This window comes from Rhodococcus sp. IEGM 1351 (assembly GCF_030056875.1).
In the GTDB taxonomy this organism is placed as follows: Bacteria; Actinomycetota; Actinomycetes; order Mycobacteriales; family Mycobacteriaceae; genus Rhodococcus_F; species Rhodococcus_F opacus.
In genome coordinates this window covers 227,345-284,403 of record NZ_JASHKU010000007.1, presented here as the reverse complement: position 1 = coordinate 284,403, position 57,059 = coordinate 227,345, and the positions used below count along the sequence as shown (strand labels likewise).

Here is a 57,059-nt window from a genome sequence, read left to right as displayed (position 1 = left end):
AACGCTCACTGCTGAAGTGGGATTCCGATGCCAGGGACGTCCGCTTCGGCGACGTCCTCGAGCTCACCCATGCGTCGCCGTCGGCGACATGGCAGGGCGAGCTGTTCCGGCACGCGATCGATCGGCGGCAGGGACGCGAGAACACGATCCCCACCGGCCTGCGGATGCTCACGGAACGAGCGGCGCTGGCGGCTCTCTCGCCGGAGGATCGGCGTGCCGTCCTCCGGACCCCGGAGCGGCTGTCGGCGGCCGGCATGACCTGGGAGTCGCTCGCCGGCTGGCTGCAGGGGCCGATGGACGCCGCAGCATGGCAGGCGGTGATCCCGTCCATGGGGTACATGGCGCTTCTGCGCAACCTGAGGAACTTCGACGAGGCCGGGCTTCCCGACCACGTCGCCGAACAGGTGGCGGCCCGGATCGCCGATCCGGGCGAGGTCGCGAAGTCGCGGCAGCTGCCGATGCGGTTCCTCGCGGCCTACCGGAACGCGCCGAGCCTGCGGTGGGGGCATGCGCTCGAACGTGCGCTCGGGGCATCGCTGTCCGCGGTCCCGTCGCTGCCCGGCCGCACCCTGGTGCTCGTCGACCGGTCCGGATCGATGTTCTACAGCCGCGTCTCGGCGCGGTCGGAACTGACGCGGGCGGACGCGGCCGCGGTGTTCGGCACCGTTCTGGCGGCGCGTGCCGAACGGGCCAACCTGGTCGAGTTCGGCACGGACAGCCGGTACGTGCCGTTCAAGCACCAGCCGGTGCTGCGGGTCGTCGACAGTTTCGGCGACCTGGGCGGCACGGACACCGCGTCGGCGGTGCGGAAGCACTACCGCGACCACGATCGCGTCGTCATCGTCACCGACGAGCAGGCGACGTGGGGCGATCCGACCCGGCACGTCCCGGCCGACGTCCCCGTGTACACGTGGAACGTGGCGGGCTACCGACACGGACACGGACCGACGGGATCCGCGAACCACCACACGTTCGGCGGACTGTCGGACGCGGGATTCTCGATGATCCCGATCCTGGAGGGCACCCGGAACGGCGAGTGGCCGTTCTGATCCCGGGGCGGTGACCGGTCAGGTGCAGGTGGCCAGTGCGTGTTCGACGCGCTGCGCCACCTGCGCCGGCAGGGATCCGCACTCCCCGTGCAGTGCGCGCGCATTCAGTCGCCCGATCGCGACGCCGTCGGCGACCACCTCGTCGAGCAGTTCCTGCGAGATGCCGCTGGCGGCGAGGTCGAGTGCCGTGCACAGCGGCGTGGTGATGCGCAGGGGGCCGACCTGCTCGCAGTCCTCCGGGCGGAGCGAACGCCGGTGCAGCGCCAACTGCTGCGTCGGCGAAGGCGGCGACAGCACCGTCGAGAGGTGGATGAACCGCGGGTACAGATGCCCGAGACCGTGAAGTTCGGCGGCACTCTGGTGGGAGACCGCGGCGGCGGCACCGAACCAGGTGCACCACTTCGCGAATTCCTCGAGATCGGAGTGCGGGCAATCCTTCAAGCGGAACAGATCTCGCTCGATCTTGACCCACGAGCCGTCGGCAACGCGCTCGCCGATCTCGTCGGAGGCGAAACCGAGGCGCAGCACTTGCGCAGTGGTGAAGAAACCCGCCTGAGCCGTCGCGACGCGTGTCAGTTCTTCACCGACACCTTCGCGCTCCGGGTCACCGGGACGTGGAGCCAACCATCCGGACATTCCCCTAGATTACTGGGCGATTGTGGCACGTATCACAATTTCTGCGGATCTCGGCGACCCGCCGCGGGCGCATTCACAGAAATTGTTCAGAGTTGTCGGGAAGAATCCGTGTAATGGCAGCCCGAACGAACTCCGCACCCCGAAGTAACCGTGTGCTCGTCATCTCTCTTGTCGTCATCGCCGCGCTCGTGGTGGTCCTCGTCGGCGGCGAACTCTTCGTGCGCAACAGAGTGAAGACCTGCATGGCAGACCAGTTCGAGAGCCAACTCGGCTCGCAGGTGGACGTGGGCCTGAGCTGGAAGCCGGTCCTGCTCCAGTCGGTCGACAAGAACGTCCCGTACATCACCATCGACAGCGACGACACCAAGTTCGGCCCCGCCCAGGGAATGCAGGTGCACGCCCAGGTCAACGACATCCGGATCGAGAACACCGCGGACAGCAGCGGCACCATCGGCAGTTCCGACGCGGACATCACCTGGTCCACCGCGGGCATCCTCGCGACGCTGCAGCAGCAGGCGTTCGGTTCGCTCATCAGCGGCGTCACCGCCGATTCGAACGCCGGGACGTTGAGGTTCTCCGTCGGCCCGGCCGGGCTCGCGGATCTGACCGTCAAACCGGAGGTCGTGAACGGGACCGTCAAGGTGGAGACGGTGGGTGCGGAGGTCCTCGGTTTCGGTCTTCCCACCGATCTCGTCGACGGGGTCGTCCAGATCCTCACGTCGAGTCTGCAGACCTACCCGCTGGGCATGCAGCCGACGTCGTTGAAGGTCACCGACGACGCCATCGAGATCACCCTCGAAGGCGGCGCCTACACGATGCCTGCCGCCGGCACCCAGCAACAGCAGCAAGAACAGCAGAGCAGCTGCGGCCTCCTGGTCTGACCGACCACCGGGTCAGTCGGGCAGCCCGTCCAGGACGGCACGGGTTCCCGACAGTCCCAGCCGCGTCGCACCGGCCGCGATCATGTCGAGGGCGGCCTGTGCGGTGCGGATCCCGCCGCTCGCCTTCACGCCGATCCGACCGCCGACGGTCTGCGCCATCAGCCGCACCGCCTCCACGGTCGCTCCCCCGGCCGGATGGAATCCGGTGGACGTCTTCACGAAGTTCGCGCCGGCCCGCTCGGCGGCCCGGCACGATTCGACGATCGCCTCGTCGGTGAGCGCCGCGGTCTCGAGGATCACCTTCAGGACCGTGCGGTCGCCGACGGCCTCGCGGACGGTGAGGACGTCGGCCAGCACCGCGTTGAAGTCGCCGGCCACGGCGGCACCGATGTCGATCACCATGTCGATCTCCTGCGCACCCTGGTCCACGGCGAGCCGGGCCTCGGCCCCCTTGACCAGCGAGTGGTGCTTGCCCGAGGGAAACCCGACCACCGCGGCGGTCACCAGACCCGGCGCCTTGATCGGCAGCATCGACGGCGACACGCAGACGGCGAGCACGCCGAGCGAGCGCGCCTCGTCGATCAGCGCCTTCACGTCGTCGGTGGTGGCCTCGGGCCTGAGGAGCGTGTGGTCGACGAGGTCGGCCACCTGGGAGCGGGTCAGTGCAACGTCGGACATACCTGTGAGCTTCGCACAATGCCTTCCGGGGCTCGCGGCACGGCCTAGCATCGCCGTATGAGTGATCCGGGATCGATCTTCGACGAGGCGCGGCTGGAGTTCGACCGGCTGACGACGGCCGTGTGGACGCCTGCCGGGCAGTCACTCGTCTTCCAGCTCGGACTGCGTCCCGGCGACGCCGTCCTCGACGTGTGTTGCGGCGCAGGCTCTTCGGCGCTCCCCGCGGCCACCGCGGTCGGTCCGGCGGGCCTCGTCCACGGCGTCGATCTGGCCGACGAACTCCTCGAGCAGGGGCGCCTGAAGGCGTCGGAGCGAGGACTGCAGAACGTCGAGTTCGTCTGCGCGGACGCCACCACCTGGGAACCGCCGAGCACCGTCCCGGACGCGGGCTACGACGCTCTCGCCTGCTCGTACGGCGTGTTCTTCCTGCCCCACATGGACGCCGCGTTCACCCGGCTCGCGGGCCTCGTCCGGCCGGGCGGCAAGGTCGGGATCACGGTGTGGCGGCGGGGCGCGTTGCGCGACTTCGCGGCCGCGTTCCAGGACGCCGTCGCCCGGCACCGGGAACCCGAGCCCGAACCAGCCGGGTCGCCGTTCGATCCCCTCGAACGCATCGACACCCCGGACGCGCTCCACCAGTGGCTCGGCGAGCTGGGCGCGCACTCGACCGAGGTCCGGGAGCTGTCCAACATCATTCCCGCCACCCCCGAGTTCTCCTGGGACCTCGTCCTCGGTGGGAACTTCCGCCGCGCGCTCGCCCCGTTCGACGCCGGGACCGTCGAGCAGATTCGTCTCGATCTCCTGCAGCTGCTCACCGAACGCGCGATACACGACATCGACGCCGGCACCCTCGTCGGCACCGCCGTGGTGAACGGCCGGAGCGCGACCTGAAAGACTGTTGCCCATGAGCGCTGCTTCGACCGAGGACCACCGGTACGTTCTTTCTCTCGGCTGCCCCGACCGCACCGGCATCGTCGCCCGGATCTCGACGTTCCTCGCCGAGGTCGGCGGCTGGATCGTCGAGGCGGCGTACCACGCCGACGCCGACACCGGCTGGTTCTTCACCCGTCAGGCAGTGCGTGCGTCGTCCGTCGACATGTCCATCGAGGAACTCCGGGAACGCTTCGCGGCCGTCGCCGCCGAACTGGGCCCCGAGACCGAGTGGACCGTGTCCGACACCGGTGAGCGCAAGCGGGTGGTGCTGCTCGTGAGCAAGGAGGCGCACTGCCTCCACGACCTGCTGGGCCGTGCGGCCGGAGGCGAGTTGCCCGCCGACATCTGCGCGGTGATCGGCAACCACCGCGACCTCGAGAACGTCACGCGACAGCACGGCATCGACTTCCATCACGTGCCGTTCCCGAAGGATCCCGCCGAACGCGGGCCCGCGTTCGAGCAGGTGCGTGAACTGGTCGACGCCCACGACCCCGATGCCGTGGTGCTCGCGCGTTTCATGCAGGTGCTGCCCTCGGCACTGTGCGAGCACTGGGCCGGCCGGGCGATCAACATCCATCACAGCTTCCTGCCGTCCTTCGTCGGCGCCCGCCCCTACCACCAGGCATTCGCCCGCGGTGTGAAGCTGATCGGCGCCACCTGCCACTACGTGACGGCCGAACTCGACGCGGGCCCCATCATCGAGCAGGACGTGATCCGCGTCGACCACGCCGACGAGGTCGCGGACATGGTCCGGCAGGGTCGCGACATCGAGAAGCTCGTACTGTCCCGCGGCCTGCGCTGGCATCTCGAGGACCGCGTCCTCGTGCACGGCCGTAAGACGGTGGTGTTCAGCTAGCCCCGGCGAACACAGAATCCGACGTATCGGTCAGGCTCACACGCTATTGCGTGTGAGCCTGACCAATACGCGGGCACCTGTCGGATCAGAGATTGCGCAGCCGGACGATCTCCTTGTCGAACTCGTCGATGCTCTCGACGGAGCTCATGTGGCCGACGCCGGGCAGGACGATCAGCCGCTCGAGGTGACCCGCCTCGTCCAGGACGCGAGCGAGCTTGCGGGCGTGGACCGGTGGGGTCAGTCGGTCCATGGAGCCGACGAGCACCGTGGTCGGGACGTCGAGGTTGTCGAGAGCCTCGTGGATGTCGAGGCCGCTGAGCGCGGCACCCCAGCCGCCGCGGATGCGCGGCTTGCAGTCCCGGACGATGTTCTCGCAGAACTGGACTTCGGCGCGGGAGGCGTTGGGCGACATCGACACGTACTGGAGCGCGCGGGTCATCACCGGCGACGACACCAACGGCACCGGTGTGCTCAGGACGGCGCGGCCGACCGGGACCGGCACTCGCGGAAAACGATTCGGCAGCGGGACGACGGTGGTCTCGGCGATGAGCCGGTCGCAGGCGGTGCTGGCGAGCAGAACCGCCGACGCGTACTTCTTCACCTCGTCGGGGTGCCGGCCTGCCCACGCCATGATGCTCATGCCACCCATGCTGTGACCCACGAGCACGGCCTTCTGGTCTTCACGCACCGTCGCCTTCAGCACCTCAGACAGGTCGTCGGCGAGGACGTCCGGGCCGAGTGCGAGCGAACCGACCGTGCTGCGGCCGTGCCCACGCTGGTCGTAGGTGATGACCCGGTACTCGTCCGCCAGCGCGTTCACCTGCGGGTACCAGTACTCGGTCGAACAGGTCCAGCCATGGCTCAGCACAATGGGATCGCCGTCCACCGGACCGTAGGCGCGGACGTACAGCGTCGCTCCGTCGTCGGTGAGGATCTCCGTCACGTCCGGGCGCAGGTTCGGGGTGCGCAGCAGCTCGTTCGGCGCCACCTCGGTCGACAACGTCAACCCGCGGGTGGCGCGCGTGCGGCGGATCGCCGCTGCCGCGGCGACGACGGCGCCCGCTCCGGCTGCGCCGGCGAGTGCCCGGAAGGCGATGGTGCGCGAACTGCTGGTCATTCCTACCCCTGTCCTGTCTAACTTGCTCTGTTGGTGTCGGTGCTCGTCGCCGGACCCGGTGTCTCACCGAGTTGCCGGGCCGCCCTCACGAGGGCCTTGGAGATCTGCTCCTCCATCGCCTCTTCGAACAGCGACTGGACGGCGTCGTGCGCGAGGGGACGCATCTGGTCGATGAGCCGCGCGATCTCCGAGACCTTCGCCTCGTCGAGTTCGAGCGGCTCACCCTCGGCGGCGAGGTAACGGTCCGCGACGACGGTGACGAACCGCGCGGCGACGTCCGAGAGGTCTCGTCGCATCGCCGCGGTCTGTTCGAGGACGCCCTCGAGGGGGATGCCGGCGTCGACGAGGACCTGCGCAGCCTCGACCAGTCGCGGATCGTTCACCGAGTAGTCGTCCCCCGCGGGAACGAGCACACCGAGTTCGGTGCCCTTGGCGATGTTGGCCTCGGTGGTCTGCGCACCGAACATGCGTTTCAGCTCGGCGATCGTGAGACGGGCCGCTCGCCTGCGCTTCTTCCATCGGCTGCCCGGGTCGTCGGTCTCCAGAACGTCCTTGACCTGGAGTCCGTAGTGCGCAGCCGTGAGGAGTTCACTGATGGTGGCGAACGTGTAGCCGCGATCGAGCATGCGGCCGATCAGGTGCAGCCGGGCGAGGTGCGAATCGTTGTACCACCCGGTGCGCCCCTGCTTCCGTGGCGGCGGAAGCAGTCCGCGGTCCTGGTAGACGCGCACGTTGCGCACGCTCACCCGCGCCTCGCGTGCGAGGTCGTCGATCCGGTATTCCTTCATCAGACGGTGCGCGCCCGTCGGAGCAGCAGCCGGGACGGACCGCCGACGAGTCCCACGGCCCGGTGGGCATCGCTCGCTGAGTCACGCAGGTGGACGACGGACATGTCAGCTCCTCGGTAGCCGTGTCATCACAATAGCATTGTCACAATGTCCATTGTCATCGTTTGGGCGCACGAGAGCCACGCCGTCACTTGCTCATGGGGTGGGAGCGACTACCAGCGAGGCCCGCGCTGCACGTCATCGACGCGCGGGCGCACGTCCACGAGATAGACGCACACCGCGACCACCGCGACGATGCCGAACAACTGCACGGCGGGGAACAGCAGGAGGACGAGGAACGCGACGGCGAGAATGCTCAGCCAGATCGGTTTGCTCAACTTGTCCACGGCGGTGAACGCGTCCTTGCGCTGGCGAGCCGCGTGGAACAGCGCGTACGCGGCGCCGCCCAGGGCGACGATGCGAATCACCAACAAGATCACCGAGACGACGCCGTCAACTTGAATCACAGCCCCATCCTACGAGGTCGACACGCAAACGGCCCCCGCACCGAACGTGCGGGGGCCGAAAAGCGTGAAGGATCAAGCCTTCTTGGCCGGAGCAGCCTTCTTGGCCGGAGCGGCGGCCTTCTTGGCCGGAGCCGGGGCCGGAGTTGCCGCAGCCTTGGCCGGAGCAGCCTTCTTGGCGGGAGCGGCATGCTTGGCCGGGGCAGCCTTGTCGGCACGAGCTTGGACGTCGGCCGCGGTGGCGGTGACGCGATCGGCAGCGTCCTTCGACGCCTCCTCGGCCTGGTCGCCCAGGTCGAGAACCTTCAGGGCAGCCTCGTCGCCGGCGTCGGCGATGGCCTCGCCGAGCCCCTCGGCGGTGTCGGAGATGCGACCCGACGCGCGGCCCGCGAGCTTCGCGGCCTGCTCGCCGACGGCGCGCGTCTGGCGTGCAACGGTGCCGAGAGCTTCCTCGGTCAGCTCGACGGCGTCGCCGAAGGCAGTCTCGGCGCGGCCGATGCCCTCCTCGACGACCGGCTGCTTGCGGATGCGCTCGACGGTGTCCTCGCCGCGCTCCGCGAGAGACGTGTACAGGTCGGATGCGACCTTCAGGTAGGCCTCGGCGACCTTGCGCAGCTCGTCGGCGGTGAACTTCTCCCGCAGCTCGGCAAGCTCCTCGGGCAGCTCGGACGGCAGTCCGGCGAGGCGGTCGCGAAGGTTTTCGACACCCTCGGTGACCTCTTCCTGGAGTCCGGCGATGCGCTCCTTGGCGCCGCCGACCCGCTCCTCGACGTCACCCTGGGTGGACTCGGCGCGCGAGCGGACCTGGGCGACGACGTCGGCCACGGCCTGCACAACGACGTCTCCGGCGCCTACGGCCGCGTACAGCGAGGTCTTGACGCTGTCGATGGTCTTCTGGTCAGTCATCGGCTTTCTCCTGTTCAACGGTGGGGGGTTCTGGTTCCGGCGTCTGGGAATCAGAACGCTGGTGTTCTTCTGTCCGAAGCTCGGACGTCCGGGATTCGGCCGCTTCCGCCGATTCGTTCTCACGACAGAACGACTCGTAGATCTCGAGCAGCACTTGCTTCTGCCGCTCGGTAATGGCCGTATCCGCGAGCAGAGCGTCACGGAGGGGACCGTGTGGCCGCTGCTCGAGGTAACCCGCCTGGACGTACAGGACCTCCGAAGACACCCGGAGACCCTTGGCTATCTGCCCAAGCACCTCGGCCGAGGGCTTGCGCAACCCACGCTCGATCTGACTCAGATACGGATTACTGACACCGGCCAGCTGCGCCAGCTGCCGCATCGACACCTGGGCCGCTTCGCGCTGGGCACGAATGAAACCTCCGATGTCGTGAGCGGCGTTGCTGACTACGCGAGCTGCCAGATCTCCTGCACCGGCTGCGTCGCGATCGTCGCTTGCCATCAGTCCTCCGTGTTGCTGGGCAGAACCAAGCCTAAAGCAGGGTGCTAGCAATTGCAAGCACTCTGCTAGCACCCAGCTAGCGGACCCTCCGTCGAGGCAGATGTCACCCGAACAGCAACGTCGAGAACGTGTAGATCAGCAGGCCCGCGATCGAACCGACAACCGTGCCGTTGATGCGGATGAACTGGAGATCCCGTCCCACTTGCAATTCGATCTTCTTGGACGCCTCCTCGGCGTCCCAGCGCTCGACGGTGTCGGAGATGATCGCGGTGATCTCGTCGGTGTAGTGAACGACGACGTAGCGCGTGCCGGCGAGCACCCACCCGTCGACCTTGGTTCTCAGCTCGTGGTCGTCGCGCAGCCGCTCACCGAATCGCACGACGTTCTCCGCGACCTTCGTGCGCAGCGTGCTGTTCGGGTCGTCGACGGATTCCATGATCAGGCGCTTGGCGACCGTCCACGTCGCGGCGGCGAGGCCGGTCACCTCCTCGCGCCCCATGATCTCGGCCTTGATCTTCTCGGCCTTCTCCATGGTCGCGGGATCGTTCTGCAGGTCGTCGGCGAAGTCGACGAGGAAGCGGTTGGCCGCCTGCCGCACCTCGTGCTCCGGGTTGGATCGCACCTTCCAGGTGAATTCGACGAGCTCCCGGTGGATCTTCTCGCCGAGCATGACGTCGACGAACTTGGGCGACCAGGCGGGCGAATCGCGGCTGACGATCCGGTCGATGGTCTCCTGACTCCCGAGCGCCCACTGGTGCGCCCGCTCGGCGAGCAGATCCAGGATCGGCAACTGCCGGTTCTCGCGCAGGAGTTCGCCGAGGACGCGCCCGATCGGCGGCCCCCACTGGGGCTCGGCGAGCCTGCGCACCAGGGTGCTGTCGATGATCTGCTGCACGTCCTCGTCGCGCAGGATCTCGACGAAGCCGCGCAGGATGGTGGCCGTCTCGGCAGCGACGCGCGCGGCGTGCTTGGGCTGCGCCATCCACGTGCCCAGCCGCAGCGGGATCTCCGCAGCCTCCACCTTGGCGGACACCACCTCGGGGGCGAGGAAGTTCTGGCCGACGAAGTTGCCGAGGCTCGCCCCCAGCTGGTCCTTCTTGCGCTTGATGATCGCGGTGTGCGGGATCGGCAATCCGAGCGGATGCCGGAACAGGGCCGTCACCGCGAACCAGTCGGCCAGCGCACCGACCATTCCTGCCTCGGACGCGGCCCGCACGTAGCCGACCCAAGCCCCGGCGCCCCGCGATTCCTGCCACCTGCACACGAGGTAGACCACGGTGGCGAACACGAGGAAGCCCGTCGCGACAGCCTTCATCTTGCGGAGATCGCGGCGCTTCGCGTCGTCGTCGAAGGCGGAAAGGCTCAGTTGATCCACAGACGCCATTGTGCCCAAGGACGGCGCGGAGGCGGCAGCCCAGCCGCTGGACGCGTGCCCGCACAGACGGCGTTGTGCCGTGCGACAAGACCGGAGCACTAAGCTGACAGGAGATCGCGACACGAAACGGATGTGAAGAGACTCAGTGGCGAACGACGACGTGAAGGATCCTGAGCAGGTGACCGAGTCGATGACGAAGCTGGACAAGGCGGCAAAGCCCGATGGGCGCAAGCGCCGCTGGCGTGAGCACAAGATCGCGCGCCGAGAAGAACTCGTCGACGGAACGATCGCCGCCATCCGCTTGCGTGGACGCGACATCGGCATGGACGAGATCGCATCCGAGATCGGTGTCTCCAAGACGGTGCTGTACCGCTATTTCGCAGACAAGAGCGATCTGACGAACGCGACCATGGCGCGTTACGTGGAGACCACACTCGCCCCGCGGATCTACGAGGCCATCGGCGGCGACCTCGACGACTTCGAGCTGACCCGCGCCACCATCACGGCGTACGTCGAGACGGTGGCGTCGGATCCCGACGTCTACCTGTACATCATGGCCAACGGCTCCGGCCCCGGCCGCGAGACGGTCGCCGACTCGGAACGGATGATCGCGGAGGTGCTCTCCACCGTTCTCGGCGAGCGGCTGCGGCAGATGGAGATGGACTCCGGCGGCGCCGTCCCCTGGGCGTACGGAATCGTCGGTGGTGTGCAGTTGGCGACGCACTGGTGGATCTCCAACCGGTCCATGTCGGTCGAGGATCTGATCAACTACCTCACGATGATGACCTGGGGTGGCGTCACCGGTATCGCTGCGGTCAACGGCTCGCCCGCGCGATTCAACGCGATCCCGCACCCGTTGCTGCCGCCTGCGGCCGAGGCCGACTAGGCGCCCGACCGTTTCTTGTGTAACTAGCAGTTACAGGTAAACTTGCCTGTGTGAACGAACACGATGAAGAAGAAGAGGGCTACCGCGGCCCCGCCGACGTCGTCGTCGGCGACCGTCCCGCCGTGACCGTGCAGGTCCAGTTGGCGGGAAACTTCGAACCCATCAGCGGTCGGTACGTCTGGCACGGCCGCGTCCGCACCCTGACGGACGCCCTCGGCCCGGATGCCGACCTGTCCGCGGGCACGGAACTGCAGATCACCAGCCCGGCAGGCACGGCCACCGCCCGGATCACCGGGGTGGACCTCTGGGGAGGCCATCTCGTCGACGGAGTGACGCCCCCGCCGTTCAGCCGAGTGTGAACTCGAAGTCCGCCGGTTCGACCGACCGCGTCCGGCGCCAGTAGCGCACGGTCGAACCCGGCCAGATGGTGCGGTTGACGCCGTGCGAGTCCAGGTACCAGCTCACGCACCCGCCGGTGGACCACACCCCCTTCGCCAGTTTCCGTTGGATGTCGGTGTTGAAGCGGCTCTGCACCGCGGGCCGGACGGCCGCGGAATCGGCGCCGCGCCGGTCGACGAGATCCATCAGTTCCAGTGCATAACGAATCTGCGACTCGATCATGAAGACCACCGAATTGTGACCGAGCCCGGTGTTGGGTCCGAAGAGGAAGAACGCGTTGGGGTAACCCGCGACGGTGATACCGAGGTAGGTGCGGATCCCGTGCTCCTCCCATTCGTCGGCGAGGCGCCGGCCCTCGACCCCGGTGAGCTCGACATTGTCGAAGCCGTCGGTGACATGGAATCCGGTGGCGTAGATGATCGCGTCCACCACCCGCTCCGCCCCGTCGCCCGCGACGATGCTGTGCGGGCGCACCTCCGCGATGCCCTCGGTGAGCACGACCGTCTTCGGTGAGATCAGCGCCGGGTAGTACACGTCCGACCCCAGGATCCGCTTGCAACCGATGCGATAGGACGGGGTCAGCTTCCGGCGCAGTTCGAGATCGGTGACGGTCCTGTTCAGGTTCTTCCGTGCCGCGCTCTCGATCGGCCGCATCAGGCGGGAGTGCCCGTTGAACCCGAGCGCGAGCGATTCGTAGGTCCAGTAGACCGCGGCACGCACCATTCGACGGGCCAACGGGACCCGGCCGAACAGGCGCCGCGCCTGCGGCGGAATGCCGAAGTTCAAGCCCGGTATCACCCAGGGCGGCGTCCGCTGATACAACTGCAACTCGGCGACGTCGCCCACGATCTCGGGAACGAACTGGACGGCGCTGGCGCCCGTGCCGATCACCGCGACCTTCTTGCCCCGCAGGTCGTAGTCGTGGTTCCACTCCGCCGAGTGGAACACCGTGCCCTCGAACGTGTCGGCGCCGGGCAGATCCGGGACGTTCGGGATGTGGAGGGCGCCGATCCCGGACACGACGAACTGGGCGACGTACTCGTCGCCCGACTCGGTGTGGACGTGCCACCGTTGCCGTTCGGCGTCCCAGTACCCGCCTGTCATCGTGCGGCCGAAATGAATGTTGCGCCGCAGGTCGTACTTGTCGGCCAGACCGCGCAGATAGTCGAAGATCTCCTCCTGACCCGACCACATCCGGGTCCAGTCCGAGTTCGGCTCGAACGAGAACGAGTACAGATGCGAGGGCACGTCACACGCGCAACCGGGGTACGTGTTCTCCCGCCAGGTGCCACCGACCTCCCGCGCCTTCTCCAGCAGAATGAAGTCGTCGCGCCCCCGCTTGCGCAGCTGAATAGCCGTGCCCAGACCGGAAAAACCCGTCCCGATCACCAGGACGCGACACCGATGCACCTCGCCGCTCACAACTCCATGTAACGCTCCTGTGGCACTGTTTGCACATGGCAGACAAGGCACGCGGATTGTGGAAAATGTCGGCGATCGAGGCCCTGCGGTCGCGCCCGGGTCAGCCGATCGCCGAACTCGATCGCGGGAGCACACCCGGATTCGTCGGCGACAAGTCGGACGGGGTCGCGCTGCTGGAGGAACGCGGGGCAGTACTGTCGTCGCTCCAGGAGAAGCTCTACGCCAACGGACGATCCGGCGACCACCGGTCGGTGCTGCTCGTGCTGCAAGGCATGGACACCGCGGGTAAAGGCGGAATGGTCCGCCACGTCGTCGGGCACGTGGATCCGCAGGGCGTGGATCACGCGTCGTTCGGCGTGCCCACTCCCGAGGAGAAGCGCCACCACTTTCTGTGGCGGATCGACAAGGCCCTGCCCCGCGGCGGACAACTCGGTGTTTTCGACCGGTCGCACTACGAGGACGTGCTAGTGGTCCGGGTTCACGATCTCGTGCCCGAGGAAGTCTGGAGCGGCCGCTACGACGAGATCAACCAATTCGAGAAGGAACTCGTCGCCGGCGGCACGACGCTGGTGAAGGTCGCGATGTTCGTGTCACTCGACGAGCAGAAGGCGCGGCTGCTCGAACGGGTGGAACGCCGGGACAAGTACTGGAAGTACAACCCGTCGGACGTCGACGAGCGCAGGCTGTGGCCCGCATACCAGGACGCGTATCAGGCGATGCTCGACGAGACGTCGACCGATTACGCGCCGTGGTACGTGGTTCCGTGCGACCGCAAGTGGTACAGCCGGATCGCGGTCACCGAGCTGCTGATCGGCGCCCTGGAGAAGCTCGACCTCGACTGGCCGGCCGCGACTTTCGACATCGAAGCGGAGAAGCGGAGGCTCGCGGAATCCTGAGGCCTCCCGAACATGCCGCCGTCAGAAGAGGTGCGGCGTTTCGTGGTGCAGCCTGTGATCGTGACGCACGGTTCCGCCGTACAGCGCCATCGCTCCGGCCAGCGCGACGACACACAGAGATCCGGAGATCACCGCCCAGCCGCCCTGCCCCGAGCCGGCGGCGACGAGGAACCCGCCGAGACAGACCACCGAGAACAACACGAGAGCGAAGCTGACCCAAGCAGCGAAGAGATTGAGTTTCACGGCACTCACCTCACCTTCGAGAACGTGGTCCCGACGCTACGCCCGACCTGCATCGACGACAAGGTGGGCCGGTTTTCTTCGCGCCACCCTGGGTAACCGCAAGGCATGAACCTCGAGAGCCTGTTCCGGAAGGCGGAATCCGCCGGGTTCCTCGACGGCGGCAGCCGGTTCCTGCAACAGCGGATCCAGGGGGCGCTCGGTTCGTCCGGCGCGGGCCCGGTGTTGCGCGGATCATGGCTCGGGCACCCCGTGCATCCCGTTCTCGTCAGCCTTCCCATCGGGGCGTGGGTCGGCGCGACCGTCTTCGATCTGGCATTCCGCGATCACGTCGGCGCACGCAGACTGATCGGCCTGGGACTGCTCGCCACTCCCCCGACGTTGGTGACCGGCTGGGCGGACTGGGCCGAACGCGATACGCGTCAGCGCCGCGTCGGCCTGATCCACGCCGAGGCCAACGCCATCGGCATCACGGCCATGCTCGCGTCCTACCTTCGCCGCAGGCACGGATCGGACGCACGCGCTGTCGTCACGAGCACCGCGGGACTTCTCGCGATCGGCATCGGCGGCGCGCTCGGCGGGCATCTGACCTACGCAATGGGCGCAGGAGTCGACGGGGTGCGGGAGGGTCCGGGACCGGACACTCTCATCACCCCGGTGGGATGAAGAATCGAGGAACGCCATGATCGTGCTCGGACTGATCTTGCTCCTGATCGGATGGCTCACCGGCCTCACCTGGCTGTGGACCATCGGCATCATCCTCCTGGTGATCGGCGCGATCCTGTGGATTCTCGGCGCCACCGGACGTGCGGTCGGCGGCAGGCGGCGTTGGTATTAGAACGCAATACCGGCCGGCTGGTGCAACCTGTCCTGTGACAGAGTGCTAGCCGGTCGGTTTACAAACCCGAAGTTCGGGAATCCCCGTGGCATGACGGCCATTCATCGCGAACCCAGACCTCCCGTGTGCGGCGGGCAACCGATGAGAACGGCAGCCGTCGGCACCTCGAGACGATTGAGGATTTCGATGGTCTCGGCCAACGCCAGTCCTCTCGACGTCTCGGACGGCGCCGACGTCGGGGGGCAGAGCATTCACCTCGCCGAACTGTCGGCAGCCCTCACACGAGAGGGTCACGACGTCACCGTCTACACCCGGGCGGACAGCGAGGACGCCCCGGAGCGGGTCACCACCCTGGGCGGGTACACCGTCGTGCACGTGCCGGTCGGGCCGGCGCGGCGGATGTCCGAGGCCGAGATCCTGCCGCTGATGGGGGCATTCGGCAGCTTCCTCAAGACCGAATGGGAATCCGAACGGCCCGACATCGTCCACGCCCACTACTGGATGTCCGGGATCGCGACGCAACTCGCCGCCCGCACGCTCGGCATTCCGGTGGTCCAGACGTTCCATGCGCTCGGGGTGGTCGAGCAGAGGTTCGAGCGAGCGGATTCGTCGAGCACTCACAACCGAATTCACTTGGAACAGTTGATCGCCCGCGGCGCCACCCGGGTGGTGGCGACGTGTACGGACGAGGTCTTCGAACTCTCCCACCTCGGCCTGCCGCGCTCGCGTACGTCCGTGGTTCCGTCCGGCGTCGACGTCGCCGAGTTCACGCCCGACGGCCGGGCCGACGAGAAGGGTAAACGCCATCGCCTCGTCATGGTCGGCCGACTGGCGCCGAGCAAGGGCTTCGACACCGCGATCGAGGCACTCTCCCACTTCCCCGACACCGAACTCGTCATCGCGGGCGGTCCGGCCGCCGACGACGTCGCCGACGACCCCGAAGCGTCGCGACTGTTGACACTGGCCCGTGAGGCGAAGGTGCGCAACCGGGTACGGATCGTCGGGCGCGTGCCGAGAAACGCCATGCCCTCGCTGCTGCGCTCGGCGGATGCCGTCGTGTGCACCCCGTGGTACGAGCCGTTCGGCATGGTTCCGCTCGAGGCGATGGCCTGCGGCACCCCGGTGGTGGCGTCCGCCGTCGGCGGGATGCGGGACACGGTGGTCGACGGCATCACCGGACGCCTCATCTCACCGCGCAACCCGGTCCGCCTGGCCGAGGCCCTGCGACAGATCTTCGACGACGACGCCCTGCGCACGGGATACGGCATGGCGGGCTGCGATCGCGCCCGCGCCCGCTACTCGTGGGACCGGGTCGCCACCGACACTCTCCGCGCCTACGGCCGCTGCGTGTCGGCCCCTCCGCGCACGAGTCGAACCGGCGCCCACTGAAAGTCGGGCGCCGGTTCGGACGGTCAGGCCGTTCGGCCGTGCCAGGCCCCGAGGGCACTGTCCACGGAAGCGAAGCAGGGGTAGCTCGACTCCTGGCCCGCCGCTCTGAGCAGCCGATATACGGGACGGCCGCAGATCATCGCCCACGTCCGCCCGTCCCGGACGTTCGTCGTGTGGACGGTGTCGAGCACCGACAGACCCGCGGTTCCGATGAAATCCACCTGCGACATGTCGAGGATGAACTGCCCCTCCGGCGAGATCCGCGTGCACACGTAGTCGCGGAACCCCGGTGCACTGAACAGGTCGATCTCGCCTCGTACCCCTACCAACATCACCCCGGACCCGAGTCGCTCGGAAGTGAATTCCGCGCTCGCACAGCGTGTCGGAGCGGAACCGACAGCCGAGAGCGTTACCCTCGGCTTGTACGTGGTACCGAACTCCGTGCCCGAACACGCCATTTCAGGTTCTGGGACCCCTGGACCAACAGACATGGCTCACCCCATCTCGAACATTGAGAGGGGAAGCGGAGCACCTGCAGACAGACCCGACCTCGGACACATGACACCGTCTGCTACCGCAGCGCTTCCCGACATCGGCTGTGTGTTCAACCTCGGTTCGAGACTACTCCCGCCTGTGATGTGTCACAAGGAAATAACAGATACTCGAGCTCTCATTTGCCCTGGTGAGCGATTACAAACCGTTATGCACGGTTGTACGCGCCGAAACAGCCGCGACGACACGTTCTGCGACCACGCGCAGTTTGACGTTCTCCCGCTGCGAACGCGTGACGAGGACGTCGAACGCGGTCTCGGCGTCGAGACCCCGCAACGCCATCACGATTCCCTTCGCCTGATCGATGACGGCGCGGGACCGGAGGGCGATACGAAGTTGCTCGATCAGGTTTCTCGCCTCGCTGTACCGCCGGGCATTACGCACCGCGACCGCAGCCGCCTCGACGTACAGCTCCAGCGCCGACTCGTCCATCCGGTGGAAGGCGTGCGGCAGCAGTCCGTACAGATTCAGCGCAGCGGACTGCTCCGCGACGGGCAGGGGTACGGACAGATAGCTGTGGACGCCGGCCGGTTCGGAACTCGCGGCATACGCCGGCCACCTCTCGTGCGCGGCGGCACGGTCGGCCCGCACGGTCTCGCCGGAGCGTACGGCGTCGAGCGCAGGACCCTCACCGAGGCGGTACTGCAACTCCTCGAGTGCCGCGAGCTCGTCCGAGGTCGCGGCCACCGTGACGGGACCCGTCGCTCGGACAACGGTGATCCCGGCCATCGCCGCACCCGGGAACGTCTGGACTACCCGACGGCACAGCCTGTGCAGCGCGACGTCGGTCTCGTCCTCCGGCTCGAGCAACTCGAGCACCGAGTCGAGCGACACGGCGACCGCGTCGGCCTGCACAGCCTCGACAGCACTCGTCAACGTGTGCAGGTGAATCTCGTCAGGCATCCCACTCGTCTCCCGTGACCACCATGACCCTGCCGAGGGCCTCAGGAACGCTGATCGTGCCGCCAACATTACTCGGGCAAACGTACTGATCGGACTGGTTTGATCGGTCCTGTTCTGCGGTATTCCACCTGCGGTGTCGCCGGATCGCTACCCTGACTTCTCAGCAGCGCGAGCCGACCCACCGCCCGCCGACAGCACGGTACGCCCGACCCGGAGGTCTCATGGCCATCGCCAAGACAATCGAATCCGACCAGGATCACACACATCCCGTCGTCGAACTGCGCGTGCGAGCAACGCCCGATCAGCTCTCCGTACTGCGCGCCCTGGCAGCAACCGTTGCCATCCACGAAGATTTCGACCTCGACTCCATCGCCGACATCAAACTGGCCATGGACGAGATCTGTACCCAGCTGATCGTCCGCGCGACACCGGACGCGCTTCTGGTGTGCCGGCTGCAATATCTCGACAACACCCTGCGAGTCGACGTATCGAGCACCACCACGTCGGTCGGCTCCCTCGGCGAGCGTTCGTTCGCCTGGCACGTACTCAACGCCCTCACCGATTCGGTCGATCTGAAACAGGAACCCGACCCCGCTACCGCGGGTTTCGTGACCACCATGGAATTCACCAAGGTGAAGAACGGCCTGAGTCTGTGACGTCCCATACTCACAGTGGGGGGCACACGGCCCGTTGGCCGGACGAGTATCAGGACGTCACAGCACTCTTCGAACAGATGGCAGCCCTCGACGAGGACGATCCCCGGCGCCGCAGACTGCGGGACGCCGTCGTGACGCGCTGTCTCCCACTCGCCGAACACATCGCGCGACGCTTCGACGGCCGCGGCGAGGCGCACGACGATCTGGTTCAGGTCGCGCGCCTCGGACTGGTCAACTCGGTCGACCGGTTCGACGTGGAGCGGGGATCCGACTTCGTGTCGTTCGCCGTCCCCACCATCATGGGCGAGGTACGACGGCACTTCCGCGACACCGGGTGGGCCGTGCGAGTACCCCGCCGGATGAAGGAACTGCACCTCGCGCTCAGCCAGGCCGTCGCCGAACTGTCCCAGAGCCTCGGTCACGCCCCCACCGTCAGCGAACTCGCCGAACACCTGGACCTCGAACAGGAGGAGGTGGCGCAGGGGCTCCTCGCCGGCAACGCGTATCAGACCGTCTCCGTCGACAACACGTCGTCGGACCGGACCGGCGAGCTGTCGATGGTGGAGACACTCGGCGACTACGACGCCGCGATGGACGACGTCGAGAACCACGAAACCCTGCGCCCCCTGCTCCAATCTCTCCCCGAACGGGAGCGGACCGTCCTCATGCTGCGGTTCTTCGGCAACATGACACAGACCCAGATCGCCGACCGAGTCGGCATCTCGCAGATGCACGTGTCCCGGTTGCTGGCGAAGACACTGGCGTCACTGCGAGATCAACTCGGTGATGCGTAGGTCAGATCGTTGCCGTGTCGATCACGAATCGGTACCGCACGTCGCTGCCGACCACGCGGTCGTAGGCGCCGTCGCGTGCTGCCCCACTCGTGGCGGCCTACACGTCTACATGTTTGCGCGGCCGAAGGCACGTTCGGGGCCACCGCAGAGGCGGTGACCCCGAACACGCCTGAGAAATCAGGCCTCGGATTCTTCCTTCTCGGCCCGTCTGCGGAGACGCTTCGCGGCCGCCACCATATTGCGCAGCGAGGGCTCGAGCTGCCAGTAGTGCCGCGTCTTCAGTCCGCCGTCCGGGTTGGCCCACAACCGCTCGAGTGAGATCGACTCGCTCGCCTCCGTGAGCAGTTCGTCCAACTCGTCGATGTCCGGGATCCGGGCCGACCGGCTCTCGTACACACCCGGACCGACACCGTGGGTCAGCGCCCGCTCCTTGATGGCATCGAGCACCCACGTGATGGAGCGCGTCGCCACGATCGCCGTCACGTCCGCATCGAGCCGTTCGATGGCGTCGACCACCGACGCCCGGCTCGTGTACGTGATATGCGTGTGGATCTGCGTCTCCGGCTTCGCCCCGCCCGTCGCGAGACGGAATGCGTCGACCGCCCACTCGAGATACGCCTCGCGGCCGTTCTCGCGCAACGGCAGCAGTTCCCGGATCGCCGGCTCGTCGACCTGGATGATCGCGATACCCGCCGCCTCGAGGTCGGCGATCTCGTCACGGATCACCAGCGCCAACTGGTCTGCCGTCTCGTACAGCGGCTGATCCTGGCGGACGAACGACCGCGCGATCATCGTCACCGGACCCGTGAGCATGCCCTTGACCGGCTTGTCCGTCAGCGCCTGCGCGTACGAAATCCACTCGACGGTCATCGGCTTCGGCCGCGACACGTCCCCGTAGAGGATCGGCGGACGTGTACACCGCGAGCCGTAAGCCTGCACCCACCCGTTGTGGGTGAAGGCATACCCTTCGAGAAGCTCCGCGAAGTACTGCACCATGTCGTTGCGTTCGTGCTCACCGTGCACGAAGACGTCGAGACCGATGTCTTCCTGCAAACGGATCGTGCTTTCGATCTCGGCCTGGATCCGCTTGTAGTACTCCTCCCACTCGAGGCGTCCCTCACCCAGCTCGTACCGGGCCTGGCGGATCGCGTCCGTCTGCGGGAACGAGCCCAGCGTCGTCGCCGGAACGAGCGGCAGGTTCAGTCGCTCCTGCTGGGCGACCCGTCGCTCCTCGTACGGAACCCGGAAGCGGTCGCCCGGCTTGATCGCATTGACCCGTGCTCGCACCGCGTGCTTGAGCTTGAAGTGCACCGACGTGGGACGCTTGCGCCACTTGTCGGACGGCCCCTCGGTGAGCGCCTTCGCCAGCGAGACCACCTCGCCGACCTTCTGCTTCGCGAACGCGAGCCGGTCCGCGACATCACCCGGGATGTCGTACTCGGACAACACGTCGTACGGCACGTGCAGCAACGACGTCGACGTCGACACCACGAGATCCGGCACAACGTCCTTCAGCGTGTTCAGGTACGTCAGCGTGTTGTACCGGTCGACGCGCCACACGTTGCGGCCGTCGACCACACCGGCGTAGATGCGCTTGCGCTTCATGCCCGGGATCTTCGCCAGCTCGTAGGCGCTGAGCCGGTGACTGACGAGATCGAGGCCCAGAGCCTCCACCTTGGTGGAGGCGAGGATGGCGAGCGCCTCCCCGAGATGCCCGTAGGGACCGGTGACGAGGATGCGGGGCCGCAGCGGTGCGTGCGACAGCTTCTCGTACGCCTTGGCCAGCGCGGCCAGTTCTTCCGGTGTGCGGTCCTCGGTGAACGACGGCTCGTCCAGCTGAACGCACGTGGCGCCCGCCTTCGCGAGCTGCTCGAACAGCCGCTCGTACTCCGGCAGCACCTTGTCCAGCAGGTCGAGGGTCGAGAAGCCGTGCCGCTTCGACGTCGGACCGACCTTCGACAACAGGAGCAGCGACACCGGGCCGAGGATGACGGGACGTAGTTCGATCCCGCGCGCCTTCGCCCGCTCGAACTCGTCCATCACGGTCTCGGACCGCAGCGAGAACTCGGTGTTCTCGTCCAGTTCGGGCTGACGGTAGTGGTAGTTGGTGCCGAAGAACCGCACCAGCTCGAGCGGCGGGAAGTCCGGCCGGCCGCGGGCCAGCGTGAAGTAGAAGTCCAGCGGATCGAGCTGACTCTCGAGCGGCTCGAACCGCTCGGGCACGGCACCGAACAGCAGCGCGTTGTCGAGTACGTGGTCGTAGTAGGAGAACGTGTTGCCCGGGACCTGGGTCAGACCGGTCGCGGCGAGTTCGCTCCACGTCTCCTCCTGAAGGTCCCGGGCGACGGCGACGAGTTCTTCCTTCGTGCTCGTGCCGTGCCAGTAGGACTCGAGGGCACGCTTGAGTTCGCGGCGAGGTCCGATGCGGGGATACCCCAGGATGCTGGATCCGTATGCTGCGGTGCTGGACATGCGGTCGACCTTTCTGGACTCAGTCCAGTGGCTGAGTATGCCTCTGGGCTCGATGCACCTGTGCGCCTCTCACAACCGCCAGTGGTCGTGAAAGGCGCACAGGTGTAGTCGCCTACCTACCTACTAGCTGGCCTTCTTGCTGGCACGACCGTTGTCGCCGTACTCGTAGAAGCCCGCTCCGGACTTCTTGCCGACCAACCCGGCCTCGACCATGCGAAGCAGCAGCGGCGGCGCCGAGTACAGGGGCTCCTTGAACTCTTCGTACATGGAGTCGGCGATGGACTTGACCGTGTCCAGGCCCACCAGGTCGGTCAGCGCGAGCGGACCCATCGGGTGTGCGAGGCCGAGAACCGTTGCCTTGTCGATGTCTTCCTTGGTGGCGAACCCGGACTCCACCATGCGGATTGCGGAGAGCAGGTAGGGCACCAGGAGGGCGTTGACGACGAATCCGGAACGGTCCGCGGAACGGACGACCTGCTTGCCCAGCACATCGCTGGCGAAGGCCTCGGCCCGCTCGGACACCGATTTGCTCGTCTTGAGCGTGGTCACCAGCTCGACGAGGGGAAGCACCGGAACGGGGTTGAAGAAGTGCATCCCGATGACCCGTTCCGGGGACTTCGTGGCGATGCCCAGCTTCATGATCGGGATCGACGACGTGTTGGACGCCAGTACGGCGTTCGGATCCGTCACGACCTGGTCAAGCTCGGTGAAGATCTCGCTCTTCACCTTCTCGTCCTCGACGACGGCCTCCACGACGAGCTGTCGGTCCGCGAAATCACCGAGATCGGAGGTGAACCGCAGCCGCCAGGCGGCCTGCTCACGTTCCCGCTCGGTGATCTTGCCGCTGCTCACTCCGCGGTCGAGCGAACGGAGGATGCGCGAACGCCCCGCCGCCGCAAGCTCGCGGGTCTGCTCGAACACCAGAACGTCGACGTGCGCGCGAGCACACACCTCAGCGATTCCGGCACCCATGATCCCGGCGCCGATCACGCCGACGCGCTGAATCTTTTCGCTGGTCACGTCAGCTCCTTTTTCGTCTAGTGGAGTCGTCGCCCGGGGAGGGGCCCGGTTACAGGCCCCTCCCCGGGGTCGGGTTGATCAGGTGAAACCGTGATCGGTCAAAGCCTTGGAGGACAAGGCTCAGTGGAACTGACCCTCTTCGGTGGATCCCTTCAGAGCAGCCGTCGAGGTGTTGGGGTCGACCGTGGTGGCGATGCTGTCGAAGTAGCCGGCACCGACCTCACGCTGGTGCTTGATGGCGGTGAAGCCACGCTCCTCGGCGGCCTTGAACTCGCGCTCCTGCAGGTCGACGAAGGCGGTCATGCCCTCGCGGGCGTAGCCGTGGGCCAAGTCGAACATGCCGTAGTTGAGCGAGTGGAAGCCGGCCAGGGTGATGAACTGGAACTTGAAGCCCATCGCGCCGAGCTCCTTCTGGAACTTCGCGATGGTCGAGTCGTCCAGGTGCGCCTTCCAGTTGAAGGACGGCGAGCAGTTGTAGGCGAGCAGCTGGTCCGGGAACTCGCTGCGAACGGACTCGGCGAACTTCTTGGCGACCTCGAGGTCCGGCACGCCGGTCTCCATCCAGATGAGGTCGGCGTACGGGGCGTAGGCCTTGGCGCGAGCGATGCAGGGCTCGATGCCGTTCTTGACACCGAAGAAGCCCTCGGCGGTGCGGGTGCCGTCCAGGAACTGCTGGTCGCGCTCGTCGACGTCGGACGTGATGAGGGTCGCGGCCTCGGCATCGGTGCGGGCGATGACCACGGTGGGAACGTCCGCGACGTCGGCCGCGAGGCGAGCCGAGGTCAGGGTGCGGATGTGCTGCTGCGTGGGGATGAGGACCTTGCCACCGAGGTGGCCGCACTTCTTCTCCGACGCGAGCTGGTCTTCCCAGTGCGAACCGGCGACGCCGGCCGCGATCATGGCCTTCTGCAGCTCGTAGACGTTGAGCGCGCCACCGAAGCCTGCTTCGCCGTCGGCGACGATCGGGGCGAGCCAGTTGTCGACGGAGGTGTCGCCCTCGACCTTGGCGATCTCGTCGGCGCGCAGCAGGGCGTTGTTGATGCGGCGCACGACCTGCGGGACCGAGTTGGCCGGGTAGAGGCTCTGGTCGGGGTAGGTGTGTCCGGACAGGTTCGCGTCACCGGCGACCTGCCAGCCGGACAGGTAGATGGCCTTGAGGCCTGCACGGACCTGCTGAACGGCCTGGTTACCGGTCAGCGCGCCCAGCGAGTTGATGTAGTCCTCGTTGTTCACGAGGTCCCAGAGGATCTCGGAACCACGGCGTGCGAGGGTCTGCTCTTCGACAACGGTGCCCTGGAGCTTGGCGACCTGCTCCGCCGTGTAGTTGCGGGTTACTCCCTTCCAGCGCGGGTTGGTGTCCCAATCCTGCTGGATTTCAGCTGCGGTCTTCGGGGTGCCGGTGGTCGACATCAAGACTCCACTCTCTTCGATCTGCTGGTCCGGTACGGATGTACTGCTTCACATCCTTGCCAGGCCCTTCGTATGTACTTACCCAGAGTGACACAAGCAAAAAGTGCCGTCTACCTGTTGCTACTGCCAATCTTGGCTAGCTTTTCACAGCTCCTTGCAAAGACTGTTAAGAAAGTTCGGCGCCATACCTGCCCGATCGGAGAGGAAAAATACTCGCCAGTAGCAAAAAGCCGCAGGTGGTGAACCAAATGCACGCAACTCGTCGTACACAGATAGTTCCGCCCCTGCGCCCCTCGCCTTCCCGCCGCCGCATACCCCTCGACGCGGCCGTTGTGACTGCAATCACCAATCAGGTCGGTTACCGTGACCTCGAATGGTCTCCTCCGGCGAAGGGCACCAGATGCCGCTGTACGAATTCCGATGCGCCGCCGACTGCGGCTCGTTCGAGCGGTCGTTCCCCATGGCCGACGCACCCGGCACCACCCGCTGCCCCCGATGCGACCGCGACGCCGTCCGGCGCGTGTCCTCGCCGCGGCTCGGACACGGGTCGTCGTCCGCGATGAACCTCCTCGACAGCACGAAGAGGTCGGCTCACGAACCGGACGTCGTCACCGGTCCGCCGCCCGGGACCACGGCCGGGCGTTCACCCGTCACGAACAACCCGCTGCACCGCCGACTTCCTCGTCCCTGACCGGTCACCGAAGGAGCGCACATGCCCGAACTGCTGTTTCCGCTCGATTCCTCGAAGAAGTTCACCGATCAGGCGATCGTCGGCCACAACCGCTGGCACCCGGACATCCCGGCCGCAGTCACGGTGAAACCGGGCGACTCCTTCCGCGTGCACTGCCGCGAATGGTTCGACGGCGCCATCCACAACGACGACTCCGCCGACGACATCCTGAACGCGCCCCTCACCACGGTTCACACACTGTCCGGACCGTTCGCCGTGGAGGGCGCGAAGCCCGGCGACCTGCTGATCGTCGACATCCTGGACGTCGGACCGATCCCCCAGGAGGATTCCGGCCCGCTGGCAGGCCAGGGGTGGGGGTACACCGGGATCTTCTCCCGCCACAACGGCGGCGGATTCCTCACCGAGCAGTTCCCCGACGCCTACAAGGCCGTCTGGGATTTTTCCGGTCAGACCGCCACGTCGCGGCACGTCCCGCACGTCTCGTTCACCGGCATCGTCCACCCCGGACTGATGGGCACCGCGCCGTCGGCCGCCCTCCTGTCGAAGTGGAACGCGAGGGAGGGCGCGCTCATCGCCACCGACCCGGGCCGGGTTCCCCCACTCGCCCTGCCGCCCGAACCGCAGGACGCCGTCCTCGGGTCCCTGTCGGGCGCCGACTTCGACCGCGTCGCCGGCGAGGCCGCCCGCACCGCGCCCCCACGCGAGAACGGCGGCAACCAGGACATCAAGAACCTCACCAAGGGCAGCCGCGTCTTCTACCCGGTGTTCGTCGACGGCGCGAACCTGTCCGTCGGCGATCTGCACTTCTCCCAGGGCGACGGCGAGATCACGTTCTGCGGCGCCATCGAGATGGGTGGCTTCATCGACCTGCGCGTCGACATCATCAAGGGCGGCATGGACACGTACGGCGTGTCCGAGAACGCGATCTTCATGCCCGGCAACACGGACCCGCAGTACTCGGAGTGGCTCGCGTTCTCCGGAACGTCCGTCACCCTCGACGGGGAACAGAAGTACCTCGACTCGCACCTGTCGTATCAGCGGGCCTGTCTCCACGCGATCGACTACCTCACCAAGTTCGGGTACAGCCCCGAGCAGGCCTACCTCCTGCTCGGCGCCGCACCGATCGAGGGCCGGCTGTCGGGGGTGGTGGACATCCCGAACTCCTGCTCGACGGTGTACCTGCCGACGGCGATGTTCGACTTCCCCGTCGCACCGTCCGCGTCGGGTCCGTTCCAGATCGACCCGGGCGTCGGCGCGCCGCGCTCGGAGAACAAGGCCTGAGCACGGGCGAATGTACCTTTCAGCGCCTCCAGTGCGCCCAGAGGTACGTTCGCCCCGCGTCATCGCGTCCCGACCCGCGCGAGTAAATCTTGCGAAGGTTCCGTTCGCACATCTGACCTGCACCGGTACCATTGCCGTATGTCCAAGACCTTCGTCGGCACCCGGTTGCGTCAGCTCCGCACCGAGCGTGGACTGAGCCAGGCGGCGCTGGCGAAGACGCTGGAGATCTCCGCCAGCTACCTCAATCAGATCGAGCACGACGTCCGGCCGCTGACGGTGCCGGTGCTGCTGCGGATCAGCGAGGTGTTCGGCGTCGACACCACGTTCTTCTCGTCCCAGGACGACACGCGCCTGATCGCGGAGATGCGCGAGGTGGCGCTGGACCAGGAGATGGGCATCGACGCGGACGCCCAGGAGATCGCGGAGATGGTGGCGTCGCATCCGGGTCTGGCGAAGGCGATGGTCAACATGCACCGCCGCTTCCGCAACACCACCGCGCAGCTGGCTCTCGCCACAGAGGACCGCTACAGCGACGGCAGCGGCAGCGGCTCGATCACGATGCCGCACGAAGAGGTCCGCGACTACTTCTATCAGCGGCAGAACTATCTGCACGAACTGGACACGGCGGCGGAGGAACTGACCGCGCGCATGCGATTCCACCGCGGCGACGTCGGCGGTGAGATCGCCCGCAGGTTGCAGACCGTGCACGACGTGCAGATCGTCAGGCGCATCGACCTCGGCGAGAACGTCCTGCACCGCTACGACCCCGAATCCCGGCTGCTGGAGATCTCGCCGCATTTGTCGGGCGGCCAGCAGGTGTTCAAGTTCGCGACCGAGCTCGCGTTCCTCGAATACGGCGACCTGCTCGACAAGCTGGTGGCGGAGGGCGGCTTCACGAGCGACGAGTCCGTTGCGCTCGCCCGGCTCGGGCTGGCCAACTACTTCGCTGCGGCCACGGTGCTTCCCTACGGCCAGTTCCACGACGTGGCCGAGGACTTCCGGTACGACATCGAGCGGCTCTCCGCGTTCTACTCGGTGAGCTACGAGACGATCTGTCACCGTCTCTCGACGCTGCAGCGCCCGAAGCTGCGCGGTGTCCCGTTCATGTTCGTCCGCGTCGACCGGGCCGGGAACATGTCGAAGCGGCAGTCCGCCACCGGGTTCCACTTCTCCACCAGCGGTGGCACGTGCCCGCTGTGGAACGTGTACGAGACGTTCGCGTACCCCGGCAAGATCATGAACCAGATCGCGCAGATGCCGGACGGCCGCCGGTACCTGTGGATCGCCCGCACCGTCGAACGTCGCGCTCAGCGCTACGGCCAGCCCGCCAAGATCTTCGCGATCGGGCTCGGCTGCGAGATCCGGCACGCCCACCGCCTCGTCTACGGCGATGGTCTCGACCTCGACGATTCCAACCCGGGCACCCCCATCGGCGCCGGCTGCCGGGTGTGCGAGCGCGTCAACTGCCCGCAGCGCGCGTTCCCGCCGCTCGGCAAGCAACTCGACATCAGCGAGCACCAGAGTTCGGTCTCCCCGTACCTGATCCGCTGACTCGTCCTTTGTCACATCGGTTCAATCCGACTGAACCGGTGCGACATTGGCCGCAGCGGCAGCAGCATCCGGCCACGCCGGGGGCTCTGTGAGCGCTTGTTCACGTAACCGTAATTCGCGTCACGAACACGTCACCGACAGACATTCAGACGCAACAACGGCCGCTTAATGTTCGCCCCACGAATACACCTCTGTATACGTGGGGCGGATACATGTCCCGGGTTGCGGAGGTCCCCAAGTCCTCCGACGGAAAGGCCCGTACATGCGCACCTTCTCCAAGCGCGCCCTCGCTGCACCGACCGCGCTCGCCGCCATCGGGCTCGTGCTGACCGGTTGTGGCAGCAAGGCGTCCGACACGGCCGGCGAGTCCACCGCGGCGTCCTGTGTGGACACCTCCGGGGACACGATCAAGGTCGGGTCACTGAACTCGCTGTCCGGCACGATGGCGATCAGCGAGGTGACCGTCCGGGATTCGATCGCGCTCGCGGTCGACGAGATCAACAACTCGGGCGGCGTGCTCGGCAAGAAGATCCAGATCGTCGCGGAGGACGGGGCCTCGGAGCCCACCGTGTTCGCCGAGAAGGCGGAGAAGCTGATCAGCAGTGACTGCGTCGCAGCCGTGTTCGGCGGTTGGACGTCGTCGAGCCGCAAGGCGATGCTGCCGGTGTTCGAGGACAACAACTCGCTGCTCTACTACCCCGTGCAGTACGAGGGGCTCGAGGATTCGAAGAACATCTTCTACACCGGGGCCACCACCAACCAGCAGATCGTGCCCGCCCTCGACTACCTGAAGGAGAAGGGCGTCAAGTCGCTGTACCTGGTGGGCAGCGACTACGTGTTCCCGCAGACCGCCAACCGCATCATCAAGGCGTACGCGGAGGCCAACGGTATCGAGATCAAGGGCGAGGACTACACCCCGCTCGGCTCCACCGACTTCTCGACCATCGTCAACAAGGTCCGCTCCGCCGATGCGGACGCCGTCTTCAACACCCTGAACGGCGATTCCAACGTCGCGTTCTTCCGCGAGTACGCGAACGTCGGCCTGAAGCCCGCCGACATGCCCGTCGTGTCGGTGTCGATCGCCGAGGAGGAGGTCGGCGGTATCGGCGTCCAGAACATCGAGGGACAGCTGACCGCCTGGAACTACTACCAGACCATCGACACGCCGGAGAACAAGAAGTTCGTCGACGCGTACAAGGCCCGGTACGGCCCGAACAAGCCGACGTCCGACCCGATGGAGGCCGCCTACACGTCCGTGTACCTGTGGAAGAACACTGTCGAGAAGGCGAACTCCTTCGCCACCAAGGACATCCAGGACAACGCGGACGGCGTCACGTTCGCCGCACCGGAGGGACCGGTCACCATCGACGGGTCCAACCACCACATCACCAAGACCGCGCGCATCGGTGAGATCCGGAACGACGGCCTGATCTACACGGTCTGGGATTCGGGCACCCCGATTCAGCCGGACCCGTACCTGAAGTCCTACCCGTGGGCCGAGTCGCTGGGTAGCTAGGACACGGTCCGACGAGCACGAGGTAAGAGAGGACACACATCGATGGATGTAGTGATCGGACAGCTGTTCACCGGGTTGAGTATCGGATCGATCCTGTTGCTGGCGGCGTTGGGGCTGTCGTTGACGTTCGGCCAGATGGGCGTCATCAACATGGCCCACGGCGAATTCATCATGGCCGGCTCGTACACGGCTTACGTGGTGCAGCAGGTGGTGTCGAGCGCCACCGGTTCTCTGTTCATCTCTCTGCTCGTCGGCTTCGTGGTCGGTGGCGCGATGGGCGTCCTCCTCGAGGTCACCCTCGTCAAGCGGATGTACCACCGGCCGCTGGACACGCTGCTGGTGACGTTCGGGGTGGGACTGATCCTGCAGCAGCTGGCGCGGGACGTCTTCGGTGCACCCGCCGTCAACGTCGCCGCACCGGAGTGGCTCTCCGGCGGTGTGGAGATCCTCGGCGCGGTGGTGCCGAAGACGCGCCTGTTCATCCTGGTGCTGGCGGTCGTGGCAGTGGTCGCGCTGTCGCTGGCGATGCAGAAGTCCCCGATGGGACGCCGCATCCGCGCCGTGGTGCAAAACCGCGACCTCGCGGAGACGAGCGGGATCTCCAGTCGCCGAACCGATGTGACGACGTTCTTCATCGGTTCCGGTCTGGCGGGTGTCGCGGGTGTGGCGCTCACCCTGATCGGCTCGACGAGCCCGACCATCGGGCAGAGCTACCTCATCGACGCCTTCCTGGTGGTCGTGGTCGGCGGCCTTGGCCAGATGAAGGGAGCGGTGATCGCCGCGTTCGCGCTCGGCATCCTCAATTCGTTCGTCGAGTACTCGACCACGGCGTCGATCGCCAAGGTCATCGTGTTCGTGGTCATCGTGGTGTTCCTCCAGGTTCGGCCGCAGGGCCTGTTCGCCGTCAAGACGAGGAGTCTCGTATGAGCATCCTGACGAGTGGCCGCTACCGCGCGTGGGCGGGATTCGCGCTGGCCGCAGTGCTTCTGTACGTCGTCGCCCCCGCGGTTCTCAGCGACTTCCGGCTGAGCCTGCTCGGCAAGTTCCTGTGCTTCGCGATCGTCGCGGTCGGTATCGGCCTGGCGTGGGGCCGCGGCGGCATGCTCACCCTCGGCCAGGGTGTGTTCTTCGGATTGGGCGCCTACATGATGGCGATGCACCTGAAGATCGCCGACGCAGAACTCCGCGGCGACACCGTGCCCGACTTCATGCAGATCGCGGGCATCCGCGAACTGCCGGGCTACTGGGTGCCGTTCACGTCGCCGATCGTGACGATCCTGGGAATCCTGCTGATCCCGGCGCTGGTGGCGTTCGTCCTCGGGCTCGGCGTGTTCAAGCGCCGCGTCAAGGGCGCCTATTTCGCGATCCTCAGCCAGGCGCTCGCCGCCGCGTTCGCCATCCTGCTGGTGGGCCAGCAGAGCACCGGAGGAAGCAACGGCCTCAACCGGTTCCGCACGTTCTTCGGTTTCAACCTGAACGATCCGGCCAACAAGCAGATGCTGTTCTTCATCGCCGCAGGTGTGCTGCTGGCCGTGGTCGCGATCACCCGGCAGCTGATGAACAGCCGTTACGGCGAACTGCTCGTCGCCGTCCGGGATCAGGAGGAGCGCGTCCGCTTCCTCGGGTACGACCCGGCGAACATCAAACTCGTCGCCTACGTGACGGCCGCGTTCTTCGCGGGCCTCGCCGGCGCGCTGTTCGTGCCGATCGTCGGCATCATCTCCCCCGCCGACGTCGGGATCGTCCCGTCGATCGCGTTCCTGATCGGGGTGGCCATCGGCGGACGTTCCACACTCCTCGGCCCGGTCCTCGGCGCCATCGGGGTGGCGTGGGCGCAGAGCGCGTTCTCGGAGTCGTTCCCCTCCGGCTGGACGTACGCGCAGGGCCTGCTGTTCATCGTGGTCGTCGGCTTCTTCCCGGCTGGCGTCGCGGGACTGTTCGCGCTGCTGAAGCGGAAGAAGAAGGCATCCTCCGACGAACCTGCCCCGCCCGGACCGGAAGACGAGACCGAGCCGACGGAACGAATGGAGATGGCGCGATGACGATTCCTGCCACGGCCAAGGAACCCGTGCTCGGCGGCAACGCCGGAATGTCCAGCGAGTACCTCGAGGTCCGGGACCTTCGGGTCAGCTTCGACGGCTTCAAGGCGGTCGACGGCGTCGACCTCACCCTCATGCAGGGCGACCTGCGGTTCCTCATCGGCCCCAACGGCGCCGGCAAGACCACTCTCGTCGACGCCATCACCGGGCTCGTCCCCGCGACGGGATCGGTCACGAAATCCGGTGTCGAGTTGATCGGCAAGAAGGTGCACCGCATCGCCCGGCTCGGCGTGGGCCGCACGTTCCAGACCGCCAGCGTGTTCGAGGAGTTGACGGTTCTCCAGAACCTCGACATCGCGGCGGGCGCCGGCCGTTCGGCACTCACACTGTTGCGCCGACGCAAGACGGTGCTCCCCGCCATCGAGGAGGCGCTCGACGTCACGGGTCTCGGCAAGCTCCGCGACACCCCGGCGGGAATCCTCGCGCACGGGCAGAAGCAGTGGCTCGAGATCGGGATGCTGCTGGTGCAGAACTGCTCCGTCCTGCTCCTCGACGAGCCGGTGGCCGGCATGAGCCACGAGGAACGCGACGAGACGGGAAACCTGCTGCGCCGCATCGGCGGTGAGCGGACCGTCGTGGTGGTCGAGCACGACATGGACTTCATGCGCGCGTTCGCGACGTCGGTGACCGTGCTGCACGCCGGGAAGGTGCTGAGCGAGGGAACCGTGGAGCAGGTGCAGGCCGACCCGCGTGTGCAGGAGGTGTACCTCGGGACCGCCGCGGCCGGCGCCGCCCCCGAGTTGCAGCCCGAGGTTTCTAAGGAGGACAGCGATGCTCGAGCTTGACGACATCCGGGCCGGGTACGGCCGAACCGAAGTGATCCACGGAGTCGCGCTGACGGTCCCGTCGGACGGTGTGGCCGCGGTGATGGGACACAACGGCGCGGGCAAGACCACGCTTCTCCGGGCCGCGGTCGGACTGATCAAGGTCGACACCGGGCGGGTGTTGTTCGACGGCGAGGATGTCACGGCGCTGCGGCCGAGCGCCCGCGTGGCGCGCGGCCTCGCCTACGTGCCGCAGGGCCAGCAGTCGTTCGGTCAGCTGACCACCGCGGAGAATCTGCAGGTGGTGGCCGACGGCCGCAAGCGCGGAAGGGAACTCGTCGGCGAGGTGCTGGATCTGTTCCCGGCTTTGCGCGGCCTGCTCGACCGGCGTGCCGGTCTCCTCTCCGGCGGGCAGCGTCAGCAACTCGCCATCGCGCGGGCCCTGATCACGGAACCGAAGATGCTGATCCTCGACGAACCGACGGAGGGCATTCAGCCGTCCGTCGTGGCCGAGATCGAGCGCACCATCGTGGAACTCACCCGCCGCGGCGGGCTCGGAGTCCTGTTGGTGGAACAGCACATCGGGTTCGCGCTCGAATCCGCCGAGAGCTACTACGTCCTCGAGTCGGGGCGGGTCACGTCCTCCGGCGCGGGTGGCGCCGCACCCGATACCGACGTCCGTACCGCGGTCTCCGACGTCCGCGCGGCGATGGCCATCTGATGGCGCGCCGAGAACCGGCCGGCTCCCTCAGCGATCACGTGTATCTGTCGCTGCGCACCGACCTGATGAGCGGCCGGATCCCACCGGGACAGCGTCTCGGCGAGGAGCGTCTCGCCGACACCTACGGGGTGTCCCGGACGCCGGTGCGGGAGGCCCTGGCCCGGCTTCTCGCCGACGGACTCGTCCAGCGCGACGTGGGCGGGTTGTTTCCGTACCGCCCCCGCATCGACGAGCTCGCCGGCCTGTACGAACTGCGCATCACGCTCGAACTCCAGGGAATCGCCCGGGTCCGCGCCGACGAGTCGCTGTCGCACGACCCGGACGTTCTGGGACCCGAGCTCGACCGGTGGTACGCGTTGCGGAAGGAGAACCCCGAGCCGGACGCCGGGTTCGTGGCGCTCGACGAGCAGTTCCACACCGTTCTGCTGCGGTCGGCCGGCAACCGGGCGCTGTCCGATGCGCTCGTCAGCGTGAATGCGAAGGTGCGGCCGGTCCGGATGTTCGACTACCTCACCCCCGACCGCATGAGCGCGACCATCGACGAGCACATCTCGGTGGCCGAGTTCGCTCTCGACGGCAAGCTGGATACGGCGTACGACACGCTGCTTGCGCATATCAGCGAGTCGCGTGAAGTGGTCATCGAGCGTGCTGAACAGGCACTTTCCCTCGCACGGATGGCCTGGGCGATCCGGGATTGAGACAGTTGTCCAATTCGGTTGGACATTTTTCCCACCAACGAACCGAGCGGGTGCTAGCGTCTTGCTACCGCTCGGTAACACAGGTTGGGAACTCGCTTCATGTCACGCACTCTCGAAGAGAATCTGGTCGGACGCCGCGTCCTGATCACCGGGGCAGCCCGGGGTATCGGCGCCGGACTCGCCAGACGACTTCACGAGCGGGGCGCCCGTGTCGGGCTGCTCGGCCTCGAACCCGAACTCCTCGATCAGACAGCCACCACGTGCGGCCGGGCGCCGTGGCGTCGATGCGACATCCGCGACCGGCGAGCCGTCGAGGACTCGTTCGACTACCTCGCCGACCGGCTCGGCGGCCTCGACGTCGTCGTCGCCAACGCGGGCGTGACGCCCCCGGCGCACATCGTCGAGGGCGATCCGGAGGTGATGCGGTATGCCATCGAGGTGAACGTGATGGGGACGTATCACACGCTGCGCGCCGCGGGACCGTACATCGGCCACCGCAACGGGTACGCACTCGTCGTGGCGTCGTCGACGACGTTCAGCCCCCTGCGCGGCGTGCACGGCGCCACGAGAGGCGGTGCCGAGGAGCTCGGCGGGGCCCTGCGGGAAGAGATGAAACCGCTGGGGACCCGGGTCGGTATCGCCCGGCTCGGCGAGATCGACACGGACCGGACCCTGATCGACTTCGACGGCCTCGCGGTTCCCCCACCCCGCGGCAGTGCACTGACCCGGACCTCCTCGATCACGGTGGCGGTCGATGCACTCGAACGGGGAATCGCGGGGCGGAAGAATCGGATATACGCGCCGTCCCGGGTACCCGGGTCGGATTCTGTGCGTATGCTCGCACTTCGGGCCACGGAGATGACCCGTTCGATCGAACTACGCGCGCACGCAGCCGTTCCCGCGAGGGGACGAGTAGAAGGAGAGGGGGCGGCGTGACCGCACGCATTCCACCCGGACGTCTGAAGGAACTCGGCCCCGTCAACTGGGTGCTGTGGCGAATCATCTCCCGTGTCGCCGGTGTGCCGGACGCACATCTGTTCAGCACGGTGGGCCGCACGAGGGGGCTCTTCCGTGCGTGGCTGCAGTACTCCGGCAAGCTGATGCCGGGCGGGCAGATCTCCCGGTACGAGACCGAACTGATCATCCTTCGGGTGGCACACCTGCGGAAGTGCAGCTACGAGATGGACCACCACGTGCGCCTCGGACGCCGGGCGGGCGTCACCCCGGCGCTCCTCGACCAGGTGCTGGAAGGTCCCGCCGCGGAGGGCTGGGACGCGCGCCGCCGCGCCATCCTCACTGCCGTCGACCAACTCGTCGCCACCGACAACCTGGACGATGCCACGTGGTCGGCGCTGAGCACCCACTTCGACGACCGCCGGATGATCGAATTCTGCTTTCTGGTGACCCAGTACGACGCCCTGGCCACCACCATCGGGACTCTGAGGATCGAACGCGACTATTCGTAGGTTCCGCATCGCGTAGAGAAGAGGAACGGCCGCATGACATCCGCTACCGACGAGGTCCGCTCCGAGAAGGGACTGGCGCGGGTCGCGCAGTCGCTGGCCGGCTGGACGGAGAAATGGTTTCCGGACGCCTACGTCTTCGCGCTCGTCGGCGTCTTCGTCGTCTCGGTGGCCGCACTGGCCAACGGTTCGTCTCCGCAGACGGTCGTGGACGCGTTCGGTGACGGTTTCTGGGATCTGACGGCGTTCACCCTGCAGATGGCCATGGTGGTGCTGACCGGATACGTCGTCGCCACGTCCCCGCCGGTCGCCCGGCTGATCGATCGCCTGGCCCTGGTGCCTCAGTCGGCGCGCACCGCAGTCAGTTTCGTCGCATTCCTGTCCATGTCGGTCTCCTTCCTGAACTGGGGGCTCAGTCTGGTGTTCGGAGGGCTGCTCGCCCGGGCGATCGCCCGCCGATCCGACCTGCGAGTGGATTACCGTGCGCTCGGCGCTGCGGCCTTCATGGGTCTGGGCGCCGTGTGGGCGCTCGGCATGTCCTCGTCCGCCGCGCAACTGCAGGCCACCGCCGCATCCCTACCGCCGGCGCTGCTGGAGATCACCGGCGTCCTCGACTTCGGGACCACGATCTTCACCTGGCAGTCGCTGCTGATGTGCGTGATCATCATCGCCCTGACCGTGGTGATCGCCCACTTCTCCGCGCCGAGGGGCGCGGCCGTCACCACCGCCCAGGATCTGGACGTCGACCTCGACGACCGGCCGAAGGAGGTGGCGCCCCGAACGCGACCGGGAGAGTGGCTCGAATACAGCCGGATCCTGCCGGCGCTGGCCGGTCTGATGACGCTGGGGTGGCTGATCTCCCAGCTGGTGACCAAACCCGTGCTCACCGTCGTCAGTAGCCTGAACGCCTATCTGCTGGTCTTCCTCATGCTGGGGCTGGTGCTGCACGGGACGCCGCGCAAGTTCCTGCAAGCCGTCGCGCTGGCCGTCCCGGCGACGGCCGGCATCCTGGTCCAGTTCCCGCTGTATGCCGCGATGGCCGCAATCCTCACGAAGGCCGAGGGCAGAAACGGCCTCACCATCTCGGAGCACCTGGCCGAGTTCTTCACGAACATCGGCAGCGGCGGCGGCTTCACCGTCGTCATCGCCCTCTACACGGTCGTGCTGGGCCTCTTCGTGCCGTCCGGAGGCGGAAAATGGCTCGTCGAGGCGCCTTACGTCATGCAGTCGGCCACCGATGTCGGGATGAACCTGGGCTGGACGGTCCAGGTGTACAACGTCGCCGAGGCCCTGCCGAACCTGATCAACCCGTTCTTCATGCTGCCCTTGCTCGCAGTGCTGGGGCTCAAGGCGCGCGATCTGGTGGGATTCACGTTCCTGCAGTTCATGTTCCACCTGCCGGTGGTCCTGCTCCTGGTGTGGCTGCTCGGAACGACGTTCGAGTTCGTACCCCCGGTGCAGCCGTCCTCACCGTGATCCCGATTCGCGCAGGCCGTGAGAGGTCTTACTAACCCACGCGTTACCTCGAGCAATCTCGGTGAAACACCCCGTCCTTAGCGTATACAACCATGTCCACAGGGATGAATACGCCGCCGATCGAGTACTCCTTCGACACCCTGCTCGTCGCGAACCGGGGCGAAATCGCCTGCCGCATCATGCGATCGGCACACCTCCTCGGACTGAAGACGGTTGCGGTCCACTCGGACGCCGATTCGGCTGCCGCGCACGTCGAGATGGCCGACGTCGCCGTCCGGCTGGGTCCGGCTCCCGCCCACGAGTCGTATCTGCGGGCCGACGCCGTCGTGGAGGCCGCCCTGGCGACGGGCGCGGGCGCGATTCATCCCGGATACGGCTTCCTGTCGGAGAACGACGCGTTCGCCGCAGCGGCGGAATCCGCCGGGATCGCGTTCGTCGGTCCCACCCCCGAACAGCTGCGCACGTTCGGGAACAAGCACACGGCACGCGAGGCCGCCCGCGCCGTCGGCGTCCCGCTCGTCGCGGGCAGCGGGCTCCTCGACTCCGTCGACGACGCCCTGTCCGCGGCCTCCGACATCGGCTATCCGGTGATGATCAAAGCGGTCGGTGGCGGCGGGGGCATCGGGATGCAGGCGTGCTTCGACGCCGCCGAACTCCGCGAGGCCTACGACCGCGTCCAGCGCCTCGCTCAGGCCAACTTCTCCTCGTCCGGGGTGTTCCTGGAGCGCTTCGTCGCCCGTGCCCGGCACATCGAGGTGCAGGTGTTCGGCGACGGACTCGGCCGCACGCTGAGCCTCGGCACCCGCGACTGCTCACTACAGCGCCGCAACCAGAAAGTGGTCGAGGAGGCCCCGGCACCCGGACTCTCCGACGACGTGGTGGAACAACTGCTCAGCTCGTCCCGCAGTCTCGCGTCGTCGGTGAACTACCGGTCCGCGGGAACCGTCGAGTTCGTCTACGACGTGGACCGCGGTGAAGCGTCGTTCCTCGAGATGAACACGCGACTGCAGGTCGAACACCCGGTGACCGAGGAAGTCACCGGAGTGGACCTCGTCGAGTGGATGCTGAGGCTCGCCCGCGGGGACGGTTCCATGCTCGACGGGCTGCCCGACTCCGGACCCGAGATCAGGGGAACCGCCGTCGAGGCCCGCATCTACGCCGAGGACCCCGGCCACGACTACCGTCCCAGCGCCGGACGACTCACAGGGGTCGAGTTCCCGGCTCACACGCGGGTCGAGACGTGGGTCGAGACGGGAACCGAAGTGAGTGCCTATTACGACCCGATGCTGGCGAAGGTGATCACCCGCGGGCACCGGCGTACGGCGGCGTTCGCCGCCCTCGCGGAGGCACTCGCCGACACGCACATCTACGGAGTCCAGACGAACCTGCCCCAGCTGCGGCGGATCTGCGTCGCCGACACGGTGCTGGCCGGCGAGCACACCACGCAGTCGCTGGCCGATCTGCGGCCGACCGGCCGACGCGTCGACGTGCTCCGCGCCGGGACGATGACCACCGTGCAGGATCACCCCGGCCGAACCGGACTGTGGGAGGTCGGAATTCCGCCGTCGGGACCGATGGACGACCTGTCGTTCCAGTTGGTCAACACCGCGGTCGGCAATCCGGTCGGCGCGCCGGGTCTCGAATGCACCCTGCAGGGGCCGCGCCTCGTGATCTCGGATGCCACGGTGATCTGTGTGGGCGGTGCCGACACCCCGGTCACGCTCGACGGCGAACCGATCCCCTTGTGGGAACCGGTGGAAGCGCCGGCCGGGTCGGTCCTCGACGTCGGCACTCCGGCGGACACCGGCCTGCGCACGTACGTCGCGTTCCGGGGCGGCATCGACGCTCCGCTGTACCACGGCAGCGCGTCCACGTTCACGCTCGGCGGGTTCGGCGGCATCACCGGCAAGGCCGTCACCACCGGTGACGTGCTGGGACTCTTCGACGACTCGCTGTTCGAGAACACCACGGGTCTCGGCGCACCGCATCCCGTCCCGGAGGACTCGCGTCCCGAATTCACGCACGTGTGGCATCTCGCCGTCACCGAGGGACCGCAGCCGGCGCCCGCCTACTTCACCGACTCCGACATGGCGCAGTTCTACGACACGACCTGGAAGGTCCAGACCCACGCGAACCGGACCGGCCTCCGGCTCGACGGCCCCAAGCCGGTCTGGTCGAGGACCGACGGCGGCGACGCCGGGCTGCACCCGTCGAACCTGCACGACAACCCGTACAGCGTCGGAGCGCTCAACGTATCCGGCGACACCCCGATCCTGCTCGGCCCCGACGGACCGAGCCTCGGCGGCTTCGCGTGCCCCCTCACCGTGGTGAAGGCGCACCGGTGGAAGCTCGGGCAGATCAGGCCCGGCGACGAAGTGCGGTTCGTCGCCGTCTCCGACGACGGTGCGCACGTGCTGCGGGCGTCGGATTCGTCTCGCAAACTGGATCTTCCGCCCACCGCAACCCGCTCGGCGAACAGCGACGGCGGGGTCCTGCGCCGCATCCCGCCCGTACTGGACCGTCCCGAGGTCGCGTACCTCCGCGGCGGCGACGACAACGTCCTCGTCGAGTACGGGGACCGGGAACTCGACCTCGGACTCCGCATGCGCGTCCACGCGCTGTCGGAAGCGCTGATCCGGCGTCGGGTCCCGGGCATCATCGACATCACTCCGGGTGTGCGCTCCCTGCACCTGCATTTCGATGCCGACGAACTTCCCGCCGGCCGGTTGCTGGACATCCTCCAGGACATCGAGGAACTGCTGCCCGCGACACACGATCTGGTGGTGCCGAGTCGCACGGTCCGGTTGCCGCTGTCGTTCGACGACCCGTCCATCGCCGAGGCCATCGACCGGTACCGCAACGGTGTCCGCGACGAGGCGCCGTGGCTGCCGTCGAACACCGAGTTCATCCGGCGCATCAACGGTTTGGACAGCGTCGACGACGTGCGCGACGCCGTGTTCGACGCCGAGTACCTGGTGCTGGGGCTCGGCGACGTCTACCTCGGCGCACCACTGGCCGTGCCCCTCGACCCGCGGCACCGCCTGGTCACCACCAAATACAACCCGGCGCGCACGTGGACGCCGTCCGACGCGGTCGGGATCGGCGGCAAGTACCTGTGCGTCTACGGCATGGAGTCGCCAGGCGGTTACCAGTTGATCGGGCGCACCGTCCCGATCTGGTCCGGCTACCGGCAGCACCGCCCCTTCGACGAGGGCACACCGTGGATGTTCCGGTTCTTCGACCGCATCGTGTGGGAACCCGTCACCCCGGAGCAGCTGCGCGAATACCGCGAGCAGGCCGTCGCGGGGCGGTTCGACGCCGAGATCTCCGACGGCACGTTCGCGTTCGCCGACCACCTGAAGTTCCTGCGGGACAACGCCGAATCCATCGCCGAGTTCGACTCCCGGCAGTCCGCGGCGTTCGAGGCGGAGAAGTCCGCGTGGCGCGCGTCGGGCGAATTCGACCGCGTCGAGCAGGCGCCCGCACCCGAGCCGTCGGCACGGGTCGACGTTCCGCCCGGGGCTGTCGTCGTCGAGGCTCCCATGGTCGGCAGCGTGTGGCGCGTCGAAGTCGAAGCTGGGCAGCGCATCGAACCGGGACAGAACGCCGTGGTACTCGAGGCGATGAAACTCGAGATGCCGGTTGCATTCACCACGTCCGGAACAGTCCTCGAAGTCCTCGTGTCACCGGGCGCGATCGTCGAACCGGGCACCCCCCTCGTCGTGATTGGAGCAGAAAACTGATGACTGTCGATGCCGTGAACCGCGGACAGACCACCCTCTCCCCCACCGCCCGTGTCGAGGATGCCTTCCGGCGGATCGCCGAGGTGGACCGTCCGGAAGTGTGGATCACCCTCCGGCCCGCCGAGGACGTGCACGCCGATGCCCTTGCCGTGCAGGCCCGTCTCGACGCCGGCGAAAACCTCCCCCTGGCCGGGAAGGTCGTGGCGGTCAAAGACAACATCGACGTCGCGGGACTGCCGACGTCGGCAGCGTGCCCCGAGTTCGCCTACCTCCCCGACGTCACCGCGAGCGCTGTGCGCCGCCTCGTCGAGCAGGGCGCTGTGGTGCTCGGGAAGACGAACCTCGACCAGTTCGCGACCGGGCTGGTCGGGACACGCAGTCCGTACGGCGCCGTCCGGTGCTCGTGGGACCCCGACCGGGTGTCGGGCGGATCCAGCTCCGGTTCCGCCGTCGCCGTCGCCCTCGGCATCGCCGACATCGGAATCGGCACCGACACAGCAGGTTCCGGGCGGGTCCCGGCCGCGTTCAACGGTCTCGTCGGCATCAAGGCGACGCTCGGCGTCATCCCCGCCGACGGCGTCGTTCCCGCCTGCGTCGACTACGACTGCGTCACCGTCTTCGCCACCGAACTCGACACGGCCGTGACCGCCGCCCGCATCATGTCGGGCCCGGCGAGCGCGGACCCGCGAAGCCGCGCGTGGCCGTCCGACGTCCGCCTGGCGGCGCCCACGCAGCCGAGGGTCGCGATTCCCGCGGAACAGAATCTCGATCTGCTGACACCGGAGTACCGTGCGGCATTCGTCGCCACGGTGGGGTCGTTGGCGGACCGAGGTTTCTCCGTCGAGGCGATCGACATCTCCCCACTCCTCGACGCCGCCCGCCTGCTGTACGACGGCGCCGTCGTCGCCGAGCGGTACACCGCTGTCGGGAAATTCCTCGACACCGCGCCGGCGGGCGCCGATCCGGTGGTCACCGCCATCGTCGAGTCGGCGAGGAAGCCGGCGGGCCACGAGTTCGCCGCCGACCTCGACACGCTCACCCGCGTCAAGGCGCAGACGCGGGAACTGCTGGCCGGTTTCGACGGCCTCCTGCTGCCCACCACCACCGAACACCCGACCATCGCTGCCGTACAAGCCGATCCGATCGACATCAACCGGCGGATGGGCACGTACACGAACTTCTGCAACCTGCTCGACATGGCGGCCGTCGCGGTCCCGGGCGCCCCGACCGCCACCGGCGACCCGTTCGGTGTCATGTTCGTGGTGCCTGCGTTCGCCGACCAGGTGGCCGTGGACCTCGCGGCCCGTCTCGTCGGTGCACCGGCGCCCACCCTCGTCGCGGACGGTGTGGAACTGGCCGTGTTCGGAGCCCACCTGCGCGGACAGCCCCTGCATTTCCAGCTCGAGGACATCGGCGCACGGTTCGTGGACACCGTCACCACCACCGACGCCTACCGGCTCACCGCACTCGACACGACGCCGCCCAAGCCCGGTCTCGTCCGTCGCGGCCCCGGCGCGGGAGCGGCGATCATCGGGGAACTGTTCCGGGTGTCACCCGCCGGGCTGGGCACCTTCCTCGCCGCACTGCCCGCCCCGATGGCGCTGACGAGCGTCGAATTGTCCGACGGCCGCGCCGTGGTCGGCTTCAGCTGCACCCACGACGCGGTCGACGGGGCCACGGACATCACCGAATTCGGCAGTTGGGTTGCCTACGCCCGTGAGTACTTGTCAACCACGGGCGGTTAATAAGTACTCACGGCAAGGACGGTGGCGGCGGGGGTCGAGTTGCGGCCGATCAGCTTCTGCAGGTCGCCGCTCTCGGTGTCGAGGGCGCCGACGGCGACTCCCGCATCGGAGTCGGCGAGCATGCTCGCGATCGGCGCGGGCAGTCCGGCGCCCTCGAGCACCGCGGCGTACTCGGCCTGCGGAAGGTCCTTGTACGACACCGGCTTTCCGAGGACGGAGGAGACGACCTCCGCTAGTTCGCTGTATGTCAGGCGCTCGTCGCCACCGAGCTCGTACACCTTGCCTGCCTGCCCGTCGGCGAGCAGGACCGCGGCGGCGGCCTCGGCGTAGTCCTTGCGGGCGGCCGCGGCGACGACACCCGTTCCGGCACTGCCGAACAGCGCACCGGTCTCCGCCGCAGCGGGAATGCTGCCGAGGTAGTTCTCCCAGTACCAGCCGTTGCGGAGCAGCGCGAAGTCGATTCCGGACTGCGTCAGCCGGTCCTCCGTGGCGCGGTGTTCCACGGCCAGTCCGATCGGGCTCTTCTGTGCGTCGAGGACGCTGGTATAGGCGACGAAGCCGACGCCGGCGGTCTTCGCGGCGGCGATCACGTTGGTGTGCTGGGCGATCCGCTGCCCGATGTCGCTCCCCGAGACGAGCAGCAGCTTGTCGACGCCGGCGAGCGCCTTCTCCAGTGCGGCGCGATCGCCGTATTCCGCCTGCCGGATGGCGACGCCCTTGTCGGCGAGGTCCGCGGCCTTGGCCGGGGTGCGGACGACGGCGACGATGTCGCCCGCGGGGGTGCCCTTGTCGAGCAGTGCCTCGACGACGAGTCGACCGAGGTGTCCGGTTGCTCCTGTGACGGCGATGGTCATGACGAACTCCTAGCGCGTAGTGGTGCGAGTTGACTATTCAAGCTCACTTTCCATCATGCACTAATTTTTCGTAAGTGCAAATGTTCTCGTAAGCACTTCCTGCATGTGGGGTAGACTGGACGTATGTCCGAGCCCGCGCACCCAGCACAGGAAAGTGAAGACCGCACCCTCGAAGCCGACGTCTTCGCACGCGACTGCGCGTCGCGCGAAACGTTGCAGACCGTCACCGGCCGCTGGGGTGTGCTCGCGCTCGCGGCGCTGACCGAGGGCAGTTACCGGTTCAGCGCGCTCCGCCGACGCGTCGACGGCGTCAGCGAGCGCATGCTGTCGCAGACATTGCAAGCCCTCGAACGAGACGGCCTCGTGGTCCGCGAAGTGCTCGAAGCCATTCCGCCGAAGGTCGAGTACAGCCTCACGCCGCTCGGCGCCGAGGTCGGCTCACGCCTCATCGGCCTGATCGAGCTCGTCGAAGCGCGCGTACCCGACGTCCGGGCAGCGCAGGAGAAATACGACGCCGCTCGCGGCGTCAGCTGAGTTCGTCGAAGTCGGTTTCCTCGTCGACGATGTGGACCGCGGCCTCCTCGGCCGACGCCGCTCCCCCGTCGATGCCGATGTCGGACGCCACGAGGTCCTTCTCCTCGTCCTCGCCCACACCCTCGTCCTCTGCGACGAGCCGGCCCGACCGCAGTCGTCCGACCTCGTTGTCGTCGAGAATCTCCGCGTTGTCGTCCTCCAGAGCCGGGTCCGGCTCCTCCTCCGCGAGCCGCTGATCAAGGGTCTCACCCTCGCGCTGCTCGGCGGCCGTCGTCCCGTACGCGTCGAGCCCGAGCGGCCTCTCCGGAGGCGAATAGCCCTCGTCGAGAACGTCGTCCACACCTCTGTCGACCAACGTGTCCTCCGGCTGCAACTGGTCCTCTTCGTCGAGGCTGTACTCGCCCTCGGATCCTTCTGGCGTGCTGTCCGGCATGGTCATCCTCCCCACGATGCCATCGCAGCGGGCAGTTCGCCATCGGATCGCGGAAGCAACTCGGGGAGAAACGCGAAGGGCCCGCACAGAGACTGTGCGGGCCCTCTCGGTATTCGGGTCAGAAGTTGATCATGTGCCCGGCGAGACCGTGGATGGCCTCCTGCAGGGCTTCGCTGAGTGTCGGGTGCGTGTGCACGTTGCGAGCCAGCTCGTTGACCGTGAGGTCCCACTTCTGCGCGAGGGTCAGCTCGGGCAGCAGCTCGGAGACGTCCGGGCCGATCAGGTGCCCGCCGAGCAGTTCGCCGTACTTCTCGTCGGCGATCAGCTTGACGAAACCGGTCGGGTCACCGAGGCCGTGTGCCTTGCCGTTGGCGGTGAACGGGAACGTCGCGACCTTCACGTCGTAACCCTCGTCCTTGGCCTGCTGCTCGGTCAGGCCGAAGCTCGCGACCTGCGGCTGGCAGAACGTGGCCCGCGGCATCATCCGGTAGTCCTCGATCGGCAACGTCTCGACGCCGGCGATCGTCTCGGCGGCCACGACGCCCTGCGCCTCGGCGACGTGCGCCAGCTGCAGCTTCATCGTCACGTCACCGATGGCGTAGATGTGCGGCACCGACGTCTGCATCGTGTCGGTGATGCCGATCGCGCCGCGATCGAGCTGCACGCCGGTCTTCTCGAGGCCGAAGCCCTCGACGCGGGGCGCGAATCCGACCGACTGCATCACCTTGTCGACCACGACGGTCTCGATGTCGCCGGACTTGTTGTTCTTGATCGAGACGGTGACCTTGCTGCCGTCGTCGTCGATGCTCTGGACGGCGGCACCGGTCTTGATCGTGACGCCGAGCTTCTTGTACTGCTTCTCGATCTCCTTGGACACGTCCGCGTCCTCGTTGGGCAGCGCACGGTCGAGGAACTCGACGATCGTGACGTCCACTCCGTAGTTCTTCAGGACGTACCCGAACTCCATGCCGATCGCGCCGGCACCGACGATGAGGATCGACTCCGGGAGATCGCGGGTGAGGATCTGCTCCTCGTAGGTGACCACGTTCTCGCTGAGCGAGGTGCCCGGCAGCAGCTTGGTGGTGGAACCGGTGGCGATGATGGCGTTGTCGAACGTCACCGTCTCCGTCCCGCCCTTGGACAGCTCGACCGAGATGGTGTTGGCGTCGGTGAACGACCCCTTGCCGTCGTACTCGGTGATCTTGTTCTTCTTCATCAAGAAGTGAACGCCCTTGACACGCCCGTCCGCGACCTTGCGGCTGCGGTCGTAGGCGGCGCCGAAATCGAAGGACGCCTCTCCCGAGATGCCGAACGTCTTGGCCTCTTTTGTGAAGAGATGCGCAAGTTCGGCATTGCGGAGAAGTGCCTTGGAGGGGATGCAGCCGACGTTCAGGCACACACCGCCCCAGTACTTCTGCTCGATGATGGCGGTGCTCAATCCCAGCTGTGCCGCGCGGATAGCAGCGACGTACCCACCGGGACCGGCTCCGAGGACAACGACGTCATAGTGTGAGGTCACGGTTGTTCAGGGTAGTCCCGTCCGGAATCGCTGTCTCCACGCGGTCGCATTACCCGCGAGTAGCCTCATCCGTCCCACCTTTGCCGCCGCGACCAGGCACGACACCGCCTGCAAGAATGGCGCCATGACGGATCCCTTCCTCTGGCTCGAAGATGTCACCGCGGAACGGTCACTCGACTGGGTGCGCGAGCGCAACGCCCGCACGCTCGCCGAGTACACCGAGAACGCCGAGTTCTCTGCGCTCGAGAGCCGGATCCTGGACGTGCTCGACACGGACGACCGGATCCCCTACGCCGGCATGCGCGGCGAGTACCTGTACAACTTCTGGCGCGACGGCGACCACAAACGCGGCATCTGGCGGCGCACCACGCTCGAGCAGTACCGCACGGAGAACCCCGAGTGGGACGTCCTGCTCGACGTCGACGCCCTGGCGGAACGGGAAGACGAGAACTGGGTGTGGGCCGGGGCCAGCGTGCTGCGACCCGAGCAGTCACGCGCCCTGCTGTCGTTCTCGCGTGGTGGCGCCGACGCGTCCGTGGTGCGCGAATTCGACATCGAGAAGCGCGAATTCGTCGGCGGTGACCACGCATTCGACGTCCCCGAGGCGAAGACCAGCATCAGCTGGATCGACACGGACACCGTGTACGTCGGGACCGACTTCGGCGAAGGCTCGATGACCGACTCCGGCTACCCGAGAATCGCGAAACGCTGGCATCGCGGCACCCCGCTCACCGAGGCGGTCACCGTCTTCGAGGGTGAGACCACTGACGTGTCCGTCGGCGCCTCGTACGACGACACCCCCGGATACGAGCGGCACTTCGTCGGCCGGTCCATGGACTTCTACAATTCCGAGCGCTACCAGCTGCTCCCGGACGGGTCGAAGGTCCGGATCGACACCCCCGACGACGCGGGCTCGTCCGTGTACCGCGACTGGTTGACCATCCGTCCGCGCACCGACTGGGACGTGGACGGCACCGTCTACCCGGCCGGGTCGCTGCTCGCCGCGAACTACGCGGACTTCCTCGCCGGGTCACGCGAGCTGACGCCACTGTTCACCCCGGACGAGCACACATCACTCGAGCAGGGAACGTGGACCCGGAACCACCTTCTCCTCGTGCGACTGTCGGATGTGCAGACCAAGCTGTCGGTGCTCACGCCGAACGACACCGGGTGGGAGGAGAAGCCTCTCGACGGTGTACCGGAACTCACGGCGAGCGGGATCATCAGCACCGATCCCCGCACCAGCGACAGCTTCTTCGTCAACTCCAGCGGATTCACGACGCCGGCGACGCTGCTGTACGGCACGGTCGGTGGACCGCTCGAACCCGTCAAGCAGGCGCCGTCGTTCTTCGACGCAGACGGCATGTCCGTGGCGCAGCACTTCGCGGTGTCCGACGACGGAACCGAGATCCCCTACTTCGTGGTGCGCCGCGACGACGTCACCGGCCCCTGCCCCACCATGCTGTACGGATACGGCGGCTTCGAGAACTCGATGGTCCCGGGATACAGCGGTTCGGTCGGGTTCGCGTGGCTCGAACGCGGCGGCGCGTACGTGGTGGCGAACATCCGCGGCGGCGGCGAGTACGGCCCGTCGTGGCACACCCAGGCGGTGCGGGAGGGTCGCCACAAGGCGTTCGAGGACTTCGCCGCGGTCGCTCGCGACCTGGTGGCCCGCGGCATCACGACGTCGAAGCAGCTCGGGATCCAGGGCGGCAGCAACGGCGGACTCCTCATGGGCGTCATGCTCACCCGCTACCCGGAACTGTTCGGGGCGATCGTGTGCCAGGTTCCGCTCCTCGACATGAAGCGGTACCACCTGCTGCTCGCCGGGGCGTCGTGGATGGCCGAGTACGGCGATCCGGACAACCCGGACGACTGGAAGTTCATCAGCGAGTACTCGCCGTATCAGAACACCGACGCGACCGCGGACTACCCGCCGATCCTCGTCACCACGTCCACCCGCGACGACCGCGTCCACCCCGGCCACGCCCGCAAGATGACGGCACTGCTCGAGAAGCAGGGCCACGAGGTCTGGTACTACGAGAACATCGAGGGCGGGCACGGCGGGGCCGCGGACAACGCGCAGGCCGCATTCAAATCGGCGCTCACGTTCACGTTCCTGTGGGAGATGCTCACCCGCCCGTGAGTACTTATCAACCGCCCGCGGTTAATAAGTACTCACGGGTCAGGTGTGGTCGTGGATCCACTCGACGATCCGGTCGACGGTGCCGGCTGGGTCGCGGATCCACCCGTTGTGGCCCAGCGGCTGCGGCTGGTGCCACAGCGTGACATCGGCGTTCGGGAGCTTCGCGAGGAGGTTCTTCGCCGAGGATTCCGGCGCCAGATCGTCACCCTCGACGGTCACCGACAGCACCGGCAGTTTCAGCCGGGCGATGCGTTCCTCGTAGTCGATGTCGGCGCCGTCGGGTTCGATCCTGCCGGTGCGGGCGAATCGCGACCAATCGGTGATCAGCGCCTTCGACTGCCGCCCGAACCCTCCGATGTCGAGTTTGTCGCCGGGCCAGAACCCCGCCAGGTTGGCCGTCATCGACATCGCCGCGGCGCCGACCAGCATCCGCGGGGCATGGATGCCGGGGAACCCCCGGTGATACGGCGACCCGGACGCGACGAGCACGATCCCGCCGAGCCGGCCGCGGATCCGGGCCGCGTACATCACACCGAGCTGACCCCCCATGCTGTGTCCGAGCAGGAAGGGCGTGGCGGCGGGAAATCGCTCCCGCACCACTTCGAAGATTGCGGGAAAGTCGAGGGCCACCAGTTCGTGGTAGCCGTACGTGCTGGCGCTGCTCGGGCGGGGACGACTGTCGCCTTGGCCGCGGAGCTCGCCGATTGCCGCGTTGAACCCCCGGGACACGAGTTCCTCGGCGAAGGGTTCGTAGTAGCCGGCGGGAATTCCCAGGCCGGGAAACACGACGATGACGGGGGCCTCGTCCGGGCCGGGAAACAGGCGAACCGGAGTGGTGGTTCCGTCGGGCATCTGGATCGGTACTGTCTCCACCTCGTCAGACTAGACGGCTCGACCCCCGCAGATCCGGGATCTGCGGGGGTCGAGTCTCATCCGAGACCGGTGATTACAGGCCGATCGACGCAGCGAGCATCGGCCACGACTTGTGCAGGTCTTCCTGCCAGTACGACCACGAATGCGTGCCGACGGGCCGGAAGTCGAACGTTGCGGGAATCTGCAGTTCGTTCAGTTTGTCCGCGAGCGCGTGGGTGCACTGGTTGGTGGCCGCCTCGATGGCGCCGCCGAGGAGGATCTGGTTGGCGAGCGTTCCGACGTCGCCGTTGATCCCCGGCCCGTTCAGCTGGTCGCCGGGCCCGGGCAGTCCGGATCCGTTGCTGACGTAGATGTCGAGTCCGCGCAGCTTCTCCGCGTTGATGTACGGGTCGTTGGCCGTCCAGCCGGGGCCGTCTTCCGGTCCCCACATGTTGGAGGTGTCGCCGCCGCCGCGGCCCTCGACGACCAGCCGCACGTACGTACGGCCGGGGTCCGTGCTGGTCATCGCACAACCGCTGTAGGCGCCGACGCTCTCGTACAGGCCGGGAGCCGACTGCGCCAGGCTCAGCACGGAACTACCCGCCATCGAGATGCCGGCGATCGAGTTGACGCCGTTGGTGCCGAGCGCGGAATCGACGATCGGCGGAAGTTCCTGCGTGAGGAACGTCGTCCACTTGTTGTTGCCCAGTTCCGGGTCGGTCTGCTCCCAGTCCGTGTAGTAACTGAACGCGCCCTCCATGGGCGTGACCACGTTGACGTTCTTGTCGGCGAAGAAGTCGACGACATCGGTCCTGGCCTGCCACGTGGCGGAGTCCTCGCCGCCGCCCGCCCCGTTGAGCAGGTACAGCGTGGGCCTCGGTGCGCTCGTGTCCGCGGGAGTGATGACCCGCAGTGGAATCTCCCGGTCCATGGAGGCCGAGTACACCTGCATGGTCAACTGCCGGTCGTCGATCTCGTCGGTGCTCACCAGGTGGGAGCCACCGGCCGCGACACTGGCGTCTCCGGTCGGATCGGCGGAAGCGGACGCCTGGACTCCGAGGCACGGAATCGCCGCCGTCAGGGCGACCGCGAGCGCGAGCCGCACCCCGTACCTACCCGCTGCAGTGCGGTTGACCATCGTTCTCCTTCGCTGCGACGTCACCTGCCCGACTCCGAAGAGGCGAGAGCTGGAGCCCACATGATGTCATGTGGACTCCAGCTCTCGTCGAGAAGTGGGGTCGAAACGGGGGTTTCCCTATTCCGCGACGGACCCGATGAAGTCGATCAGTGTGGTGAGCGCTTCGAGCAGAGTCAGAAAGCTGTCGGACATAGTATTACTCCTTTTCGACGCAGTGGATTTCGAACTTCCCCCCGCGATCAGGGGCTCCGTCATTTGTACCCGAGTTTTCTCTTCGAATAAGCACAAAGTGGTAAACATTTGCGATCGTTGACTTAACGACGAACTCACGAATGAGTACTGGCTACTTCTCAATTATCGCCTGAACATGCGCCTCTATCAGGTTATATAGCGTCACCACGACCTCCGGATCCACGTTCCCGTAATCGAGGAGCGACAGAACATACCTGATTGCATTGTTTCCGGACTTTTTCTTGTCATTGCCCTTGAATCACCCGCCCGAGAATGAGGGTCGGCGAATTCGAATGTCTCTTCTTTTGCCGCGGTGAACGCATCCGATTTGTCTCTAATTCAAAATTGATCGGCAAAAGTTTCTATCCTTACACCGAATCGCCCTGAAGTGTGGGATATCGAGTTCATCGGCGCGGCGCGGACACGAGAACGATCGACCCCGAGCCACGAACAGCGAGCGGTATGGAGCGGGCACTCAGGGTGAAAGACCAGGGTCGGGATCGGGGTACATCCCGATGTGCCGGCAGGTCTCGCCCAACAGAATGGGAGCATGACATTCGAGAGCAACACTCCCCGCCAGTTCACCCGTTCCGACAACCAGAAGATGCTCGCAGGCGTCTGCGGCGGCATCGCCGAATACTTCTCGGTGGACGTCAACCTCGTCCGGCTGCTCACCGTGGTCGCCACGCTGGTCACCGGCGGCACCGCGGCCCTCGTCTACCTCGCCGCCTGGATGCTGATGCCGGCCGGACACTGACCCGGGCGACACCGAAAAGCACTGTGGCCGTGAAACGAATCCACGGCCACTGCCGACAGGAGATCTGCCGACGCGCACACGGGAAGGGGCGGGTCACCGACACGAAAGAGCCCGGGACACCAGATGGTGTCCCGGGCTCTTCGAGCACTTCGTGCCCGTGAGTGGTAGGCGAGTCCGAGGACTCCTCAACCACTCACAGGAGGCGTAGCCGCCTTTAGAAGTCCATACCGCCCATGCCGCCGGTCGGGTCGCCCACGGGCGCTCCGGCCTTCTCCGGCTTGTCGGCGACGACGGCCTCGGTTGTCAGGAACAGAGCCGCGATGGACGCTGCGTTCTGCAGCGCGGAGCGGGTGACCTTGACCGGGTCGTTGATGCCGGCTTCGAGCAGGTCGCCGTACTCGTTGGTCGAGGCGTTGAGGCCGTGACCTGCGGGCAGGTTGCGAACCTTCTCGGCAACGACGCCGGGCTCGAGGCCCGCGTTGAAGGCGATCTGCTTCAGCGGTGCTTCGAGGGCGACGCGAACGATGTTCGCACCGGTGGCCTCGTCACCTTCGAGCTTCAGGTCGTCGAGCGCGGGAGCCGACTGCAGCAGAGCCACGCCACCACCGGCGACGATGCCCTCTTCGACGGCAGCCTTGGCGTTACGCACGGCATCTTCGATGCGGTGCTTGCGCTCCTTGAGCTCCACCTCGGTGGCAGCGCCAGCCTTGATGACTGCAACGCCACCGGCCAGCTTGGCCAGGCGCTCCTGCAGCTTCTCGCGGTCGTAGTCGGAGTCGCTGTTCTCGATCTCGGCGCGGATCTGCGCCACGCGACCGGCGATGGCCTCGGGGTCTCCCGCGCCTTCGACGATGGTGGTCTCGTCCTTGGTGATGACGACCTTGCGTGCCTGGCCGAGCAGCTCGAGTCCGGCGGTCTCCAGGGAGAGGCCGACCTCTTCGCTGATGACCTCGCCACCGGTGAGGATGGCGATGTCGGCGAGCTGAGCCTTGCGACGGTCACCGAAGCCGGGAGCCTTGACGGCCACGGACTTGAAGGTGCCACGGATCTTGTTGACCACCAGGGTGGACAGGGCTTCGCCCTCGACGTCCTCGGCGATGATGACCAACGGCTTGCCGGACTGGATGACCTTCTCCAGCAGCGGCAGCAGGTCCTTGACCGTGGAGATCTTGGAGCTCACGAGCAGGATGTACGCGTCCTCGAGGACGGCTTCCTGACGCTCCGGGTCGGTGGCGAAGTACGCCGAGATGTAGCCCTTGTCGAAGCGCATGCCCTCGGTGAGCTCGAGCTGCAGGCCGAAGGTGTTGGACTCCTCGACCGTGATGACGCCTTCCTTGCCGACCTTGTCCATGGCCTCGGCGATGAGCTCGCCGATGGACGGGTCGCCTGCGGAGATACCAGCGGTAGCAGCGATCTGCTCCTTGGTGTCGATCTCCTTGGCGGTCTCGAGCAGACGCACGGTGACGGCCTCGACGGCCTTCTCGATGCCGCGCTTCAGACCCAGCGGGTTGGCGCCGGCAGCGACGTTGCGGAGACCCTCACGGACGAGAGCCTGGGCGAGAACGGTAGCGGTGGTGGTTCCGTCGCCGGCGACGTCGTCAGTCTTCTTGGCGACCTCCTTGACCAGCTCGGCACCGATCTTCTCGTAGGGGTCCTCGAGCTCGATCTCCTTGGCGATGGAAACACCATCGTTGGTGATCGTGGGGGCGCCCCACTTCTTCTCGAGCACGACGTTGCGACCCTTGGGGCCCAACGTCACCTTGACTGCGTCGGCGAGGGCGTTGAGTCCCCGCTCGAGGCCGCGACGGGCCTCTTCGTCGAACGCGATGATCTTGGCCATTGCGAAGTGATCCTCCGGATTGGGGGTGACACACAAGGCGACCGCTAGTCGGGTCGCCTCATTTACGCCTTCGGCCGAGTTCGGTGCCCGCGACGGACGACCAGGGGTGTCTTTGGTTCCCGGTCTCACCGTCCCGACCTGGCACTCACGCGTCGTGAGTGCCAAGTGCATTTTTAGCACTCGGACAGGGTGAGTGCAAGGTCGGGACGGAACCGGTGGCCGGGCGATCAGCGCATCGCGCACACCTGACCGGTGTTCACGTTGAACGCGAGGGACAGGGCACCGACGCAGTCGACGCCGTTCGCGTCGGCAGTCGCACCCGAACCCCACCCGGCGATCGCGACGGTGGTGGTGCCGTCGGCCGCACCGGAACGGGCGATGCCGCCGCCGAGCGCGAGCGCGTACGCCTGCCCCGAGCCGGTCGACGCACCGAGCGACGTTCCGTATCCGTTGGCGTACGTGGTGGCGCCGCTGTGTCCGTTGGCGACGCTCACCGCGGTGCCGCTGTCCGCGGCCATCGCGTGGGCGACGCCGGCGTCGGTCGCCTTGGCGCCGCAGCTCGCGGTGTCCGACACCTGGACGTCGTTCGCCGACGGCGGGGAGACACAGTTGACGGGGGCGGCACCGGCGACGCCTGCGCCGGCCACCGAGATTCCCGCCGCGACGCCCAGACCCACGGCCATCGCCGCTCCCACACGTGCCAGCCGTCGGCCGAACAGAGACGAGATACGAGTACGAGATGCCGAGGCGGTCGAGGTGACGGGTGTGGAGACAGCGAGCATGGAAGCTCCTTCTGGGAACGTCGAATTGGAGGATTCGCCGCGAGAGTACCCGCTCGCGGGCGGTTAGTCCCGGACCGCGGTCAGGCGAGTTCGTCGAGGAGCTTCGGCAGCTGCGCGACCGAGTCGACGACGTGGTCCGGACGCTGCGGGGCGAGGTCCAGAATCGACTGGCGGAACTTGCCCGTCCGCACCAGCACGCCGATCAGTCCCACCCGCTGCGCGGCCAGGACGTCACCTGTCAGATCGTCACCGACCATCACCGTCACATCCGGTTCCGTGCCCATCAGATCGGTGGCGGTGAGGAACGCCGCGAGCGACGGCTTGCCCACCGAGACGACGTTCGTTCCCGCGACCTCCTCCATACCGGGGAGGTAGGTACCCGTGTCGATGCGCAGCCCGTCGTGGGTGGCCCATGTGGTGCCCCGGTGCATCGCGACCACGGGGACGCCGTCGAGCATCAGCTCCACCACGCGGCTGAGTGCGTCGTGGGTGAATTCCGGCCCGGCCCCACCGAGGATCACCACCTCGGGGTCGTCGTCGTCCAGTTCGATCCCGGACAGATCGGCCGTGATGTCGCCGCTGTTGAGGACCCAGGCCCGCGCCCCGGGGTAGGTCGACCGGACGTACTCCGCGGTGAGCCGGGCCGCTGTGACGATCTCGCCGGCGTCGGCCTCGATGCCCGCCGACCGCAGGGCATCGGCGATCTCGTCGCACGTCCGGGACGTCGTGTTGGTGAGGTAGGCGCACGCGAGTCCGCGCTCGCGCACCTCCCGCACCGCGGCGGCGGCACCGTCGATCGGATGCCACGAAGTAACCAGCACCCCGTCGATATCGAGCAGGACACCCTCGACCCCAGCCATGACAGGAGCCTATCCGCGCGGCTCGGACGGTGTCACTGCCGAGCCCGGCAGACGAGGACGGGACAGGGTGCGTGGTGCACCAGATTCTGGCTGACCGATCCGAGCAGGGCACCCAGCACCTTGCCGCGCCCGTGGCTTCCGACCACCAGCAGTTGCGTCCGTGTCGCGTGCCGCAGCAGGACGTCGGCGGACACCCCCTGCGTCGTCACCGCGTTCACCGGCACGTCCGGGTACTCGTCCCGGATGCCGGCGAGGCATTCGGACACGATGGCCTTCTCCCCTTCCTCGTAGGCGGTCCAGTCCACGTACTTCGACGCGTGGGCGAGCCCGTGCTGCTTCTCGCCGCTCCACGCGTGTACCACGTCCAGACCGACGCCGAACGCGGACGCGAGTGCGAACGCCTCCTCGACGGCCTTCTCGCTGACCTGGCTGCCGTCCACGCCGACGACGATCGGGCGGGTGTCCGGTGCCGCCGTCGCGGGCTCTCCCCGGACGACCGCGACGGGGCTGTGCGCGTGGTTGACCGTGCGGAGCACGGTGGACCCGAGGAGGTAGTCGGTGACCGCGCCCGCACCCTGCGCACCGAGCGCCACGATCCGCGCCGCCCTCGACAACTCGATCAGGTGGGACGCCGCCGCGCCCGATCGGACGTCGCGCTCGACGGCGAGTCCGGGATGGTCCTGTAGGACGGCGGCGGTGGTGGCGTCGAGCATCGAGTTGCCGTCCTCGCGCAGTTCCTGGATGAACTGGGCGTCGATCATCATCGCGGTGCCGTTGTAGAACGTGGCCTCGTCCGGGTACGTGTGGGCGAGCAGGAGTGGGGCGTCGAGCCGGACCGCCGTGCCCGCGGCCCAGCGCGCCGCGTCGAGCGCGGCGCGGGAACCATCGACGCCGACGACCACGGGCGCCCCTGCATGTTCGCTCATATCTCTCTCCCTCTACGGCTCGAGAACTGCTGCACCGCTGAACTTTCCGCCGGCCAGGTCACGCAGGGCCCGGTCGGCGCGGTCGAGTGGGTACGGGTGGGTGTCGATACTCAGCCGGTGTTCCGCTGCGATGCGCAGGAATTCGACGGAATCCGAACGGGTATTGGCGGTGACGCTGCGGATCTGCCGTTCCCGGAACAGATGCCTCTGATACTCGAGCGCGGGAATGTCGGAGAGGTGGATCCCCGCGACGGCGAGGGTGCCGCCGTCGGCGAGCGCCTCCATCGCGACGGGCACCAGATCGCCCACCGGGGCGAACAGAATCGCGGAGTCGAGGGGTTCCGGCGGCACGTCGCGCACTCCCTGCACGGACGCCGCCCCGAGTCGCTGCGCCAGCGCACGGGCCTCCGCCCCACGCGTCATGACGTGCACCCGGGCGCCGCGGATCGACGCGACCTGGGCGGTGAGGTGCGCGCTGCCGCCGAACCCGTAGAGGCCCAGTGCACCGCCGTCGGGGACCGCGGCACGTTCGAGTGCGCGGTAGCCGATGATCCCGGCGCACAGCAGTGGTGCGAGTTCGGTGTCCGTGTAGCCGTCCGGCAGGTGCAGCGCGTAGTCGGCCGGGACCGTCGCGAATTCGGCGTATCCGCCGTCCGCATCCCAACCCGTGTATTGCGACTGCCTGCACAGGTTCTCCGAACCGCGCAGGCAGGCCGCGCAGTGTCCGCAGGTGTGACGCAGCCAGGCGATACCCACCCGGTCGCCGACAGCGAAGGTCCCCGACACCGAATCACCCAGTGCGGCAACCTCCCCCACCACCTCGTGGCCGGGAATCACCCGGGACCGGTGCACGGGCAGGTCACCTTCGGTCACGTGCAGGTCGGTGCGGCACACTCCGCACGCCAGCACCTTCACGAGAAGTTCGCCCGGTCCCGGCTCGGGAACGGCCTCACGTCCGAGTTCCAGGGGGTGGCCCGCGACGGGGCCGGGCGCGACCACGCGCCACGCGGCCATCGTTCCGGGTCCGCCCTGCGCCGCCGCCATACCCCCACAATGCCCGTGCGGGGTGGCCACCGCCAGGACCCGGAGGCTCGTGTCTCGAGGACACGGTGTCGCGGCGAAGACCGGGCCGGACCGTCCCCGGCAACTAGGCTCCCAGACATGGACCTGCGCGGTGAAGACCTGTTCACGGTGGCGGGGTCGCTGGCCGAGCTGATCGGCGCGCCGATCACGATCGAGGACGAGAACTCGACGGTTCTGGCCTATTCGAGCGGCGAGCAGGCCGTGGACCAAGCCCGCATCGAGACCATCCTGGGACGGCAGGTGCCCGGGAAGTACCGGCAGCTCCTCGCGGACGCCGGTGTCTTCGAACGCCTGCATCGCGACACCGACGTCTTCTACGTGGACATGCGGATGCCGAACATGACTCCCCGCGCGGTGATCGCGGTGCGGGACGCGGGACGCTCGGTCGGGTCCATCTGGGCGGCGATGACGTCCGCCCCCACCCCGGAACAGGAATCGATCCTGCGGTCCGCGGTCCCCGTCGTCGCCGAACACATCGCGGCGGAGCGTGAACGGGTGGACGTGACGCGCCGGATGCAGGTCGATCGGGTGCGCGCACTGATCAACGGTGGCGAGCCCGCCTTCCGTGCCGCCGACGACCTCCGGCTGGAGGGAAGGCTGACCGTCGCCGCGGCCGCCCCGGTCGCGGTCGGGAGCCCACTGCCGTCCGGCTTGCTCGCCTCCCTCGGCCTGTACCTCGACACGTTGGCGGTCGATTCGGTCGCCGCCCAACTCGACGACGTCATCTATGTGGTCATCGCCGCATCGGAGAAGGACGTCCGGCGCCTCGCCGAGAATTTCCTCGGTCGCGCCCGCAGCGGGGCCGCGTTCGTGGTCGCCGTCGGACGCGAAGTGACCACAGCGAGCCAGGCGCACCTGTCGCGGGGGGACGCCGACCGGGTCCTCACCGTCCTGCAGCACGCCCGGTCCGGCGGTGTCGTCGGTTCGATGCGGGACAGTCTCGCGTCGGTGCTGGCGTTGCGCGTCGCGGACATCTTCGACGGACTGGGCGAGCTCACCCCGCTCGCCGCGCTGACCCGGCACGACGAGCAGCACGGTACCGATCTCGTGGCCACGGCCCGTGCCTTCCTGGCCCATGGCGGCGATGTCGCCGATGCGGCGGCCGCACTGCACGTGCACCCCAACACCCTGAGGAACCGGCTGCGACGCTGCGTCGATTCGTGCGATGTGGACCTGACCGACGCGGACACCCGGCTCATCCTGATGTTGCATCTGAAGCTGACGGGACTGCGGGATATGTGACCCCTGGCCGATTGCA

At 67.2% G+C, this 57,059-nt stretch carries 55 protein-coding genes (1 of these 55 cut by a window edge); 30 read left to right on the top strand and 25 right to left on the bottom strand.

The window, feature by feature from the left end:
• Nucleotides 1-1,049, top strand: the 3' portion of a protein-coding gene (locus tag QM806_RS15030; RefSeq protein WP_120660499.1) for a TROVE domain-containing protein. It extends 499 nt beyond the left edge of the window; the window shows 1,049 of its 1,548 coding nt (coding positions 500-1,548); the start codon falls outside the window, past its left edge; the stop codon is at nt 1,047-1,049.
• An 18-nt stretch (nt 1,050-1,067) separates the two neighbouring features.
• Here the strand turns inward: QM806_RS15030 and QM806_RS15025 are convergent, their stop codons facing one another.
• Entirely contained in the window at nt 1,068-1,685 is a 618-nt protein-coding gene (locus tag QM806_RS15025; protein ID WP_005261055.1) for a type IV toxin-antitoxin system AbiEi family antitoxin domain-containing protein, read from the bottom strand.
• A 113-nt stretch (nt 1,686-1,798) separates the two neighbouring features.
• Between QM806_RS15025 and QM806_RS15020 the strand changes: the two genes are divergently transcribed.
• The gene (locus QM806_RS15020; protein ID WP_007300720.1) at nt 1,799-2,566 is read left to right on the top strand and encodes an LmeA family phospholipid-binding protein; all 768 of its coding nucleotides are present in this window, start codon (nt 1,799-1,801) and stop codon (nt 2,564-2,566) included.
• Nucleotides 2,567-2,578: 12 nt separating this feature from the next.
• Here QM806_RS15020 and deoC read toward each other — a convergent pair whose 3' ends face one another.
• A complete protein-coding gene (gene deoC, locus QM806_RS15015; RefSeq protein WP_054247484.1) occupies nt 2,579-3,244 on the bottom strand; it encodes a deoxyribose-phosphate aldolase in 666 nt (221 codons plus the stop codon).
• 57 nt (nt 3,245-3,301) lie between these two features.
• On the opposite strand from deoC, the gene QM806_RS15010 reads away from it, so the two are divergent.
• Nucleotides 3,302-4,135, top strand: coding sequence for a class I SAM-dependent methyltransferase (locus tag QM806_RS15010; protein WP_005571528.1), 834 nt, complete (start codon nt 3,302-3,304; stop codon nt 4,133-4,135).
• A gap of 13 nt (nt 4,136-4,148) precedes the next feature.
• Complete coding sequence (gene purU / locus QM806_RS15005; protein WP_005261059.1) at nt 4,149-5,033, top strand: formyltetrahydrofolate deformylase; 885 nt, start codon at nt 4,149-4,151, stop codon at nt 5,031-5,033.
• An 85-nt stretch (nt 5,034-5,118) separates the two neighbouring features.
• On the opposite strand, the gene QM806_RS15000 is transcribed toward purU, so the two are convergent.
• From QM806_RS15000 to QM806_RS14975, 6 genes are all read right to left on the bottom strand, one after another.
• Nucleotides 5,119-6,150: an alpha/beta fold hydrolase gene (locus tag QM806_RS15000; protein WP_064079818.1), complete on the bottom strand. Its 1,032-nt coding sequence runs from the start codon at nt 6,148-6,150 to the stop codon at nt 5,119-5,121.
• Nucleotides 6,151-6,167: 17 nt separating this feature from the next.
• Nucleotides 6,168-6,938: a MerR family transcriptional regulator gene (locus QM806_RS14995; protein ID WP_133985018.1), complete on the bottom strand. Its 771-nt coding sequence runs from the start codon at nt 6,936-6,938 to the stop codon at nt 6,168-6,170.
• Nucleotides 6,939-7,150: 212 nt separating this feature from the next.
• Nucleotides 7,151-7,444, bottom strand: coding sequence for a DUF2516 family protein (locus tag QM806_RS14990; RefSeq protein WP_005251878.1), 294 nt, complete (start codon nt 7,442-7,444; stop codon nt 7,151-7,153).
• Nucleotides 7,445-7,516: 72 nt separating this feature from the next.
• Nucleotides 7,517-8,347: a major lipid droplet protein TadA gene (tadA, locus tag QM806_RS14985; RefSeq protein ID WP_005261062.1), complete on the bottom strand. Its 831-nt coding sequence runs from the start codon at nt 8,345-8,347 to the stop codon at nt 7,517-7,519.
• Nucleotides 8,340-8,846 carry a helix-turn-helix domain-containing protein gene (locus QM806_RS14980; RefSeq protein ID WP_005261063.1) on the bottom strand — a complete coding sequence of 169 codons (507 nt, stop codon included), beginning with the start codon at nt 8,844-8,846 and terminating at the stop codon, nt 8,340-8,342. Before QM806_RS14980 ends, tadA begins: the two co-directional genes overlap by 8 nt.
• A 103-nt stretch (nt 8,847-8,949) precedes the next feature.
• The gene (locus tag QM806_RS14975; RefSeq protein ID WP_120661426.1) at nt 8,950-10,221 is read right to left on the bottom strand and encodes a DUF445 domain-containing protein; all 1,272 of its coding nucleotides are present in this window, start codon (nt 10,219-10,221) and stop codon (nt 8,950-8,952) included.
• 145 nt (nt 10,222-10,366) lie between these two features.
• Here QM806_RS14975 and QM806_RS14970 point away from each other — a divergent pair, with 145 nt between their 5' ends.
• Together QM806_RS14970 and QM806_RS14965 are read left to right on the top strand one after the other, a co-directional pair.
• The gene (locus QM806_RS14970) at nt 10,367-11,107 is read left to right on the top strand and encodes a TetR/AcrR family transcriptional regulator (protein WP_005261065.1); all 741 of its coding nucleotides are present in this window, start codon (nt 10,367-10,369) and stop codon (nt 11,105-11,107) included.
• Nucleotides 11,108-11,157: 50 nt separating this feature from the next.
• Nucleotides 11,158-11,466, top strand: a complete 309-nt coding sequence (locus QM806_RS14965; protein ID WP_283291898.1) for a DUF4873 domain-containing protein — start codon at nt 11,158-11,160, stop codon at nt 11,464-11,466.
• Here QM806_RS14965 and QM806_RS14960 read toward each other — a convergent pair.
• Nucleotides 11,453-12,928, bottom strand: coding sequence for a flavin-containing monooxygenase (locus QM806_RS14960; protein ID WP_005563324.1), 1,476 nt, complete (start codon nt 12,926-12,928; stop codon nt 11,453-11,455). The genes QM806_RS14965 and QM806_RS14960 overlap by 14 nt on opposite strands.
• A 35-nt stretch (nt 12,929-12,963) precedes the next feature.
• On the opposite strand from QM806_RS14960, the gene QM806_RS14955 reads away from it, so the two are divergent.
• Nucleotides 12,964-13,824: a polyphosphate kinase 2 family protein gene (locus QM806_RS14955; protein WP_005563326.1), complete on the top strand. Its 861-nt coding sequence runs from the start codon at nt 12,964-12,966 to the stop codon at nt 13,822-13,824.
• A gap of 21 nt (nt 13,825-13,845) precedes the next feature.
• On the opposite strand, the gene QM806_RS14950 is transcribed toward QM806_RS14955, so the two are convergent.
• Nucleotides 13,846-14,076 (bottom strand): hypothetical protein, encoded by a 231-nt coding sequence (locus QM806_RS14950; RefSeq protein WP_005261069.1) that lies wholly within the window; start codon nt 14,074-14,076, stop codon nt 13,846-13,848.
• Between the two features lie 96 nt (nt 14,077-14,172).
• Between QM806_RS14950 and QM806_RS14945 the strand changes: the two genes are divergently transcribed.
• The 3 genes from QM806_RS14945 to QM806_RS14935 all read left to right on the top strand — a co-directional run bounded on the left by QM806_RS14945 (nt 14,173) and on the right by QM806_RS14935 (nt 16,291).
• The gene (locus QM806_RS14945) at nt 14,173-14,730 is read left to right on the top strand and encodes a DUF2231 domain-containing protein (RefSeq protein WP_005563328.1); all 558 of its coding nucleotides are present in this window, start codon (nt 14,173-14,175) and stop codon (nt 14,728-14,730) included.
• A 16-nt stretch (nt 14,731-14,746) separates the two neighbouring features.
• Nucleotides 14,747-14,902: a DUF6131 family protein gene (locus QM806_RS14940; protein WP_005251863.1), complete on the top strand. Its 156-nt coding sequence runs from the start codon at nt 14,747-14,749 to the stop codon at nt 14,900-14,902.
• 174 nt (nt 14,903-15,076) lie between these two features.
• Complete coding sequence (locus QM806_RS14935) at nt 15,077-16,291, top strand: glycosyltransferase (protein ID WP_039953064.1); 1,215 nt, start codon at nt 15,077-15,079, stop codon at nt 16,289-16,291.
• Between the two features lie 23 nt (nt 16,292-16,314).
• On the opposite strand, the gene QM806_RS14930 is transcribed toward QM806_RS14935, so the two are convergent.
• Together QM806_RS14930 and QM806_RS14925 are read right to left on the bottom strand one after the other, a co-directional pair.
• Entirely contained in the window at nt 16,315-16,623 is a 309-nt protein-coding gene (locus QM806_RS14930; RefSeq protein WP_231137685.1) for an STAS domain-containing protein, read from the bottom strand.
• A gap of 358 nt (nt 16,624-16,981) precedes the next feature.
• Nucleotides 16,982-17,746 (bottom strand): GAF and ANTAR domain-containing protein, encoded by a 765-nt coding sequence (locus tag QM806_RS14925; protein WP_005563331.1) that lies wholly within the window; start codon nt 17,744-17,746, stop codon nt 16,982-16,984.
• 221 nt (nt 17,747-17,967) lie between these two features.
• Here QM806_RS14925 and QM806_RS14920 point away from each other — a divergent pair, with 221 nt between their 5' ends.
• On the top strand, nt 17,968-18,402 hold the full coding sequence (locus QM806_RS14920) for an ATP-binding protein (RefSeq protein WP_005563332.1): 435 nt from the start codon (nt 17,968-17,970) through the stop codon (nt 18,400-18,402).
• Nucleotides 18,399-19,196, top strand: coding sequence for a SigB/SigF/SigG family RNA polymerase sigma factor (locus QM806_RS14915; protein ID WP_005261075.1), 798 nt, complete (start codon nt 18,399-18,401; stop codon nt 19,194-19,196). The genes QM806_RS14920 and QM806_RS14915 overlap by 4 nt, the downstream gene beginning before the upstream one ends.
• A 177-nt stretch (nt 19,197-19,373) precedes the next feature.
• On the opposite strand, the gene metE is transcribed toward QM806_RS14915, so the two are convergent.
• From metE to aceA, 3 genes are all read right to left on the bottom strand, one after another.
• Nucleotides 19,374-21,668 carry a 5-methyltetrahydropteroyltriglutamate--homocysteine S-methyltransferase gene (gene metE / locus QM806_RS14910; RefSeq protein ID WP_283291894.1) on the bottom strand — a complete coding sequence of 765 codons (2,295 nt, stop codon included), beginning with the start codon at nt 21,666-21,668 and terminating at the stop codon, nt 19,374-19,376.
• Between the two features lie 123 nt (nt 21,669-21,791).
• Nucleotides 21,792-22,688 (bottom strand): 3-hydroxybutyryl-CoA dehydrogenase, encoded by an 897-nt coding sequence (locus QM806_RS14905; protein ID WP_005261077.1) that lies wholly within the window; start codon nt 22,686-22,688, stop codon nt 21,792-21,794.
• 120 nt (nt 22,689-22,808) lie between these two features.
• Nucleotides 22,809-24,098, bottom strand: a complete 1,290-nt coding sequence (gene aceA, locus QM806_RS14900; RefSeq protein WP_005261078.1) for an isocitrate lyase — start codon at nt 24,096-24,098, stop codon at nt 22,809-22,811.
• 400 nt (nt 24,099-24,498) lie between these two features.
• Here aceA and QM806_RS14895 point away from each other — a divergent pair, with 400 nt between their 5' ends.
• The 14 genes from QM806_RS14895 (at nt 24,499) to atzF (ending at nt 41,846) form a co-directional block, all read left to right on the top strand.
• Nucleotides 24,499-24,789: an FmdB family zinc ribbon protein gene (locus QM806_RS14895; protein WP_277932437.1), complete on the top strand. Its 291-nt coding sequence runs from the start codon at nt 24,499-24,501 to the stop codon at nt 24,787-24,789.
• Between the two features lie 21 nt (nt 24,790-24,810).
• Nucleotides 24,811-26,070 (top strand): formamidase, encoded by a 1,260-nt coding sequence (fmdA, locus tag QM806_RS14890; RefSeq protein WP_005563337.1) that lies wholly within the window; start codon nt 24,811-24,813, stop codon nt 26,068-26,070.
• A gap of 138 nt (nt 26,071-26,208) precedes the next feature.
• Nucleotides 26,209-27,621 carry an acetate metabolism transcriptional regulator RamB gene (gene ramB, locus QM806_RS14885; RefSeq protein ID WP_005251841.1) on the top strand — a complete coding sequence of 471 codons (1,413 nt, stop codon included), beginning with the start codon at nt 26,209-26,211 and terminating at the stop codon, nt 27,619-27,621.
• 262 nt (nt 27,622-27,883) lie between these two features.
• On the top strand, nt 27,884-29,137 hold the full coding sequence (gene urtA, locus QM806_RS14880; RefSeq protein WP_169692663.1) for an urea ABC transporter substrate-binding protein: 1,254 nt from the start codon (nt 27,884-27,886) through the stop codon (nt 29,135-29,137).
• A 42-nt stretch (nt 29,138-29,179) separates the two neighbouring features.
• Nucleotides 29,180-30,064: an urea ABC transporter permease subunit UrtB gene (urtB, locus tag QM806_RS14875; RefSeq protein WP_005251836.1), complete on the top strand. Its 885-nt coding sequence runs from the start codon at nt 29,180-29,182 to the stop codon at nt 30,062-30,064.
• Nucleotides 30,061-31,179, top strand: a complete 1,119-nt coding sequence (urtC, locus tag QM806_RS14870; protein ID WP_005563340.1) for an urea ABC transporter permease subunit UrtC — start codon at nt 30,061-30,063, stop codon at nt 31,177-31,179. Before urtB ends, urtC begins: the two co-directional genes overlap by 4 nt.
• Nucleotides 31,176-32,021, top strand: coding sequence for an urea ABC transporter ATP-binding protein UrtD (urtD, locus tag QM806_RS14865; protein ID WP_005261083.1), 846 nt, complete (start codon nt 31,176-31,178; stop codon nt 32,019-32,021). The genes urtC and urtD overlap by 4 nt, the downstream gene beginning before the upstream one ends.
• Nucleotides 32,008-32,721 carry an urea ABC transporter ATP-binding subunit UrtE gene (gene urtE / locus QM806_RS14860; RefSeq protein ID WP_005563341.1) on the top strand — a complete coding sequence of 238 codons (714 nt, stop codon included), beginning with the start codon at nt 32,008-32,010 and terminating at the stop codon, nt 32,719-32,721. The genes urtD and urtE overlap by 14 nt, the downstream gene beginning before the upstream one ends.
• Nucleotides 32,721-33,419 (top strand): GntR family transcriptional regulator, encoded by a 699-nt coding sequence (locus QM806_RS14855; RefSeq protein WP_005261085.1) that lies wholly within the window; start codon nt 32,721-32,723, stop codon nt 33,417-33,419. The genes urtE and QM806_RS14855 overlap by 1 nt, the downstream gene beginning before the upstream one ends.
• A 99-nt stretch (nt 33,420-33,518) precedes the next feature.
• Entirely contained in the window at nt 33,519-34,355 is an 837-nt protein-coding gene (locus QM806_RS14850; protein ID WP_169692662.1) for an SDR family NAD(P)-dependent oxidoreductase, read from the top strand.
• Complete coding sequence (locus QM806_RS14845; protein WP_005563343.1) at nt 34,352-34,885, top strand: carboxymuconolactone decarboxylase family protein; 534 nt, start codon at nt 34,352-34,354, stop codon at nt 34,883-34,885. The genes QM806_RS14850 and QM806_RS14845 overlap by 4 nt, the downstream gene beginning before the upstream one ends.
• A 33-nt stretch (nt 34,886-34,918) precedes the next feature.
• On the top strand, nt 34,919-36,358 hold the full coding sequence (locus QM806_RS14840) for a short-chain fatty acid transporter (protein WP_005251827.1): 1,440 nt from the start codon (nt 34,919-34,921) through the stop codon (nt 36,356-36,358).
• A 92-nt stretch (nt 36,359-36,450) separates the two neighbouring features.
• A complete protein-coding gene (gene uca / locus QM806_RS14835; RefSeq protein WP_052023927.1) occupies nt 36,451-40,101 on the top strand; it encodes an urea carboxylase in 3,651 nt (1,216 codons plus the stop codon).
• Entirely contained in the window at nt 40,101-41,846 is a 1,746-nt protein-coding gene (gene atzF, locus QM806_RS14830; RefSeq protein WP_054245709.1) for an allophanate hydrolase, read from the top strand. Before uca ends, atzF begins: the two co-directional genes overlap by 1 nt.
• Here the strand turns inward: atzF and QM806_RS14825 are convergent.
• On the bottom strand, nt 41,843-42,700 hold the full coding sequence (locus QM806_RS14825) for an SDR family oxidoreductase (protein WP_120660491.1): 858 nt from the start codon (nt 42,698-42,700) through the stop codon (nt 41,843-41,845). The genes atzF and QM806_RS14825 overlap by 4 nt on opposite strands.
• Nucleotides 42,701-42,823: 123 nt before the next feature.
• Here QM806_RS14825 and QM806_RS14820 point away from each other — a divergent pair, with 123 nt between their 5' ends.
• Nucleotides 42,824-43,234 carry a winged helix-turn-helix transcriptional regulator gene (locus tag QM806_RS14820; RefSeq protein ID WP_005563350.1) on the top strand — a complete coding sequence of 137 codons (411 nt, stop codon included), beginning with the start codon at nt 42,824-42,826 and terminating at the stop codon, nt 43,232-43,234.
• On the opposite strand, the gene QM806_RS14815 is transcribed toward QM806_RS14820, so the two are convergent.
• Nucleotides 43,227-43,673, bottom strand: coding sequence for a DUF5709 domain-containing protein (locus tag QM806_RS14815; protein ID WP_005563352.1), 447 nt, complete (start codon nt 43,671-43,673; stop codon nt 43,227-43,229). The genes QM806_RS14820 and QM806_RS14815 overlap by 8 nt on opposite strands.
• Nucleotides 43,674-43,785: 112 nt before the next feature.
• A complete protein-coding gene (lpdA, locus tag QM806_RS14810) occupies nt 43,786-45,186 on the bottom strand; it encodes a dihydrolipoyl dehydrogenase (protein WP_054245711.1) in 1,401 nt (466 codons plus the stop codon).
• A gap of 67 nt (nt 45,187-45,253) precedes the next feature.
• On the opposite strand from lpdA, the gene QM806_RS14805 reads away from it, so the two are divergent.
• The gene (locus QM806_RS14805; protein ID WP_283291953.1) at nt 45,254-47,332 is read left to right on the top strand and encodes a prolyl oligopeptidase family serine peptidase; all 2,079 of its coding nucleotides are present in this window, start codon (nt 45,254-45,256) and stop codon (nt 47,330-47,332) included.
• Between the two features lie 39 nt (nt 47,333-47,371).
• Here QM806_RS14805 and QM806_RS14800 read toward each other — a convergent pair whose 3' ends face one another.
• Together QM806_RS14800 and QM806_RS14795 are read right to left on the bottom strand one after the other, a co-directional pair.
• Nucleotides 47,372-48,205 carry an alpha/beta hydrolase family protein gene (locus tag QM806_RS14800; RefSeq protein ID WP_005251814.1) on the bottom strand — a complete coding sequence of 278 codons (834 nt, stop codon included), beginning with the start codon at nt 48,203-48,205 and terminating at the stop codon, nt 47,372-47,374.
• Between the two features lie 73 nt (nt 48,206-48,278).
• A complete protein-coding gene (locus QM806_RS14795; protein ID WP_005560943.1) occupies nt 48,279-49,322 on the bottom strand; it encodes an alpha/beta hydrolase in 1,044 nt (347 codons plus the stop codon).
• Between the two features lie 781 nt (nt 49,323-50,103).
• Between QM806_RS14795 and QM806_RS14790 the strand changes: the two genes are divergently transcribed.
• Complete coding sequence (locus QM806_RS14790) at nt 50,104-50,310, top strand: PspC domain-containing protein (RefSeq protein WP_005263939.1); 207 nt, start codon at nt 50,104-50,106, stop codon at nt 50,308-50,310.
• Between the two features lie 214 nt (nt 50,311-50,524).
• Here QM806_RS14790 and groL read toward each other — a convergent pair whose 3' ends face one another.
• From groL to QM806_RS14765, 5 genes are all read right to left on the bottom strand, one after another.
• Nucleotides 50,525-52,150, bottom strand: coding sequence for a chaperonin GroEL (gene groL / locus QM806_RS14785; protein ID WP_005263938.1), 1,626 nt, complete (start codon nt 52,148-52,150; stop codon nt 50,525-50,527).
• Between the two features lie 227 nt (nt 52,151-52,377).
• The gene (locus tag QM806_RS14780; protein ID WP_005560942.1) at nt 52,378-52,932 is read right to left on the bottom strand and encodes a DUF6764 family protein; all 555 of its coding nucleotides are present in this window, start codon (nt 52,930-52,932) and stop codon (nt 52,378-52,380) included.
• An 80-nt stretch (nt 52,933-53,012) separates the two neighbouring features.
• On the bottom strand, nt 53,013-53,792 hold the full coding sequence (locus QM806_RS14775) for an HAD-IIA family hydrolase (RefSeq protein ID WP_005560941.1): 780 nt from the start codon (nt 53,790-53,792) through the stop codon (nt 53,013-53,015).
• Between the two features lie 32 nt (nt 53,793-53,824).
• A complete protein-coding gene (locus tag QM806_RS14770) occupies nt 53,825-54,718 on the bottom strand; it encodes a universal stress protein (protein ID WP_283291882.1) in 894 nt (297 codons plus the stop codon).
• Between the two features lie 12 nt (nt 54,719-54,730).
• A complete protein-coding gene (locus tag QM806_RS14765; RefSeq protein ID WP_039953070.1) occupies nt 54,731-55,732 on the bottom strand; it encodes a zinc-binding alcohol dehydrogenase family protein in 1,002 nt (333 codons plus the stop codon).
• 147 nt (nt 55,733-55,879) lie between these two features.
• Between QM806_RS14765 and QM806_RS14760 the strand changes: the two genes are divergently transcribed.
• A complete protein-coding gene (locus tag QM806_RS14760; protein ID WP_005572539.1) occupies nt 55,880-57,043 on the top strand; it encodes a helix-turn-helix domain-containing protein in 1,164 nt (387 codons plus the stop codon).
• Nucleotides 57,044-57,059 lie beyond the last annotated feature (16 nt).

Bases quoted from the DNA above. Each gene is read 5' to 3' on its own strand.
- QM806_RS15025 (WP_005261055.1), bottom strand. From the start codon at position 1,685: ATGTCCGGATGGTTGGCTCCACGTCCCGGTGACCCGGAGCGCGAAGGT.
- QM806_RS15020 (WP_007300720.1), top strand. From the start codon at position 1,799: ATGGCAGCCCGAACGAACTCCGCACCCCGAAGTAACCGTGTGCTCGTC.
- deoC (WP_054247484.1), bottom strand. From the start codon at position 3,244: ATGTCCGACGTTGCACTGACCCGCTCCCAGGTGGCCGACCTCGTCGAC.
- QM806_RS15010 (WP_005571528.1), top strand. From the start codon at position 3,302: ATGAGTGATCCGGGATCGATCTTCGACGAGGCGCGGCTGGAGTTCGAC.
- purU (WP_005261059.1), top strand. From the start codon at position 4,149: ATGAGCGCTGCTTCGACCGAGGACCACCGGTACGTTCTTTCTCTCGGC.
- QM806_RS15000 (WP_064079818.1), bottom strand. From the start codon at position 6,150: ATGACCAGCAGTTCGCGCACCATCGCCTTCCGGGCACTCGCCGGCGCA.
- QM806_RS14995 (WP_133985018.1), bottom strand. From the start codon at position 6,938: ATGAAGGAATACCGGATCGACGACCTCGCACGCGAGGCGCGGGTGAGC.
- tadA (WP_005261062.1), bottom strand. From the start codon at position 8,347: ATGACTGACCAGAAGACCATCGACAGCGTCAAGACCTCGCTGTACGCG.
- QM806_RS14980 (WP_005261063.1), bottom strand. From the start codon at position 8,846: ATGGCAAGCGACGATCGCGACGCAGCCGGTGCAGGAGATCTGGCAGCT.
- QM806_RS14955 (WP_005563326.1), top strand. From the start codon at position 12,964: ATGGCAGACAAGGCACGCGGATTGTGGAAAATGTCGGCGATCGAGGCC.
- QM806_RS14945 (WP_005563328.1), top strand. From the start codon at position 14,173: ATGAACCTCGAGAGCCTGTTCCGGAAGGCGGAATCCGCCGGGTTCCTC.
- QM806_RS14940 (WP_005251863.1), top strand. From the start codon at position 14,747: ATGATCGTGCTCGGACTGATCTTGCTCCTGATCGGATGGCTCACCGGC.
- QM806_RS14930 (WP_231137685.1), bottom strand. From the start codon at position 16,623: ATGTTGGTAGGGGTACGAGGCGAGATCGACCTGTTCAGTGCACCGGGG.
- QM806_RS14925 (WP_005563331.1), bottom strand. From the start codon at position 17,746: ATGCCTGACGAGATTCACCTGCACACGTTGACGAGTGCTGTCGAGGCT.
- QM806_RS14920 (WP_005563332.1), top strand. From the start codon at position 17,968: ATGGCCATCGCCAAGACAATCGAATCCGACCAGGATCACACACATCCC.
- metE (WP_283291894.1), bottom strand. From the start codon at position 21,668: ATGTCCAGCACCGCAGCATACGGATCCAGCATCCTGGGGTATCCCCGC.
- aceA (WP_005261078.1), bottom strand. From the start codon at position 24,098: ATGTCGACCACCGGCACCCCGAAGACCGCAGCTGAAATCCAGCAGGAT.
- QM806_RS14895 (WP_277932437.1), top strand. From the start codon at position 24,499: ATGCCGCTGTACGAATTCCGATGCGCCGCCGACTGCGGCTCGTTCGAG.
- fmdA (WP_005563337.1), top strand. From the start codon at position 24,811: ATGCCCGAACTGCTGTTTCCGCTCGATTCCTCGAAGAAGTTCACCGAT.
- ramB (WP_005251841.1), top strand. From the start codon at position 26,209: ATGTCCAAGACCTTCGTCGGCACCCGGTTGCGTCAGCTCCGCACCGAG.
- urtA (WP_169692663.1), top strand. From the start codon at position 27,884: ATGCGCACCTTCTCCAAGCGCGCCCTCGCTGCACCGACCGCGCTCGCC.
- urtB (WP_005251836.1), top strand. From the start codon at position 29,180: ATGGATGTAGTGATCGGACAGCTGTTCACCGGGTTGAGTATCGGATCG.
- urtC (WP_005563340.1), top strand. From the start codon at position 30,061: ATGAGCATCCTGACGAGTGGCCGCTACCGCGCGTGGGCGGGATTCGCG.
- urtD (WP_005261083.1), top strand. From the start codon at position 31,176: ATGACGATTCCTGCCACGGCCAAGGAACCCGTGCTCGGCGGCAACGCC.
- urtE (WP_005563341.1), top strand. From the start codon at position 32,008: ATGCTCGAGCTTGACGACATCCGGGCCGGGTACGGCCGAACCGAAGTG.
- QM806_RS14855 (WP_005261085.1), top strand. From the start codon at position 32,721: ATGGCGCGCCGAGAACCGGCCGGCTCCCTCAGCGATCACGTGTATCTG.
- QM806_RS14850 (WP_169692662.1), top strand. From the start codon at position 33,519: ATGTCACGCACTCTCGAAGAGAATCTGGTCGGACGCCGCGTCCTGATC.
- QM806_RS14840 (WP_005251827.1), top strand. From the start codon at position 34,919: ATGACATCCGCTACCGACGAGGTCCGCTCCGAGAAGGGACTGGCGCGG.
- uca (WP_052023927.1), top strand. From the start codon at position 36,451: ATGTCCACAGGGATGAATACGCCGCCGATCGAGTACTCCTTCGACACC.
- atzF (WP_054245709.1), top strand. From the start codon at position 40,101: ATGACTGTCGATGCCGTGAACCGCGGACAGACCACCCTCTCCCCCACC.
- QM806_RS14825 (WP_120660491.1), bottom strand. From the start codon at position 42,700: ATGACCATCGCCGTCACAGGAGCAACCGGACACCTCGGTCGACTCGTC.
- QM806_RS14820 (WP_005563350.1), top strand. From the start codon at position 42,824: ATGTCCGAGCCCGCGCACCCAGCACAGGAAAGTGAAGACCGCACCCTC.
- QM806_RS14815 (WP_005563352.1), bottom strand. From the start codon at position 43,673: ATGACCATGCCGGACAGCACGCCAGAAGGATCCGAGGGCGAGTACAGC.
- QM806_RS14795 (WP_005560943.1), bottom strand. From the start codon at position 49,322: ATGGTCAACCGCACTGCAGCGGGTAGGTACGGGGTGCGGCTCGCGCTC.
- QM806_RS14790 (WP_005263939.1), top strand. From the start codon at position 50,104: ATGACATTCGAGAGCAACACTCCCCGCCAGTTCACCCGTTCCGACAAC.
- groL (WP_005263938.1), bottom strand. From the start codon at position 52,150: ATGGCCAAGATCATCGCGTTCGACGAAGAGGCCCGTCGCGGCCTCGAG.
- QM806_RS14780 (WP_005560942.1), bottom strand. From the start codon at position 52,932: ATGCTCGCTGTCTCCACACCCGTCACCTCGACCGCCTCGGCATCTCGT.
- QM806_RS14775 (WP_005560941.1), bottom strand. From the start codon at position 53,792: ATGGCTGGGGTCGAGGGTGTCCTGCTCGATATCGACGGGGTGCTGGTT.
- QM806_RS14770 (WP_283291882.1), bottom strand. From the start codon at position 54,718: ATGAGCGAACATGCAGGGGCGCCCGTGGTCGTCGGCGTCGATGGTTCC.
- QM806_RS14765 (WP_039953070.1), bottom strand. From the start codon at position 55,732: ATGGCCGCGTGGCGCGTGGTCGCGCCCGGCCCCGTCGCGGGCCACCCC.
- QM806_RS14760 (WP_005572539.1), top strand. From the start codon at position 55,880: ATGGACCTGCGCGGTGAAGACCTGTTCACGGTGGCGGGGTCGCTGGCC.